The 57671-nt window shown below is 42.6% G+C and carries 52 protein-coding genes, 1 other RNA gene and 1 pseudogene (1 of these 54 running past the window's edge); 27 read left to right on the plus strand and 27 right to left on the minus strand.

Features of this window, described 5'->3' with window-relative positions; all coding sequences use genetic code 11:
* Positions 1-158: 158 nt before the first annotated feature.
* Genes C7H79_RS07435 through C7H79_RS07440 form a run of 3 tightly spaced genes read right to left on the minus strand, consistent with a single transcriptional unit; the run spans position 159 to position 1683 of the window.
* Positions 159-656, minus strand: coding sequence for a restriction endonuclease (locus C7H79_RS07435; protein WP_197714608.1), 498 nt, complete (start codon positions 654-656; stop codon positions 159-161).
* Between the two features lie 24 nt (positions 657-680).
* Positions 681-818, minus strand: coding sequence for a hypothetical protein (locus C7H79_RS17895; RefSeq protein ID WP_172592379.1), 138 nt, complete (start codon positions 816-818; stop codon positions 681-683).
* A 22-nt stretch (positions 819-840) separates the two neighbouring features.
* A complete protein-coding gene (locus C7H79_RS07440; RefSeq protein ID WP_106706662.1) occupies positions 841-1683 on the minus strand; it encodes a hypothetical protein in 843 nt (280 codons plus the stop codon).
* An 886-nt stretch (positions 1684-2569) separates the two neighbouring features.
* On the opposite strand from C7H79_RS07440, the gene C7H79_RS07450 reads away from it, so the two are divergent.
* The 5 genes from C7H79_RS07450 (at position 2570) to C7H79_RS17650 (ending at position 4492) form a co-directional block, all read left to right on the plus strand.
* Positions 2570-2782 (plus strand): hypothetical protein, encoded by a 213-nt coding sequence (locus C7H79_RS07450; protein ID WP_106706663.1) that lies wholly within the window; start codon positions 2570-2572, stop codon positions 2780-2782.
* A gap of 442 nt (positions 2783-3224) precedes the next feature.
* Positions 3225-3464: a hypothetical protein gene (locus C7H79_RS18830; protein ID WP_242447189.1), complete on the plus strand. Its 240-nt coding sequence runs from the start codon at positions 3225-3227 to the stop codon at positions 3462-3464.
* Positions 3464-3823, plus strand: a complete 360-nt coding sequence (locus tag C7H79_RS18835; RefSeq protein ID WP_242447190.1) for a hypothetical protein — start codon at positions 3464-3466, stop codon at positions 3821-3823. The genes C7H79_RS18830 and C7H79_RS18835 overlap by 1 nt, the downstream gene beginning before the upstream one ends.
* Before the next feature lie 112 nt (positions 3824-3935).
* Entirely contained in the window at positions 3936-4052 is a 117-nt protein-coding gene (locus C7H79_RS19430) for an Arm DNA-binding domain-containing protein (RefSeq protein WP_374058001.1), read from the plus strand.
* Positions 4053-4288: 236 nt separating this feature from the next.
* Positions 4289-4492: a hypothetical protein gene (locus C7H79_RS17650; RefSeq protein ID WP_147383570.1), complete on the plus strand. Its 204-nt coding sequence runs from the start codon at positions 4289-4291 to the stop codon at positions 4490-4492.
* A gap of 750 nt (positions 4493-5242) precedes the next feature.
* On the opposite strand, the gene C7H79_RS07460 is transcribed toward C7H79_RS17650, so the two are convergent.
* Together C7H79_RS07460 and thiC are read right to left on the minus strand one after the other, a co-directional pair.
* A complete protein-coding gene (locus C7H79_RS07460; protein ID WP_106706664.1) occupies positions 5243-6067 on the minus strand; it encodes an undecaprenyl-diphosphate phosphatase in 825 nt (274 codons plus the stop codon).
* Positions 6068-6111: 44 nt separating this feature from the next.
* Positions 6112-8007: a phosphomethylpyrimidine synthase ThiC gene (gene thiC / locus C7H79_RS07465; RefSeq protein WP_106706665.1), complete on the minus strand. Its 1896-nt coding sequence runs from the start codon at positions 8005-8007 to the stop codon at positions 6112-6114.
* A gap of 505 nt (positions 8008-8512) precedes the next feature.
* Here thiC and C7H79_RS07470 point away from each other — a divergent pair.
* The gene (locus tag C7H79_RS07470) at positions 8513-9166 is read left to right on the plus strand and encodes a protein-L-isoaspartate O-methyltransferase family protein (RefSeq protein ID WP_106706666.1); all 654 of its coding nucleotides are present in this window, start codon (positions 8513-8515) and stop codon (positions 9164-9166) included.
* 88 nt (positions 9167-9254) lie between these two features.
* Positions 9255-10604 (plus strand): TolC family outer membrane protein, encoded by a 1350-nt coding sequence (locus C7H79_RS07475; protein ID WP_106706667.1) that lies wholly within the window; start codon positions 9255-9257, stop codon positions 10602-10604.
* Between the two features lie 109 nt (positions 10605-10713).
* On the opposite strand, the gene C7H79_RS07480 is transcribed toward C7H79_RS07475, so the two are convergent.
* The gene (locus C7H79_RS07480; RefSeq protein ID WP_106706668.1) at positions 10714-14136 is read right to left on the minus strand and encodes a mechanosensitive ion channel domain-containing protein; all 3423 of its coding nucleotides are present in this window, start codon (positions 14134-14136) and stop codon (positions 10714-10716) included.
* Positions 14137-14381: 245 nt separating this feature from the next.
* Between C7H79_RS07480 and rnpB the strand changes: the two genes are divergently transcribed.
* From rnpB to C7H79_RS07525, 9 genes are all read left to right on the plus strand, one after another.
* Positions 14382-14682, plus strand: an RNA gene (gene rnpB, locus C7H79_RS07485) — RNase P RNA component class A.
* A gap of 89 nt (positions 14683-14771) precedes the next feature.
* Positions 14772-16160: a polynucleotide adenylyltransferase PcnB gene (gene pcnB / locus C7H79_RS07490; protein ID WP_106706669.1), complete on the plus strand. Its 1389-nt coding sequence runs from the start codon at positions 14772-14774 to the stop codon at positions 16158-16160.
* An 18-nt stretch (positions 16161-16178) separates the two neighbouring features.
* Positions 16179-16667 carry a 2-amino-4-hydroxy-6-hydroxymethyldihydropteridine diphosphokinase gene (folK, locus tag C7H79_RS07495; protein ID WP_106706670.1) on the plus strand — a complete coding sequence of 163 codons (489 nt, stop codon included), beginning with the start codon at positions 16179-16181 and terminating at the stop codon, positions 16665-16667.
* Positions 16668-16722: 55 nt separating this feature from the next.
* Positions 16723-17514, plus strand: coding sequence for a 3-methyl-2-oxobutanoate hydroxymethyltransferase (gene panB / locus C7H79_RS07500; RefSeq protein ID WP_106706671.1), 792 nt, complete (start codon positions 16723-16725; stop codon positions 17512-17514).
* Positions 17515-17530: 16 nt separating this feature from the next.
* On the plus strand, positions 17531-18355 hold the full coding sequence (panC, locus tag C7H79_RS07505; protein ID WP_106706672.1) for a pantoate--beta-alanine ligase: 825 nt from the start codon (positions 17531-17533) through the stop codon (positions 18353-18355).
* 27 nt (positions 18356-18382) lie between these two features.
* Positions 18383-19813 (plus strand): chromosomal replication initiator protein DnaA, encoded by a 1431-nt coding sequence (gene dnaA, locus C7H79_RS07510; RefSeq protein ID WP_106706673.1) that lies wholly within the window; start codon positions 18383-18385, stop codon positions 19811-19813.
* A 188-nt stretch (positions 19814-20001) separates the two neighbouring features.
* The gene (gene dnaN / locus C7H79_RS07515; RefSeq protein ID WP_106706674.1) at positions 20002-21117 is read left to right on the plus strand and encodes a DNA polymerase III subunit beta; all 1116 of its coding nucleotides are present in this window, start codon (positions 20002-20004) and stop codon (positions 21115-21117) included.
* 76 nt (positions 21118-21193) lie between these two features.
* Complete coding sequence (gyrB, locus tag C7H79_RS07520; protein ID WP_106706675.1) at positions 21194-23614, plus strand: DNA topoisomerase (ATP-hydrolyzing) subunit B; 2421 nt, start codon at positions 21194-21196, stop codon at positions 23612-23614.
* A gap of 68 nt (positions 23615-23682) precedes the next feature.
* Complete coding sequence (locus C7H79_RS07525) at positions 23683-24657, plus strand: endonuclease/exonuclease/phosphatase family protein (RefSeq protein ID WP_106706676.1); 975 nt, start codon at positions 23683-23685, stop codon at positions 24655-24657.
* 125 nt (positions 24658-24782) lie between these two features.
* On the opposite strand, the gene typA is transcribed toward C7H79_RS07525, so the two are convergent.
* Positions 24783-26597 (minus strand): translational GTPase TypA, encoded by a 1815-nt coding sequence (gene typA / locus C7H79_RS07530; protein ID WP_106706677.1) that lies wholly within the window; start codon positions 26595-26597, stop codon positions 24783-24785.
* 118 nt (positions 26598-26715) lie between these two features.
* Between typA and C7H79_RS07535 the strand changes: the two genes are divergently transcribed.
* Complete coding sequence (locus C7H79_RS07535; protein WP_106706678.1) at positions 26716-27678, plus strand: ornithine cyclodeaminase family protein; 963 nt, start codon at positions 26716-26718, stop codon at positions 27676-27678.
* A gap of 10 nt (positions 27679-27688) precedes the next feature.
* Here C7H79_RS07535 and C7H79_RS07540 read toward each other — a convergent pair whose 3' ends face one another.
* Complete coding sequence (locus C7H79_RS07540) at positions 27689-27880, minus strand: hypothetical protein (protein WP_106706679.1); 192 nt, start codon at positions 27878-27880, stop codon at positions 27689-27691.
* A 136-nt stretch (positions 27881-28016) separates the two neighbouring features.
* On the opposite strand from C7H79_RS07540, the gene cutA reads away from it, so the two are divergent.
* From cutA to C7H79_RS07565, 5 genes are all read left to right on the plus strand, one after another.
* The gene (cutA, locus tag C7H79_RS07545; protein WP_106706703.1) at positions 28017-28340 is read left to right on the plus strand and encodes a divalent-cation tolerance protein CutA; all 324 of its coding nucleotides are present in this window, start codon (positions 28017-28019) and stop codon (positions 28338-28340) included.
* Between the two features lie 16 nt (positions 28341-28356).
* A complete protein-coding gene (gene dsbD / locus C7H79_RS07550) occupies positions 28357-30288 on the plus strand; it encodes a protein-disulfide reductase DsbD (protein WP_106706680.1) in 1932 nt (643 codons plus the stop codon).
* Between the two features lie 62 nt (positions 30289-30350).
* Positions 30351-30938, plus strand: coding sequence for a TlpA family protein disulfide reductase (locus tag C7H79_RS07555; RefSeq protein WP_106706681.1), 588 nt, complete (start codon positions 30351-30353; stop codon positions 30936-30938).
* Between the two features lie 328 nt (positions 30939-31266).
* A complete protein-coding gene (locus C7H79_RS07560) occupies positions 31267-31602 on the plus strand; it encodes a BON domain-containing protein (RefSeq protein WP_106706682.1) in 336 nt (111 codons plus the stop codon).
* 147 nt (positions 31603-31749) lie between these two features.
* Positions 31750-32124: a DUF2784 domain-containing protein gene (locus C7H79_RS07565; RefSeq protein ID WP_106706683.1), complete on the plus strand. Its 375-nt coding sequence runs from the start codon at positions 31750-31752 to the stop codon at positions 32122-32124.
* On the opposite strand, the gene ttcA is transcribed toward C7H79_RS07565, so the two are convergent.
* The gene (gene ttcA, locus C7H79_RS07570; RefSeq protein WP_106706684.1) at positions 32121-33029 is read right to left on the minus strand and encodes a tRNA 2-thiocytidine(32) synthetase TtcA; all 909 of its coding nucleotides are present in this window, start codon (positions 33027-33029) and stop codon (positions 32121-32123) included. The two genes, C7H79_RS07565 and ttcA, sit on opposite strands and share 4 nt — an antisense overlap.
* A 587-nt stretch (positions 33030-33616) precedes the next feature.
* On the opposite strand from ttcA, the gene C7H79_RS07575 reads away from it, so the two are divergent.
* On the plus strand, positions 33617-34153 hold the full coding sequence (locus C7H79_RS07575; protein ID WP_106706685.1) for a DUF411 domain-containing protein: 537 nt from the start codon (positions 33617-33619) through the stop codon (positions 34151-34153).
* A gap of 15 nt (positions 34154-34168) precedes the next feature.
* On the plus strand, positions 34169-34639 hold the full coding sequence (locus C7H79_RS07580) for a c-type cytochrome (RefSeq protein WP_106706686.1): 471 nt from the start codon (positions 34169-34171) through the stop codon (positions 34637-34639).
* Positions 34640-34662: 23 nt separating this feature from the next.
* On the opposite strand, the gene C7H79_RS07585 is transcribed toward C7H79_RS07580, so the two are convergent.
* The 3 genes and pseudogenes from C7H79_RS07585 to C7H79_RS07595 form a co-directional block, all read right to left on the minus strand.
* Complete coding sequence (locus C7H79_RS07585; RefSeq protein WP_242447191.1) at positions 34663-35052, minus strand: hypothetical protein; 390 nt, start codon at positions 35050-35052, stop codon at positions 34663-34665.
* 261 nt (positions 35053-35313) lie between these two features.
* Positions 35314-36432 (minus strand): transaldolase, encoded by a 1119-nt coding sequence (tal, locus tag C7H79_RS07590; protein ID WP_106706687.1) that lies wholly within the window; start codon positions 36430-36432, stop codon positions 35314-35316.
* Between the two features lie 421 nt (positions 36433-36853).
* Positions 36854-37660, minus strand: a pseudogene (locus tag C7H79_RS07595) (phosphoketolase family protein); the annotation flags it as partial.
* An 844-nt stretch (positions 37661-38504) separates the two neighbouring features.
* Here C7H79_RS07595 and mutS point away from each other — a divergent pair.
* Positions 38505-41108: a DNA mismatch repair protein MutS gene (mutS, locus tag C7H79_RS07605; RefSeq protein WP_106706688.1), complete on the plus strand. Its 2604-nt coding sequence runs from the start codon at positions 38505-38507 to the stop codon at positions 41106-41108.
* A 27-nt stretch (positions 41109-41135) separates the two neighbouring features.
* On the opposite strand, the gene C7H79_RS07610 is transcribed toward mutS, so the two are convergent.
* From C7H79_RS07610 to C7H79_RS07680, 15 genes are all read right to left on the minus strand, one after another.
* Positions 41136-41615: an FKBP-type peptidyl-prolyl cis-trans isomerase gene (locus C7H79_RS07610; RefSeq protein ID WP_106706689.1), complete on the minus strand. Its 480-nt coding sequence runs from the start codon at positions 41613-41615 to the stop codon at positions 41136-41138.
* 142 nt (positions 41616-41757) lie between these two features.
* Positions 41758-42363, minus strand: a complete 606-nt coding sequence (gene rnhB, locus C7H79_RS07615) for a ribonuclease HII (protein WP_106706690.1) — start codon at positions 42361-42363, stop codon at positions 41758-41760.
* A 48-nt stretch (positions 42364-42411) separates the two neighbouring features.
* The gene (fabZ, locus tag C7H79_RS07620; RefSeq protein WP_106706691.1) at positions 42412-42855 is read right to left on the minus strand and encodes a 3-hydroxyacyl-ACP dehydratase FabZ; all 444 of its coding nucleotides are present in this window, start codon (positions 42853-42855) and stop codon (positions 42412-42414) included.
* A gap of 58 nt (positions 42856-42913) precedes the next feature.
* The gene (locus C7H79_RS07625; RefSeq protein WP_242447193.1) at positions 42914-43444 is read right to left on the minus strand and encodes an OmpH/Skp family outer membrane protein; all 531 of its coding nucleotides are present in this window, start codon (positions 43442-43444) and stop codon (positions 42914-42916) included.
* Positions 43445-43471: 27 nt separating this feature from the next.
* Entirely contained in the window at positions 43472-45781 is a 2310-nt protein-coding gene (gene bamA, locus C7H79_RS07630) for an outer membrane protein assembly factor BamA (protein ID WP_106706692.1), read from the minus strand.
* A 3-nt stretch (positions 45782-45784) separates the two neighbouring features.
* The gene (rseP, locus tag C7H79_RS07635; protein WP_106706693.1) at positions 45785-47152 is read right to left on the minus strand and encodes an RIP metalloprotease RseP; all 1368 of its coding nucleotides are present in this window, start codon (positions 47150-47152) and stop codon (positions 45785-45787) included.
* A gap of 157 nt (positions 47153-47309) precedes the next feature.
* Positions 47310-48494 carry a 1-deoxy-D-xylulose-5-phosphate reductoisomerase gene (ispC, locus tag C7H79_RS07640; RefSeq protein WP_106706694.1) on the minus strand — a complete coding sequence of 395 codons (1185 nt, stop codon included), beginning with the start codon at positions 48492-48494 and terminating at the stop codon, positions 47310-47312.
* Entirely contained in the window at positions 48491-49315 is an 825-nt protein-coding gene (locus tag C7H79_RS07645; protein ID WP_106706695.1) for a phosphatidate cytidylyltransferase, read from the minus strand. The genes ispC and C7H79_RS07645 overlap by 4 nt, the downstream gene beginning before the upstream one ends.
* Positions 49316-49328: 13 nt before the next feature.
* Positions 49329-50084, minus strand: coding sequence for a polyprenyl diphosphate synthase (gene uppS / locus C7H79_RS07650; RefSeq protein WP_106706696.1), 756 nt, complete (start codon positions 50082-50084; stop codon positions 49329-49331).
* 1 nt (position 50085) lies between these two features.
* Complete coding sequence (frr, locus tag C7H79_RS07655; protein WP_106706706.1) at positions 50086-50643, minus strand: ribosome recycling factor; 558 nt, start codon at positions 50641-50643, stop codon at positions 50086-50088.
* A gap of 51 nt (positions 50644-50694) precedes the next feature.
* The gene (pyrH, locus tag C7H79_RS07660; protein WP_106706697.1) at positions 50695-51411 is read right to left on the minus strand and encodes a UMP kinase; all 717 of its coding nucleotides are present in this window, start codon (positions 51409-51411) and stop codon (positions 50695-50697) included.
* Between the two features lie 15 nt (positions 51412-51426).
* The gene (gene tsf, locus C7H79_RS07665; RefSeq protein WP_106706698.1) at positions 51427-52311 is read right to left on the minus strand and encodes a translation elongation factor Ts; all 885 of its coding nucleotides are present in this window, start codon (positions 52309-52311) and stop codon (positions 51427-51429) included.
* Between the two features lie 167 nt (positions 52312-52478).
* Positions 52479-53198 (minus strand): 30S ribosomal protein S2, encoded by a 720-nt coding sequence (gene rpsB / locus C7H79_RS07670; protein WP_106706699.1) that lies wholly within the window; start codon positions 53196-53198, stop codon positions 52479-52481.
* A gap of 242 nt (positions 53199-53440) precedes the next feature.
* Positions 53441-54235 carry a fumarate/nitrate reduction transcriptional regulator Fnr gene (gene fnr / locus C7H79_RS07675; protein WP_172592380.1) on the minus strand — a complete coding sequence of 265 codons (795 nt, stop codon included), beginning with the start codon at positions 54233-54235 and terminating at the stop codon, positions 53441-53443.
* Positions 54236-54845: 610 nt separating this feature from the next.
* Positions 54846-55157: a c-type cytochrome gene (locus C7H79_RS07680; RefSeq protein ID WP_106706700.1), complete on the minus strand. Its 312-nt coding sequence runs from the start codon at positions 55155-55157 to the stop codon at positions 54846-54848.
* A 673-nt stretch (positions 55158-55830) separates the two neighbouring features.
* Here C7H79_RS07680 and C7H79_RS07685 point away from each other — a divergent pair.
* Both C7H79_RS07685 and rapA read left to right on the plus strand, forming a co-directional pair.
* Positions 55831-56583, plus strand: a complete 753-nt coding sequence (locus tag C7H79_RS07685; protein ID WP_106706701.1) for a DUF2490 domain-containing protein — start codon at positions 55831-55833, stop codon at positions 56581-56583.
* Between the two features lie 227 nt (positions 56584-56810).
* Positions 56811-57671: the beginning of an RNA polymerase-associated protein RapA gene (gene rapA / locus C7H79_RS07690; protein WP_106706702.1), read on the plus strand. The gene runs 2037 nt beyond the window's last position; the window shows 861 of its 2898 coding nt (coding positions 1-861); its start codon is at positions 56811-56813; its stop codon lies off the right edge, out of view.

Below are 57671 nucleotides of genomic sequence, written 5' to 3' on the forward strand. Positions count from 1 at the left end.
TTATTATACCAATTCAGGGCAAATCAGGCCGCCTCAATTAAATGTTAACGGGACAGTAGTGAACTTATCGCTACTTTAGCCAATGGCCCTTATACCTCGGCATCTCGGAAATTCAACACAACTCCAGAAGTTTTTTCCAGAATTCGCTCCCTTTCTTGCTACACGCTTGACCATTGCATACCGCATTGGGGACAACTCGGCTCTGCAGTGGTTGTAGAAGGTGTCGATTCCAGAACATTCTTTTTAGCGCGATCTACCTTATTTGAAGTCAGCCCATGCGTTTTTCCAATCATTGCCCTCAGTTCAGATCCATCAATCAGTTCAATATTCTGTCCTTTGGCAAAAGATTGTGCTTCCGAAGTAAAAATACCTGAAGTGACAACAAATCCGCCCGCGGCTCCTTTTGTAACCATCACACCAAGTAGCTCACGCACGACAGTGACCGACACCTTATAGGCGCGCCACTGCTTGCACTGAACAAGAAATATTTCATCATCTTTCTTAAGTACCCAATCAATCCCGCCATCCGCTTTTCCGCTACCTGCAAACCGAACAAGATTCTTACGTTTGCGTTGTTTGAAAAAAGATGCCAACGCACCGGATAAAAATAGCACCGGCAAAATATATTGCCCGTAATACGCAAAGGTTCTACCCATTTGGCCGGCAACCACGTGGCTGATTTATCCAGGAGCTGCCTGGATTGGCGTCTCAAGAACAGCATAAACGTAAACCGCAACAGCAAGAACGATTCCTACCCACCAAGACAATGTTGCAGTTATTTTGAATAAGTCTTCAGCAATGCCATTTCTTCTAGCCATTGTTTTCTCCATCGATTGGATGTCAATTATGATCAGGACGGATTCGATAGAATGTCCGGGATCCTCCATATGGCAATGCTTTATCCCATATTTCAAACTGGCCTGATGCAATCAATAGCTTTTTGAAGGAATGATAACCATAAGTTGCATTCATCTGAGCGACATCATTTGCCAACTGCATATGCACCAGTTTCCCTGCATATGTAAGGCAAGCCCACCTGTCAGCACGGCCAATCTGCATCGCAATGTCACAAAACAACTGTATCAACAGGCTTTGTTGAAGCCACAATAACTTGAGCTGCTGATCAAATTCATTTGAACCCATATAACTGGCTAATTCTTGCCTGGCTTGCTGCATCGTCTTGGCTACAAATTTCAAATGATCCCAGACAGGTAATATCTTTTCTCTCTGCTTATCGAGATAGTCACTGGTTTGTATCAAATTTTCAGGAGAATCGGATTGCCAATATGGCAAGAAATGATGAACCAGTCGATTGCGTTCTTCGCGCATCATTTCAAAGGCTTCAAGCTGATTTTTAGCAAAAACAGCATCAACGGCAATTTTAAATGAGGAAGATAACCACGGTTCCATCAAATCGCGTGGTCTCTGCGGCTCTTCATCGGATGAAGATAATATTTCGTCAAAATACCGCTGGATGAGTTGCCCCATCATGTCTTTCTGCATTCCGTTAATACGCTGTTCCTGTTTAAACGCTAATTCACGGACATAGCCTTGCACTTTTGAATTTCCCAGAATCATTTTCAGCAAACTTTCGATTTGCTGAAATATCAGCAAGTTTCTACCAACCTTACGGAGCACTTCATCTTTCGGGTTTGGCGGTGCAATGTTCTGTTCTCGATCCATTAAGGAATGCTCTGTTGTTAAGACATTTCATCTACAACGGCACCAATTCCTATGAAATGAGCTTGGGGCTATCCGCAGTATTCAATTAACTGGCCGAGGAACAGGTGTGCGAAATGTAATAGAATGCAGAAATTATCGAGTATCTGGAAAATCAATAGCAATAGCGATGTCAAACTTTTCGTTTTCGGTATTAAGTCAGCACGACGAACATCTCCTTCGACTGGGAATGCTTGCTAAAAAGCATTTTGCTGATGATCCAAATAACTTTTTTTAAAACTGTGCCAATTGACAGAATCGCTGGCGCAATTACAGGCGGCCCGGACGGGATTGTTCATTTCTGAAAGAATCTATATCAGGTATTGGATGATGGTTCAGATTCTGGCTCCGAGACTCTGCGCAATCTTGACCAACGATCCTGAATCCAGTGATATTCAGGAGGCGTTTCTTCAGTAACCACTAGACCCGTTGTTCACCATCCCGCTCAGCAAGTAACGCCTGGATAGCTATGGCGGGTGCCAGAGTGATCCAGTGAGATTGTTTATCGCGGTCTTTTTCCATTCTAAAAACTTCCTAAGTTAGCAATCGCACATACATTTTTGGTAGAAATAATCATGATAAGTCTCTTGCTCAAAAAGGAGGATATTATGGTAATCCGAGAGAATATCTATGAGATCGATTTTACTGATTCTAATTCATATTTTGATAACTCAGCACTTAGCTTTGAAATACCGCCCCTTGAAGTACACGCAGAAGAAGATTTTGATTCATTTGACGGTACATATCATATTGAAGATTGCTAGATATATTTAACAAAATGTAAAGAATATTTATCAAAGTCATAGAGATAAATACTACTTATTTACATTTTTTTCAGGAGTAAGCTAATATGGAAAATAAAAGAGAACTTAATGATAATGAGAAAATATTTGTAGAAAAAAATGATTACGAATCAGGCTTTCCGATGATTGGATCGATGAATTTTATGCCTTCGGGACTTCCGCAAAAGAAAAATTATTCACATAGTAATTTCTCTAAAATAAAACATATTAGCTATTCTTACGGAAAATATCAGTCTTTTATAAAATACATTCCTTCATAAGAAGCTACGATGAGGACAGGATTCAAGAAAAGGAATTCTCTTCTAAATCATATAACAAAAAAACTTCACTAATCTTTTGAAGAATGAACAACATAATTTAACCCGCTTCGTTGGGTTTTTATTTCTAGCAAAGACTATTGCACCCCCTGTCAGCACGATAACCGACTAAAACAGTGACAAGCAAAAGCCAGTTGGAGCAAGAGATGCAGATGAGTTTTGGAACACTGGAATTGGCACAGCGATTGTGACGAGACAGTGTACTGATGAAGATTGATGTCCTGATTGACTGGGAGGAGTTAGGTTCGAAGCTTACAGGTTTATACAAACGCGAGTTATCGCAGGGTGCGAGGACAGGAACCGTTTGATAGGTTGATGATGTTCAAAGCGATCCTACTGGGACAGTGACATAGTTTATCGGATGCTGCGTTGGAGCAAGCACTGTATGTTCGGATTGATGATCAAGGGCGCGACGGGAGCGGTAATTGATGCCACGCTGGTTGAGTCAGCGGCACGCCGCAAAAAGGCTATCCTGCTTGAGGTGGATGCCGAAGGTAAGGCTGTTCAATTTGGAGATGGCAGCCAACCGAAAGTCATCTGTATTGAAGAACAAATCGTGAATTTGGTTGCGACCTGGCTAAAAAAGGCAAGAAGTCACAATTTGGCTAACGCATTTATCGGGTAGTGGACGCACAAGACGGCTATGTGCGCGGGGTTCACACTGCCCCTGTTAACCAGAGCGAAATGCTCCATTTCGAAGCAGCTTTCGAGGGTGCGCACATCGAGGTAAATCGGGTATATGCCGACAAAGGATCAGTCAGCAACGCCAATCGGCAGTTTCTAAGAAAGCACAAAATCAAGAGCGCAATCATGCATCGCGCGTACAAGAACAAACCCGCTCTCGGCACGGCAAAAGTCAACGCCCAAGTTATGCAGAAAAGCATCTGCATGAATCTAAAAAAGCAGCCAACAAAATTTTCGTGGACAAGCCACCAAGGGGAGTCGTCCGTCCAAATGCTGCATAAGGGGAAAAACTCCCTTTAAAAAGAGAATAAACTTCACTTTTTGTCAAGATGACACGCATAACAAAAGTTATTTAGATATTTCTCCCATTATCACAGCAAATTCACGCAGTTGTGCAGAGGTCTTTCTAATAATTCAACCTTCCGGCGCGAAATGGTGGCGATATCGTTATCGATTCAATGGCACGGCAAAAATGCTCTCCATGCGAGTTTATCCTGAAGCGAAATTGAAAGAAGCACGCAGACTTTAAAGAGCTATTAGCACAAGATACTGACCCCTCACAACATCGTAAAGAAAAAACTCAAAGCAACTGCGGCTAAAAATAGCTTTGAATTGATGGCGAGAGTGCGGTGGGCTTATTGGAAATCAAGCAACACTGAACGGCACGTAGACTATACGATAGGCAATTAGAAGCAGATATTTTTCCAATTATTGAGAATAAGCCTATTGCTGACTTAACGGCACCTGCTCTTATTATGGTGATAGATGATTGAATTACTTAGCGCGTTAGATATTGCCAAACGTACATTAACTGTTTGTGGGCAGATATTCCGCTTTGCAATAGTAGGCCATGGACTAGCCGAACGCAACCCAGCAACAGATATCAAGCCCTTCTATGTAGTAAAGGCTACCAGGAAAAATGCTCATTTATTAAGCATAAACCGCCCTTTTTCGCCTGTTTTTGCCTAGTATCAGTTGCCTCGAAAACGTTTATCAACGACCTGTTAGCAAAAATTAGACGATTGCTTTTCGGGTTATTGCCCTATTTGTCGTAGAGTTTCTTCTACTATCCACAATTTCTGTGGATAACTTTGTGCATAACATCTTAACTTGGCAAGCTAACTTATAATTTTCTAAGGGTTTTACTTAGATTGATTAATAAATTAACACTTTCATTAAATGACATTTATCATATAGTTACAAGATATTTATTAGCTTGATATGAAGTTATTTATAGTAGCCACTGCATCTTGTAAGAATTGTGGATGATTGAGAATGTCAAGAAAAATATGGAATCTATTTTTTCATAAAATTTTTCCAGATAGTGTCTGTGCTGTATTTTCACGAAACTGAGCAACAAGATGTTAGCCAGTCTTCTAGCTAGTTATTAGTATGGTTCTTACAACTTCAACCGACTACCTATTTTTGTAGGAAATTTATTATTGGAAAGTATAGTTGCTCATATTATAAAAGTAGAACATTTATTCTCTTTAACTTAATCATCGCGATCGTGGCCTCGGTCTTTAAGATTAAAATTCGAAATTCCTTAAGCCACCACTTTTTCCAAGTACATCAGAAAACACAGTATTTCGCCGCAAGCAACGAGTTGCTGTGTTTCGGAAAATTACGCATATTATACGAATCCAGAGCATATTAACTACGCTACCCTCGTCGATATACTTGATCCATTGGAATAACGTACACAAACTATAAAGACGATTACATCTCTGACCAACCGATCACGCCAGTATACGCCGTAACCAGGATGACCATACCAAACACAATGCGATACCATGCAAAAATGGTAAAATCATGATTACTGATGAAACGTATTAGCCCGCGAATCGCCACTAAGGCACTGAAGAATGCTCCCAAAAAGCCGACCGCAAACATGCTCATATCATCCAATTCCAGAATTGCGCGATTTTTATATACATCATAAAAAGTGGCGGCAAACATGATTGGAATTGCAAGAAAAAAAGAAAATTCGGCGGCAGCTTTGCGCGATAGGCCAAAAAGCAAACCGCCAATGATCGTCGCTCCTGAGCGCGATGTCCCGGGAATGAGTGCCAAGCATTGCGCAATTCCAACTTTCAGCGCGTGCTTCCAATCCATGTCATCAACTTGCTCCACATCAATAACATGATCCCGGCGCTCTGCCCATAAAATCACAATGCCACCGATGACCAGCGCTGTAGCCACTGATACAGGATTAAACAAATATTGCTTGATAACATCAATAAACAGCAAGCCCACAACGGCTGCAGGCATGAATGCAATGAACAGGTTCAACATAAACCGATTGGCTGTAGCGTCTGAACCTATGCCCATAACAATATCCGTTATTTTCCCACGATATTCCCAGCACACGGCCAAGATAGCGCCCAGTTGTATCGCAATGGTAAAGACCTTGCTCTTTTCATCGTTAAAGTCTAGTAAGTCGCCGAACAAAATCAAATGTCCGGTGGAAGAAATCGGCAGAAATTCAGTCAATCCTTCTACAACGCCAAGGATCAGCGCTTTAAATAATAAAATCAAATCCATTGGCGTGTATATGTACTTTTATCAATCTGACAACGGCGCTCTGATTACAATTTATTGTAAATCTCTGCACCTTTTTCCTTAAATTCGGCTGACTTTTGTTCCATCCCCAGCTTTAAAGCCTGTTCTTCGGCTACGCCCTGGCTTGCAGCATAATCGCGAACGTCCTGAGTAATCTTCATGGAACAAAAATGTGGGCCGCACATCGAGCAGAAATGCGCCACTTTTGCTCCATCCTGCGGTAAGGTTTCATCATGAAATTGCTGTGCTTTATCGGGATCAAGACTTAGATTGAACTGGTCTTCCCAGCGGAATTCAAAACGTGCTTTGGACAATGCATTATCGCGGATTTGCGCGCCAGGATGCCCTTTAGCCAAATCAGCAGCATGAGCGGCGATTTTGTAGGTGATGATGCCGTCTTTAACGTCATCTTTATCCGGCAGACCTAGATGCTCTTTCGGCGTCACGTAGCACAACATCGCCGTGCCATACCAACCAATCATCGCCGCGCCAATCGCGGAGGTGATATGATCATATCCTGGAGCGATATCGGTCGTCAGCGGCCCCAGCGTATAAAAAGGTGCTTCATCGCAATGCTTCAGCTGCAACTCCATATTTTCCTTTATCAAATGCATCGGCACATGACCAGGCCCTTCGATCATGGTTTGCACATCATGCTTCCAGGCAATCTTCGTCAATTCCCCCAAAGTTCTCAATTCCGCAAACTGCGCTTCGTCGTTGGCGTCATAGATCGAGCCTGGACGAAGCCCATCACCCAAGGAGAAGCTAACGTCATACGCTTTCATAATCTCGCAAATTTCTTCAAAATGCGTGTACAAGAAACTTTCCTCATGATGCGCCAAACACCATTTCGCCATGATCGAGCCGCCACGCGATACGATCCCGGTCATACGCTTCGCCGTCATCGGTACATACGCAAGGCGCACACCGGCATGAATGGTAAAGTAATCGACACCTTGCTCAGCCTGCTCAATCAACGTGTCACGAAAAATTTCCCAAGTCAGTTCCTCGGCTTTGCCGTCGACTTTTTCCAATGCCTGATAGATGGGCACCGTGCCAATGGGCACCGGACTGTTGCGGATGATCCACTCGCGCGTTTCATGAATATTTTTTCCGGTGGATAAATCCATCACCGTGTCACCTCCCCAGCGGATCGCCCAGGTCATTTTTTCCACTTCTTCCTGGATGCTTGAACCCAGTGCGGAATTGCCGATATTGGCGTTGATTTTCACTAGAAAATTACGTCCGATAATCATTGGTTCTGATTCGGGGTGATTGATATTCGCTGGAATAATGGCGCGTCCTCGCGCCACTTCTGCGCGTACAAATTCTGCTGTAATCATTTTTGGCAATGATGCGCCAAAATCCTGTCCCGTATGCTGGCGTGTCAGCAATTCATGATTTTGCGCATTGAATGCTTCGACGCGTTGATTCTCGCGAATGGCGATATACTCCATTTCAGGTGTGATGATGCCGCGGCGTGCGTAATGCATTTGCGTGACATTTAAGCCTGTCTTCGCGCAGCGCGGTTTCCGTTGCAAGTTAAAACGCATATCCGCCAGTTTGGGATCCTGCAAGCGTGCTTGACTGTAAGCGGAATTATGACCAGCTAGAATTTCGGTATCATCGCGCTCGTCAATCCATTTTTCACGCATGGCTGGCAATCCGGAACGGATATCGATTTTTACCGCAGGATCGGAATAGGGGCCGGAGGTATCATAAACCCAGATGGGCGGATTTTTTTCTCCACCCGCGCTGGTAGTCGTGTCACTCTGGCGGATTTCCCTCATCGGCACTTGAATATCGGGACGCGCGCCTTGCACATAAATTTTACGCGAATTCGGAAGCGGTTTTACCGCGGCTTCATCGACTTGGGCTGTTGCGTTAGAAAAGTTTTTTTGGTTTAAAACTGTAATGCTCATATAAATTGCTCCTTAGTAATGCCATAAAGAGCGGGAGGATAAATCCCAGCTTCCCTACGGCGGCATTATCCGCGTCAGGTATTAAGGGACTCTCTCACCAATTGAGCACCTTTAAAAATCCAAACTTCGTTACAATAACGTCGTTTCGTTACTAGCAAAAAATGTTTTCTCATATATCAGCTATATGCGACGACAACATTTTTTACTTGCGCCTAGCAGACTATTGAAAAACGTTATCGAAGCAATCGCTGCAAGACAAAAATAGGCAAAAACGCAGTTTACGCGTAATAAATGAATATTTTGAGTCTGTTTTTAACACCGCAGCAGCAATGCAGTTAGTTTTTCAATAATCTGCTAGTCTTATTTAATATTTTGGATTTTTAAAGGTACCCAAATCTTTCAGATCACTCAATTCTGAAAACGGACCCCTAGCTGATGCTGTGAAGCTAATGGAAATGTGAAATAATTGCAAGTCATAATGTCAATTTAGGAATATGGAATAGAAATGGATCTTGAGCAAACCCGGTTTAATATGGTTGCACAGCAAATTCGCACTTGGTATGTATTGGATGATGCTGTGCTTGATTTGTTGTACAAAATAAAACGTGAAGAATTCGTGCCCGCGGAAAATCTTGCGATGGCTTTTGTCGATATGGAAATTCCGCTGGGGTATGGGCAAGTCATGCTGACTCCAAAAATGGAAGCACGCATACTGCAAGAACTACACATCCAGAAAATCGACAAAATACTCGAAGTTGGCAGTGGCAGCGGCTACATGACGGCACTCCTGGCTGACAGAGGCGCACATGTTTACAGCGTCGAAATCATTCCCGAACTGAAAGCACTGGCGGAAAACAACCTTAAGACGCATGCAATTACCAACGTTACCCTCGAACTAGGTGATGCAGCGCGCGGTTGGCCCAAGTATGAGCCATATGATGTAATTGTGTTAACCGCATCCACACCAGTTTTACCGGAAGCTTTTAAAAACAGCTTGAATCCGGGCGGACGGTTATTTGCCATTGTCGGTGAAGATCCGGTCATGGAAGCCTTGTTGATTACTTGTGTGGCGCCCGGTGAATTCACCACCACCACATTGTTTGAAACCAGTACGGTTCCATTTGTCAATGCACAGCAGCCATCAAGGTTTACCTTTTGAGTATTAAAGTAATTACATCTGCTATCAGACACAACGGACTACTCATTGCTGAATCTTCATTTGCTCCGGATCTGTATCGGAAAAAACCATGAAATATCTGCAATTTGTTTTCGCTATTCTGATCGGTGCTGTATCGGTTTCCATGCTGCAAGCGGCAGATTTGATGAATATTTATCAAGAAGCTTTAACGCAGGATGCACAATATCGATCAGCCCGGGCAGGCTATCAGGCTACGCAGGAAAAATTGGTACAGGGCAGAGCCGGCTTTTTACCTACCATCACGCTAGCAGGAACGCGTACTGTTCAAGAGGTGGATGCAGGCAGCATATTCAGTACTACGACTAACTCTAACATCAACCCGGCACCCGTCATCATTCAAAGTCGTGGCGTGACTATATCAGCGACGCAACCGCTGTTCCGAATGGAAAATATAGTTATCTATCAGCAGTCAAAAACTGAAGTCAGTAGAGCCGATGCACAATTCATTGTAGCCGGGCAAGATTTGATTTTGCGCGTCGCTCAAGCTTATTTTGATGTACTGGATACGCAAATTGATGTGGAAGTGGCGGAAGCGCAAAAAACAGCCATCCTGAAACAACTCGAACAAGCCAAACGCAATTTTGAAGTCGGCATATCCACCATCGTTGATACCAATGAGGCTCAAGCACGCTACGATCTCACCACATCACAAGAGATCGCTGCACGCAACGCGCTGGAAATCCGCAAACGCACATTACAGGGCATCATCGACCGTTTTCCTGAGAATTTAGTCAGTGCAAAAGAAATTGCATCGGACTTGAGCAAATTAACCTACGCCACCATGGATGAATGGGTTCATGCCGCCGAAGAAAAAAACTTTGCTTTAAAAATTCAGCAAGCCGCCTATGAAATAGCCAGCCAGGAAGTAAAGAGAATTTGGTCGCAGCATTACCCAACTGTCGATCTGGTTGCACAATACAGTGACCAAACCGGTGTCGGTGGTGCAATTACCGGTCGCGGTATCGATCTCATTTCAAAATCCATTGGCGTCCAGCTTAACGTACCTCTGTTTCAGGGGTTTTCTGTACAATCCCGTGTGCGGGAAGCACTAGCGAACCAGAATCGAGCGTTACATGATCTGGAAACCGTCCGACGCAATACCGCCCTACAAGCCCGCCAGCAATTTCTGAATGTTACCAATGGCATTGCACAGGTTAAAGCGCTCAAGCAAGCTTTGATTTCCAGCCAAAGTCAACTGGATTCAACTGTGCTTGGACAAGAAGTCGGCGTCAGAACCGAGGTCGATGTGCTTAATGCACAACAACAAATGTATTCTGCTAAACGTGATCTTGCCAAGGCATATCACAGCTATCTAATGTCAAGGTTACGCCTGAGCGCAGAAGCCGGCGAACTGGATGAAGATACACTAATACAAATTAACGCGATGCTAATCAAGTGACCGGTATCCATCGGATAATGGCAAGATGCTTCATAACTCGCTGACAGTAATCACCATTGAGCGGAATGATCCAGGTAGAGATTTACTGCATGTTTCTTGCTCATGCTTCTCACCCGTTATACACCGACTCATCCGACTTCGATTCTTCCTTCTTAATGGCAACAGGCGTTTGGGTACGAATCAATTCAGAAGGTAGATCACGCACATGCAAATCGAGCTGGGGAAAGGCAATCTCAATATTGTGTTCAGCAAATAACGTAGTGATTCGTGTGTTGAGTGCATCCTGAACTTCTAGCCGATGACTTATGCTGTTAACAAATACACGCAGCTCAAAATCAAGTGAGCTTGCACCAAAAGCAACAAACCAGCATGTTGATTCCGGCTCCGCCAGCACACGCTCATCTTCTCTGGCAATCTGTAACAGCAATTCGCGTACTTTTTTAACATCAGCCCCATAAGCAACTCCTACCTGGATGACAACACGGGTGGTCGCATCGGTCAATGTCCAGTTGATGAGTTGACCGGTAATAAAGGTCTTATTGGGAATCACGACTTCCTTATTATCGAAATCAAGTACAGTGGTTGCGCGAGTGCGAATACGAGTAACTCGCCCGGAAAATCCGTCGACCGTGATCACATCGCCAACCCGGAATGGGCGCTCAAATAGCAGAATGATACCGGATACAAAATTGGCAAAAATTTCCTGCAGGCCAAAACCAAGCCCAACCGTCAAAGCCGCAGCCATCCACTGCAGTTGCGACCAGCGCAAACCGAGATAACTCAATCCCACTATGGTTCCACCAATTACAATCGCGTAGCGCAATACGCTGGTGATGGCGTAACGTGAAGCTGCATCGATGCGGATATGTGACAACAGGCTGATTTCGATCAATCCCGGCAGATTTCTGGCACCCACCGTAGTCATCACCAAAGTAAAGATACCTAACAATACCGCTATCAAAGTGACTGATTGCTGGAACGTAGCGCCATCGGCGCCCACTTCACTGACATGCCATAACGCAATCTCATCCAGGCGAGTAATCGCCGGCAATATGCCAGCCCACACCCAGGTCAGTCCCAGTATGAGTAGAGTTAAACGCAGTGCTCGTAACAAGCGACGTGTTTGTGTGTTGACTTGCTCCAGAGTAATGTTTTCTTCCGGTTCCGGCATCGCCTCGCCGGATTCTTCAGCAGCTTGTGCTGCTGCTGAGCGACGTTCATCCAATCGATGCAGTGCCAGACGTCGCTCTCCGAGCAAAAACCAGCGTGCAAGAAGCCCCACTCCAATCGCAACCATCACAATCACACTAAAACTGGCCAGCAGTGCCTGCAATATCATACCCGCCGTATAAACATAACCAGTCAAGGCTAATATTGCAATGGTCAAAAGTAATATTGGAAGCAGCATGCGCAATAACTTGCGTAAAGTAGATGGTTCGCTGATTACGCCTCGAACAACCCAAAGTCGTCCAACATCCAGAAGACGCCAGAGAGCCCACGCAAGTACCACGCAACTCAGCACGATGGCCATCCGTGCTTGCACATCAATCGCCAGGTCAAGCTGACGAATAAATGCCAACGAACCAATAAAGTATAATGGTAGCACCACAATTGCAATTCTCGGCAATGCTTGACGCAATGCCTCACGACGTTGCCGGGTCCAGCGAAAATGTGCATGGCCAAGGCCCTGCTCCATGCTAGTCCAATAAAGTAATTGCACTATCAGCAACGGCAACGCCAACAACATACAGGCTTGGCCCATAGAATGGCTGAAGCGCTCTGGATTACCAACATTCTGCAGCAATTGCCCTAACAGAATTAACATCACAGGACCAGGCAAAATAACCAGCAGGGTCCATCCCAATGTTTTAAGCGTAGAGCGGTAACTGTCTCGGCGAATCCGGCTGATATCAGCAGCCAGAGCTTCGATACGAGCTGGCGCACGGCGCCGAAATTCCAGCAAGATCAACACAAGCAGCAAACTACCTAGCCAAGGAAGCGGCTGACGATCAAAGTTACGCAAGCTTAGCTCCATTATGGTGATGAAGCGCGATGGTTTGATCAGATCATATACCCCTTCTGGTAATCGCTGTAGCCAGTCACTATTGATAACACCATGACTAGGAATCCACAGCAAATGGCGATCCAGCATCTGCTGCAACTCCCAGATATCCTGGATTTGCTCCTGCAGAGTTCTCTCACTCTTTTCCAGCGCAGAAATACGGCGCTGAAGCAAAGGTTCTAACAGTGCCAACAGCTCGATACGCTTACGCAACAAAGGAAATAACAGGTTCTGCGCCGATACATCCACATGCTCATCGTCATCCGCTCCCGGACGTGCTTTAATCAACTCTTTTACGACAGCGTCAATATCCAGCAATCTTCGTTGCTGTTCGCTTAGCATTACTCGCTCTAACCGCAAATCGGCCAGATCATTACGGATCATTTTCAAGTGCAGCTCAAGACGAACCGGTGATTCCAACTGCCGTCGTTCGCTCCACAGCCAGCGACCAACACGTTCACTAGTCCCACCAATATCAAGACGGGTTCGGCTGTCACTCAAGGCTACTGCAATGTGCTCGCGAGTTTGCTCGATACTGGCCAAATCGATACGATCCCGCGCCAAATTTTCGTTTTGCTGAATAAGTTCCTTACCAATTGCAAGATTCGCGGTAGCGGCATCTAACGCTACAGCGTTACCGCCTGTCAGTTCTTGCTCACGCTTAACCAGTTGCTCAATCAGCGATTCCAGTTCATATCGACCGCGACTGGTAATGCGCTGCTGCAGATGTTCTACGCGTTCTTCATGCAAATCTAACCGATAACGCAGTTCACGCAACGTCAGCTCATGCAGACGCTGTCGCTGCATAGCAGTTTCCTGTTCGGCAAGGCGTAAGTCCTGTGTGGCTTGTAATCGATGTTGTTCGCTGAGACGGGATAAGCGTCTTGCTTCAAATAATGCAGCGGGTTCATCTTTTTGAGCAACGATGGGAACTGATAATTCCTCGATGCGACGACGCAGTGTGGCTATTTCATCAGCCGCTTGAGCCGGACGTGATAATATTAGAGCCAAATCTGTGCCAGCGGCACTGATCTGCGCGCGCAGATCAGTGATAATAGTTTGTTCCTGCTCCAAAATCTGTTCGAGTGTTTCTCCATCAGCATCGACCGGAAGACGCTTGGACCATTCGAGCAGCTCATGCTCGTGACTTGTTGCCAAAGCTTTATTTAATCGTTCCATCCGTGCCGGCTGATCTGCAGTCTCAGCCTGTAATGTTGCCAAGCGCTCTCCCAACACGTTTGCTTCGAGCTCATCAGTTCGTGCCGTATCAAGCTGGTTAATCGCTGCTTGCCGCTGTGTTTCCTCCAGTTTGCTACGATCAACAACCGCGCGCGCGCTATCTATGGCTTTAATAGTCGATGATGGTGTTTTTGAGTAAGCGCTGCTGGACAACAAAACCAGCAATACTAGCGTGCTACTTAGAATAATAAAAAAAAATAGCTTCAAGCTGGGCAAGAATTTTAATTGCATAGATGTAAACGGTCGTGTTAAAAGGTACGTGATCAAAAGAAACTAATTTTCTGATGGAACATGAACACATGCTCTGCAGTATATACCGGACCAATGCATAAGGATTACAAAGGACTGGTTTTTAAATACCCCATTTTTAATCCAAATGTCAAAACTCTAATCTGGTATTTTTGAAGGTAAGCGCACAATCTTTGATCGATTATTTCTCCAACCGATCATTTTTGCATGATGATAGAATAGTCGGCGAAGCTGATCAGACAGTCGCCGCTTAGTGTTCTTCATGAACACAGGGGGAGGAAAGTCCGGGCTCCACAGAGCAGGATGTCGGCTAACGGCCGTCCACCGTGAGGTGAGGAACAGGGCCACAGAGACGAGCGTATTCAGTTACGGTGAAACGCGGTAACCTCCATCCGGAGCAAGACCAAATAGGCAGGCAATGATGCGGCTCGCGGAGCCTGCGGGTAGGTTGCTTGAGTGTACAGGTAACTGTGCAACTAGAGGAATGACTGTCCACGACAGAACCCGGCTTATCGATCAGCTTCATTTATTTTATAAGCTCATTATGATCATATACATCATACAAAACGATTATTCGTTAACTTAATAATTTGCACCGAATACTTTCAATCATCGCAATGATCCGTAAATTTCTCAGCAAGGTATTCAATCGCCAAGCACCTGTTTCCAAATCGCTTTCAAAGTTAAGCATAATTCCCAGCAAATCTCATGGAATTCGGCGTAGTCAGATTGCTCCATGTGTATTAAAAATTGCCCTCAACTTGCAGCAGGCCGGATTTTCCGCTTACCTCGTCGGCGGTGCGGTTCGCGATTTGTTATTAGGATTGATCCCGAAAGATTTCGATGTTGCAACCAATGCAACACCAGAAGAAGTTCATAAGATTTTTCGTCGCTCGCGCATTATTGGACGACGCTTTCGCTTGGTACATGTAATGTGCGGCGCGGAAACCGTGGAAGTCTCTACTTTTCGAGGACCGTCACCGGATGATGAAGATGATCCGGCATCGATTCAGCAAATCGACCAACATGGTCGCTTGTTACATGACAATGTTTTCGGTAATCAGGAAGAAGACGCCAAGCGGCGTGATTTCACGGTCAACGCGTTATTTTATGATCCCGCCAAAGAAGAAATCCTGGATTACCTGAACGGCTACGAAGACCTTAAAGCAAAAAAAATGCGTATTATCGGCGATCCTGTACAACGCTTCCGGGAAGATCCGGTGCGTTTATTGCGGGCGGTTCGCTTGGCAGCAAAACTGGATATGCAAATCGAAACAGAAACTGCCAAGCCGATTGGCGATCTGGCTCCTTTACTGCAAAATGTTCCAGCGTCTCGCCTCTTCGATGAAATGTTGAAATTGCTACTGTCAGGGCATGCGTTGTCTTGTGTCGTCGAACTGCGTGCACGAGGCTTGCATCATGGCCTTTTGCCCATGCTCGATGTAATTCTTGAACAGCCCATGGGCGAGCGTTTTATTACCCTTGCGCTGCAAAACACTGATGAACGAGTCAGACAAAATAAGCCGGTTTCACCTGGATTCCTCTTTGCAATATTATTATGGCATGAAGTGTTGTCATACTGGAACTCACTTCAAACAACTGGAGAAAAACCTTTGCCTGCTTTATTCAAAGCAATGGATCACATTCTTTCGCTTCAACATAAAAAACTTGCGATTCCCCGTCGCTTTGATGCCGTGATACAAGAAATATGGGCAATGCAACCGCGATTTGAAGCGCGTGTCGGGCGAAAGCCCTTCCGCTTGCTTGCCCATCCACGTTTCCGTGCCGCCTTCGATTTTATGCTTTTGCGCTGTGAAAGCGGTGAACTCAATACGGAATACGGAGACTGGTGGAAAGCATTTCTATCCGCAGATAATGCAGCACGGGAAAAAATGCTGCCCATGCAAGCAGCCGCTAAAAAGGGGCGAAGAAAACGCGGCCGCAAGAAGTCTTCGTCCAGCTCTAATACAGATTCCGAATATCCGATCGACAGCCCAAGCATTTGAATGGCAAATTTCAAGTAAATGAAAACAAGTCAAGCCTTTATCGCTTTAGGTAGTAATCTTAAAAAACCGATTTTCCAAGTACAACGTGCCTTTGATGAATTGGAGCAACTTCCAGGCACGCAAATATTAAAACGATCATCGCTGTATCGAAGCGCTCCGGTTGGACGATTGGATCAGCCTGATTTTATCAATGCAGTGGCACAGATTAAAACTGAGCTTGCACCAAAAGATTTATTGGTTGCATTATTAGCCATTGAGCTCAAGCAAGGGCGCGTGCGTGAATCCTTAAATGCACCGCGGACTCTGGATCTCGATATATTGCTGTATGATACACTGCAATATCAGGATGCCGGACTGATCATACCGCATCCGCGTATGATCCAACGCTCTTTTGTATTGCAGCCCTTGATGGAAATTGCTCCAGATTGTCAGATTCCAGGATATGGCGATATTGCGCCGTTACTTTTTGCGTGCCAAGAACAAAGATTATTAAAAATCGAAGGATAAATTATTTTGCTCTGAACCGTATTTTTCACGAGACCTATTGCCCTTACATTAAAGCATGAGAACCTCAATCACTGCACTGCAAAAATTGGTAGAAAACAATCAGAAAATCAGCGTTCTGACCTGTTACGATGCAACTTTCGCAACCCTCTTGGAAAATGCAGGCATTGATGTGCTGCTGGTCGGCGATTCATTGGGAAATGTTTTACAAGGTGAAAAAACCACGCTATCAGTTACGCTTGATAACATGATTTATCATACTCGCTGCGTTGCACGGGGTACTGACAAGGTGCTCATTATCACCGATATGCCTTTTGGCAGTTATCAAATCTCTCCAGAACAAGCTTTTGAGAATGCTTGCAAAATTCTTGCTGCTGGCGCGCAAATGGTGAAAATTGAAGGCGGGCACATCATGGCTGACACCATTCAGTTTTTAACTCGACGCGGCATACCCATTTGCGCGCATATTGGCTTAACACCGCAATCGATCCATCAACTGGGTGGATACAAATTACAAGGTAATTCAGAAAAATCAGCCAAGATACTATTAGATGACGCAAAAATTTTAGAAAGGTCCGGTGCAAGCATCCTGGTAATGGAACTTATACCAGCTACACTGGCTAAAAAGATTACGCAATCGCTTTCCATTCCTACTATCGGTATTGGAGCTGGCAATAGCTGTTCCGGACAAGTTTTGGTATTGCACGATATGCTGGGCTTATCTCAAGGAAAGAAACCGCGATTTGTCAAAAATTTTATGGCAGATGCTCAAAGCATTCAGGAAGCGGTGACAAATTATGCCGATGAAGTTAAAGCTGGATTGTTTCCTGGAAATGAACATGAATTTTAATTAACATGCATATCGCGTGAAAATAATTACCGATATCTCAGAGTTACGTGAGAACCTCAGCCAAGAGCAAAAAATCGCTTTTGTTCCTACGATGGGAAATTTACACTCAGGACATCTTGCGCTGATCGATCAAGCCAATCAATTAGCAGATTGCGTAATTGTCAGTATCTTTGTCAACCGGTTGCAATTCCTTCCTCATGAAGATTTCAACCGATATCCTCGAACATTCGAAGAAGATTGTAATGCACTGTCAGCACAAAATGTCAAGATAGTTTTCGCGCCAGATGAAAAAATTCTTTTTCCAACACCACAAGAATTCTTGTTAGCATTACCACCTGTAGCAGATATCTTGGAAGGAAAGTTTCGGCCAGGATTTTTTCGTGGTGTTGCAACGATCGTATTGAAATTATTCAATATTATTCAACCTGAATTCGCCATATTTGGAAAAAAGGATTATCAGCAGTTGCATATAGTGCGTAAAATGGTACAACAATTAAATTTACCTGTTGAAATTATTGCTAATGAAACTGTTCGTGCAGCGGATGGTTTAGCATTGAGTTCGCGCAATCAATATTTAGATGAAGCACAACGTTCTGAAGCTTGCAGGCTTTACCAAACGCTTTTGCGAATCAAACAAAAAATTAATTCTGGTAGTAAGAACTTTCAAACATTGCAGGAAAGTGCTATCTCCAATCTGGAGCAACACGGCTGGAAAGTTGACTACATCAGCATTCATCAACGCAGCACACTTTTATTTGCGCAGGCATCTGATCAAGATTTAGTCGTATTAGGCGCAGCTTGGCTTAATAACACACGATTGATCGATAACCTAGAAATCTAACGTCAGATCTTTTGTAACGAGTATTGCATGATGAGTGCTTTTCCAAACCAGACAAATAAAGAACAAAAAATGATGCAATCACTGAAACTGAACACTTTTTGGTTATCCTGTCTTGATCATTTTCAAAAAGAACTTAATGCGCAACAATTTAACACATGGATTAAACCACTAGAAATTGATCTTGTATTAAATAGCGATAACAAAGTAGTGCTGATTGCACCCAATCGCTTTGTCTCGCAGTGGGTCGCAGATAATTTTATTACACATATCGAAGGTATGGCGAAGACCTACTTTGATAAGAATATCCAATTCCATCTAAAACTTGCTGAACAAACAGAAGTTAAAAATAATACGTCGAAACAAGTACTAGAATCCTCATCTAATTTTAATGAAGTCAAGCCAGGATCTAAAACTGTTTCCCATCCTGCCAAAAAGAATCTTAGTGGATTGAACCCAAACTTCACCTTTGATAACTTTGTAACCGGGAAAGCAAACCAATTGGCGCGAGCAGGAGCCATTCAGGTGGCAGAATCACCAGGGATTGCCTATAACCCACTATTTATCTATGGCGGTGTAGGTCTTGGCAAAACACATTTGATTCAAGCCATCGGCAACTACGTACATAAAAACAACAAAAGTGCAAAAATTCGTTATGTGCATGCAGAAAAATATGTCTCCGATGTTGTCAGTGCTTATCAGCATAAAGCGTTTGATAAATTTAAACTTTACTACCATTCGTTAGACTTGTTGCTGGTCGATGACGTACAATTTTTTGGCGGTAAAAATCGTACGCAGGAAGAGTTTTTCTATGCGTTTAACGCCCTAATTGAAACGCATAAACAAGTCATCATTACCTGCGACAGTTACCCCAAAGAAATTACCGGACTTGAAGAGCGTCTGGTTTCGCGCTTTGGCTGGGGATTAACCGTTGCGGTAGAACCCCCTGAACTGGAAATGCGTGTTGCAATCCTTTTAAAAAAAGCACAACAGGAGAAAATCCGGCTGGATGAAAATGTCGCTTTTTTTATCGCCAAACATATCCGATCAAATGTGCGCGAGCTGGAAGGTGCATTGAAGCGGGTACAGGCTTTTTCACGTTTTGTCAATCAGGACATAACTCTTGATCTGGCAAAAGAGGCATTAAAAGATTTACTCGCGGTACAAAGTCGTCAGATTTCAATTGAAAATATTCAGAAAACTGTCGCTGATTACTACAAAATCAAAGTTTCCGAAATGTACTCAAAAAAGCGTTCGCGCGTTGTTGCGCGACCAAGACAAATGGCAATGGCTATTGCCAAAGAGCTTACTTCACTGAGCCTACCAGACATTGGCGAAGCTTTTGGCGGAAGAGACCATACTACCGTATTACATGGCTACCGAAAGATTAACGAATTGCGTATTTCTGATCCCATTGTAAGCCGAGACTTTAACGCTTTGATTCTCATTTTAAGAGGTTGATAACTATTTAACAAATTGTGGATAACCATTAAAAAAAATAATGCGCTAATTTTATCCACAATCTATCCAAATTCTATACCGTACTCATACAAACAAAATTATCATTATATGACGCTGAAATTTAAAATAAATTTTAAACTATACAGAATTATTAAAGACATTATCTAACTATTACTATATTCATATAAATGCTTTTAATTAAAACCAATCGAGATACACTTCTAAAACCACTACAAACTGTTACCGGTATTGTAGAGCGTCGACAGACATTACCGATCCTATCAAATGTACTGATTGAACAAAATCACGAAAATACCTCCTTTTTGACCTCTGATCTGGAAATGCAAATTAAAACGGTGGTTATTGGAGATCTTTCTTCCCAACAGGGTTTTGCTTTAACAGTATCTGCAAAAAAGCTTCAGGATATTTTGCGTTCCCTTTCATCCGATACAGAAGTAACGTTAACCAGGAAAAGTGATCATTTACAGGTTAATTCAGGTAAAAGCGCATTTAGCCTGCAAATCCTCCCTGCGGAAGATTTTCCCCAAGTAACCGAAGAGACAGAATCTGGCAGCACTATTACACTCAAGCAAAAAGAATTAAAAGATCTTTTGCATTTTGTTCAGTTTGCCGTAGCTCAGCAGGATATTCGCTATTATTTGAACGGACTTTTGTTATTGGTAGACGGTAAGCAACTAATCAGTGTGGGCACTGATGGTCATCGTCTTGCTTATATCTCAACGGATTTGGATAAAATACAGAATAAGCAGGAAGTTATCCTGCCACGCAAAGCGGTCTATGAGCTATCCAAATTGCTTGATGACAGTGAGGATCCGGTAAAAATAGAATACTTCCAGAATAAGGTCAGATTTTCTTTCTCGAATATAATCCTGATATCAAAAGTAATCGACGGAAAGTTTCCTGATTACAATCGAGTTATTCCAACAAGAAACAACAAGTTGTTTGATATTAACCGCTTAATTTTTCTGCATGCTCTACAGCGGGTTTCTATTCTATCCAATCAAAGCGATAAGTTTCGTGGCGTGCGTCTAATTGTCGATGAAAATAATCTACGCATTATCTGCAAGAATAATGAACAGGAAGAAGCCGAAGAGCAACTAGAGATCAATTATCATGATGATCCTGTCGACATCAGTCTGAATATTACCTATTTGATGGATTTATTAAATAATGTCACGAGCGAGTCCGTACAATGCGCGTTTGAAAACGCCAACAACAGTGTTTTAATGACAATACCGGGAAATGAAATATTCAAATATATTGTAATGCCGATGAGAATTTAACAATAACTGTGTCAGAATCTACAAAAACAGCTACCATTGAATCGTTTCCTGTAAATTTCATAAAGTATCCCGACTAATGAGTAATCAAAATCCCCTCGTACCTAAAAACAATTTAAATGATTACGATTCAGAAAGTATTAAAATACTCAAAGGCTTGGATGCCGTACGTAAACGGCCCGGCATGTATATCGGCGATACCAGCGATGGCACTGGCTTGCATCATATGGTGTTTGAAGTCGTCGATAATGCGATTGACGAAGCATTAGCTGGCCATTGTGATGACATAACCGTTACTATCCATCCGGATAATTCAATCAGTGTGCTGGATAATGGTCGCGGCATTCCCACCGGAATTAAGCAGGATGATGAAATGAAGCGTTCTGCGGCGGAAATCGTTATGACCGAATTGCATGCTGGCGGGAAATTTGATGATAATTCATACAAAGTTTCCGGTGGTTTACACGGGGTTGGCGTGTCGGTAGTCAATGCACTATCAGAATGGTTGAAACTCACTATTCGTCGCGACAGTAAAATGCACCAGATAGAATTTCGCATGGGTGTCCCAATCAAACCGCTGGAAGTGACGGGAGAAAGTGAACGACACGGAACAGAAGTACATTTTCTTGCCAGCAAGGAAATTTTTGGTAACATTGAATACCATTATGATATTTTTGCGAAGCGTTTACGTGAGCTTTCATTCCTCAACAATGGTGTAAAAATTCATCTGATTGATCAACGCACTGGTAAGGATGAAAAATTCGCTTTTACTGGCGGTATCAAAAACTTTGTTGAATACATCAATCGCAGTAAGACCGTACTGCACCCCAGTATTTTCTATGCGACTGGTGTAAAGGACAATATTGTAGTCGAAGTGTCGATGCAGTGGAATGACAGTTACACCGAACAGGTGTTATGTTTTACCAACAATATTCCGCAAAAGGATGGTGGTACTCATCTGACAGGTTTACGTGCTGCAATGACACGCACACTCAATAATTACATCGAAAAAAATGATCTAGCTAAAAAAGCCAAGGTTGAAACTTCCGGTGACGACATGCGTGAAGGTTTGTCGTGTGTATTATCGGTAAAACTGTTTGAGCCCAAATTTTCATCGCAAACCAAGGAAAAACTAGTGTCCTCAGAAGTACGCCCCGTGGTGGAAGAAGTCGTGGCGCAAAAGCTGTCTGAGTATCTGCTTGAAAATCCACTCGATGCCAAAACCATTTGCAATAAAATCATCGATTCTGCCAGAGCCAGAGAAGCCGCGCGTAAAGCACGCGAACTGACGCGCCGTAAAGGCGTCCTTGATGGTATGGGGTTACCCGGAAAACTGGCTGATTGCCAGGAGAAAAATCCAGCACTGTGCGAACTTTACCTGGTCGAGGGTGATTCCGCTGGCGGTTCCGCTAAACAGGGGCGTGACCGAAAGTTTCAGGCAATTATGCCACTCAAGGGGAAAATCCTTAACGTCGAAAAAGCACGTTTCGACAAGTTGATTTCGTCACAGGAGATCATTTCTCTGATCACTGCGCTGGGAACCGGTATTGGTAAAGATGAATTCAATCCGGACAAGCTGCGTTATCACCGTATCATCATCATGACTGATGCGGACGTAGATGGCTCGCATATCCGCACGTTGCTGTTAACCTTTTTTTACCGGCAAATGCCCGAACTGATCGAGCGTGGTCATATTTATATCGCGCAACCGCCTCTGTATAAAATCAAACACGGCAAAAAAGAACGTTACGTCAAAGATGATCATGAATTAAAACAACACATGCTAAGCCTCGCGCTAACCGATGCCGAGTTGCATACCGGTGAAGATAAACCATCTTTAAGTGGAGAGACGCTGGAAAAAATTGCTAATGAATATATTTTGGCGGAAGCGGTCATTGAGCGTATGAGTCAAATGATTGACAGTAAAGTAATGCATGCATTGCTGCGTCAGCCGGATGTCGATTTACACAACGAACAAGCGGCGATTGACAGTGCAGCTCGTCTGGCTGTACGTGTCAGGGACGTTGATATCGCCGCGGAATATGATAATGTACACGAACGTTATCGATTGAAAATTATGCGCATGTCGCATGGTAATGTGCTCACCAGCTACCTTGATAATGATTTTGTGGAGAGTGGTGACTATGCACAAATCCAGAAAACCGCTCAGGTATTTAAAGGCTTACTGAGCCATGATGCTTACATCCAACGCGGTGAGCGCAAGCAGGCTGTTAGTGAATTCAAACAAGCATTGGAATGGTTGATGGAAGAGGCGAAAAAAGGTTTGAATGTACAACGCTATAAAGGCTTGGGGGAAATGAATCCGAGCCAACTGTGGGAAACCACGATGGACCCGGAAAATCGCCGCCTGTTACGCGCCCAGATCGAAGACAGTATACTCACCGACGAAATCTTTACTACGTTGATGGGTGATGTGGTGGAACCGCGACGTGCGTTTATTGAGAAGAATGCATTAAGGGCTACGAATATTGATATTTAGATAGATTAAAGACTAGTGGAAAAGTGTTGAATGAGGCACCTGTTTGTTGTTTTATCAGGGGATAAATCATGAAAAACATAGTGTTCTTCGCAATTTTTAGCATTATAGTGTTATTCGGTTGTGCCAAAAGTGGCGGCGAAAATAAAGGGCAAAAAATTCAATGTGATGATGTTGCCAGTCGTAATTACCTGAATATCTTATCCGTTAATCTACTGTTCAAAGAAATTGAAACTCGTGAACAGCGTTTGGAGGATGTTGCCAAGTTTGCGGAGAAAACGCCAGTCGATGTCATTCTGCTTCAAGAAGTTGTTGGTGGTGCGCTGGTTCATACTGAAAATAGCGCAGCTGATTTGCAGAAGAAGCTTCGTGCCCGTAATCGTGACTATGACTTATATACAGCGTTTGAAATTGGATTGCCGGGTGTGATAGGGGTAGCCAATGCCGTACTGAGCCGTTGTGAAATCGATTTCAGGACAACCAAGCACTTGCCTCATGCGACTGAATTGAATTTCCGCGGACATGATATCAAATTGCCAAGAAATGTCATGATGACACGCATCAATATTCCCAATTACATTAAACTGAATATTTACAACACGCATCTTTGCGCTGCATGCACAGCAGATCAGTTAGATGCTCAGTTAGATGTTTTACTGCCATTTATTAGTGAATTAGAGACATCTTTTCCAAGTGGAAATTTTGCAATTCTTGGTGGCGATTTCAATATCGATCGTTTTCGCGTGGATCCTTTTGTGGAGCGGTTTTTCTATGACAGGATTGTCAATGCTGGTTTTATTGATGCTTATGCGCAGAATAGATCGCTGGACAATTTATGCACAAATACTAAACAATCCGACGCGCATTGTACCGTTGGGGTGTCGACGCTGGATGTAGGTGGGTCTGCCAGACGGATTGACTACATTTTTATGAATCAGGCAAAGAACATTCGTGAAAGCAGAGTTGTATTTAACAACTTGGTTGATCCAAGTCAGTCGAGCGTATCCGATCATGCTGGCGTTTTTGTTTCTGTGACTTTGCCTTAATGGGTGATATGAGTGTGATTCTGAGTTGTGATAATGAAAGAATTCTGAGTTTATTCGTGTTTCTTTAGATTCAGCGAGCGATGAAGATGCCACCGCTGCTGAAACTGTGAAAGTATTGTTGATGTTTAAGCTGCGGCGCGCGATGCTCGTTTACGCTCATGTTCCAATAGATGGCGTTTACGAATCCGGATCGTTTTTGGCGTAATTTCCACTAGTTCATCATCGGCGATGAATTCAATCGCGGATTCCAGCGTGAGCTGAATCGGCGGAATTAACGTAACCGCTTCATCGGTTCCTGAGGCTCGAATATTGGTTAATTGCTTGCCTTTGATTGGGTTGACCACCAGATCATTATCGCGCGTGTGGATGCCGATCACCATGCCTTCGTAAAGGCGGTCTCCGGGGCTGACAAACATGCGGCCGCGGTCTTGCAGTTTCCATAAAGCATACGCAACTGCTTCACCTTGTTCAGCGGAAATGAGTACGCCGTTTCTGCGCGGTGGGATTTCCTGGCGCATTGGTGCAAATTCGTCAAATACATGGCTCATCAAACCGGTGCCACGTGTCATAGTCATGAATTCAGATTGAAAACCGATCAAACCGCGAGCAGGGATACGGTAGTCTAGCCGTACACGTCCTTTAGCATCCGATACCATATCCTGCAAATCGCCACGACGCGCTCCCAGAGCTTCCATCACCGCGCCTTGATTAGCCTCGTCTACATCAACGGTGAGCATTTCAAACGGTTCACATTTAACGCCGTCAATCTCACGGATTACGACATGCGGACGAGAGACGGCGAGTTCGTAACCCTCGCGGCGCATATTTTCCAGCAGAATGGTTAGGTGCAGTTCACCACGTCCTGAAATCAGGAACGAGTCGGTTTCATTGGTTTCTTCCATCCTCAGGGCAACATTGATTAATAATTCCTTTTCTAGACGCTCGCGCAACTGACGGCTGGTGACAAATTTTCCTTCCTGGCCGGCAAAAGGCGAGGTGTTGACCTGGAACGTCATGGTCAGGGTTGGTTCATCTACTGCGCGGATTGGCAGTGCTTCCGGTTGATCTATATCAGCCAGTGTAGTGCCGATACTGAGTTCTTCCACGCCGTTAATCAACACGATATCGCCGGCCAGAGCTTCTTTCATTTGTATCCGCTCCAAACCGCGGAAGCCGAGAACCTGATTGACTTTTGCTTTTTTCGGCGGTTTATCGCCCATCAGCACCATTACTTCCTGACCAGGCTTCAACTTGCCGCGGTGAATGCGACCAATACCGATACGGCCGACGAAACTGGAATAATCCAGCGCACTGATCTGCAGTTGTAGCGGTTCATCAGGATTGCCTTCAGGAGCAGGAACATGTTTAAGAATAGTGTCGAACAACGGACGCATGTCCGTGCTTGGTTTGTCAATATCCAAAGTGGCAAAGCCATTCAATGCCGAGGCATATACGACTGGAAAATCGAGTTGTTCTTCACTGGCACCCAGTTTGTCGAACAGGTCAAACGTTTGATCCACCACCCAGCCGGCGCGCGCTCCAGGCCGATCAATTTTATTGATCACGACAATCGGGCGTAAACCCAGTGCAAGCGCTTTTTTGGTGACAAAACGGGTTTGCGGCATTGGCCCCTCAACGGCATCAACTAATAATAATACGCCGTCGACCATTGACAACACACGTTCAACCTCGCCGCCAAAATCTGCATGGCCGGGGGTATCGACGATGTTAATATGTACACCTTCGTAGTCGATGGCGCAATTCTTGGCTAAAATGGTAATGCCACGCTCGCGCTCAATATCGTTGGAATCCATTACACGCTCGGAAATTTGCTGATGTGCGGCGAAGGTGCCGGCTTGGTGCAGGAGCTTATCAACCATAGTGGTTTTACCATGATCAACGTGAGCAATGATGGCGATATTTCGAATCGGGCGAGACATAAATAATTCCTCAAAAATTAAGCTATTAGTCCTTGCGGTGGGGGCGACATTATAGCAGTCGATTGTTAATATAGCTAATTTAACCATCAACTAAGTTTTTCAAAAACAAGGGGGTCAGATGTTCCCATTGATTCGTTATTTATCACAAAGTTCCTTACAGAACTTGCAACTTACCACACAAGATGTCATCGCCAGTATCGAGTACTTACTTTTTGCAAAAATACAACAGCAGGCATGGGATGCGCCGAAAGCAGTAATTACTCCGCCTGATGGAAGATACATGATGGCGACGCTGGCTGCAGCCGACGATCCTCCATTTCTTGCCGTCAAAGCGCTGGTACTCAATCCAGATAACCCTAAACATGGATTGGAAAGTATTAATTCATTAGTGACTTTGCTTGATAGTCGAAGTGGATTGCCACTTGCCATTATTGATGGTAACTGGATTACTGCAGTCCGCACGGCAGGATTGAGTGCAGTCGCTGCCAAAAGGCTTGCACTACCTGATGCTTCTATCGCTGCTTTTATCGGCTGCGGTGTGCAAGCCCATAGTCACTTGCGAGCACTGGCAGAAATCTTTCCGCTAAAGCAGATTTATGTGTTTGGACGTGGTACAGCCAGTCGCGACGCATTTTGCCGTAGTGCAGAAAAAATGGGTATGTTGGTGATTGCAACACAAACAGCGCAGGAGGCTATCCAAGATGCGGATTTGATCGTTACGTCTGTGACTTTGTCGCCTCAATTGGTTCCATTTTTAAACGCACACTGGCTAAAACCAGGCGCATTCGTCACCATGACCGATCTGGCTGCGCCGTGGTTAGCTGAGAGCATGCCCGCATTGGATCGGATTATCGTCGACGATCAGGAACAGGAAGCCAGCATGCCTAAACCGTTAGTTGATCCGGCGTTGGTGCGCGGTGATTTGACCGGTCTGGTGACGGGCAATGCAGAGAGCCGCCAAAGCGCAGAGGAGCGAATTGCGTTTGTGTTCAGGGGCCTGGCTGTTGGGGATCTGGCCGTAACAGGCCTGGCTTATCGACGCGCCTGTGAGAGATCAGAGGGCATCATGATAGGATCCTGAAAATTGCATGTTATTCCTTTTCCGCGCCTGTCATCAAGAATTTAACCAGCAGCGCAAAAATAAGCGGAACTGTACCAAGTGCAGACACCATATAATGTTCAGCAGTGAATTGATCGCCTTCGTCCATGATAATGTAGCCAAAAAATATCGTAACCGGGGTAATAATTGAGAGCGTAATTACTAACCTAAATAATCCTTTCATTTTTTAAATTCCTTTTGATAAATTGGTTTTTTAAAGTATATGCCTATTTACTTTATATCAAAGTTCAAAATCACATCTGTCAATTGAGACCTTAAGCAGGGTAAAATTAATCATTTTGTATCAACCGATAACCCGCATGGAACCAGTGCTTATTATTACCAACTTTCCCGATAAGAACAGTGCCCTAACATTGGCAGAAGCTTTGGTTGATCAACATTTGGCTGCTTGCGTTAATGCCTTGAGTCCGTGTACGTCAATTTTTCGCTGGAAAGATAATATTGAGTCAGCTGAGGAAACCCCGCTGTTGATCAAAACCCAGCGGCAACATTATGATCGGATTGAACAGTTGATCAAGATGATGCACCCTTATGAACTTCCGGAAGTGATTATGGTTCCTATATTGAGCGGATTACCTGCTTATTTGCAGTGGATCGACGACGAAACAACTCTAACTGATTAAATAATACTGAATACCGATGCGATTAATCCAATTATTGTTACTGATATTATGCTCTTCTTCACCGCAAGCCCTCGCTCAGGAGGGCGGATCTTTTAGTTTGTTCCAAAAACTACAGGGATTGGGCATCAATCTGAGCCAAAGTAATCCACAAGAGCTTTTGCCACCGGATGAAGCATTCAAGATCTCGGTAGAAGTGCGTGACGGAAATACGCTAATTGCACATTTGACACCAGCGAAGGACTATTACCTCTATCGCGACAAAATTGCGTTTGAGCCAAAACAGGAAGGCTTGATTATAGAAAAGATAACGTTGCCATCGGGTAAAATGAAAGAGGATCTGACTTTTGGCAATACGGAAGTTTATTACAGTCCAATTCAGGCGGTCATTTCGTTAAAGCGTGCAGATTCTGCAAATGAGCAACCCCTTACACTAGAAGCAACTTATCAGGGTTGCAATGAACCGGTGGGGGTGTGTTATGCACCAATACACAAAGCGATTGATTTGACATTGCCGGCAGTAAAAGCCGCGATCGGAGCGGTTGCCGAGGTGGTGAGCGGTCAAGCCACGGCAGCGGGGATTGATGCAAGCGCTGAATTGTTTCAGATGCCATCCAGATTACCTGCGATTGAAACTGAATCGTACAAGATTGAACGCATGTTTGAAACCGGCGATTACTGGTTGATTCTCTCAGGATTCTTCCTGGTTGGCTTGTTTCTCTCATTTACACCTTGCGTGTTTCCGATGTTTCCTATTTTATCGGGAATTATTGCCAGTCAGGGTAAGAATGTAACAAAGCGTCATGGATTTATCTTGGCACTGTCTTATGTGTTAGGCATGGCGATTACGTATGCCATTGCGGGTGTGGCGGCCGGATTATCAGGTGCGATGTTGTCCGCGGCCCTGCAAAATGCATGGGTGTTGGGCACATTTGCGGTGATATTTGTGCTGCTGTCCTTTTCCATGTTTGGTTTTTATGAGTTGCAACTGCCGGGCGGATTGCAGACCAAGCTATCTGCAGAAGCCGGCCATTTGAAAGGCGGACATTTAACCAGTGTGTTTGGTATGGGCGCATTGTCTGCTTTGATTGTCGGACCTTGTGTCGCTGCACCGCTAGCGGGCGCATTGCTTTACATCAGCCAAACCCGGGATATAATCCTGGGCGGTTCTGCATTGTTTGTCATGGCTTTGGGTATGGGTGTACCGCTGCTGCTGCTGGGAACATCAGCGGGTGCATTGCTGCCGAAGGCTGGCGCATGGATGGAATCGATCAAGCGATTTTTTGGCGTGTTGTTGCTCGCTGTTGCGATATGGATTATTTCTCCGGTCATCAATGAAGTGGCATACATGTTGTTATGGGCAGCACTGCTGATTATTTCCGCGATATATTTACACGCGATTGATCCATTGCCGGAAAGAGCCTCAGGTTTACAGAAGTTTCTCAAAGGTTTAGGTGTCATCGCTCTGCTGATCGGCGTGGCGATGTTGATCGGTGTTTTATCTGGCAGCCGGGATGTGTTGCAGCCGCTATCAAAAATCAACCTTGCGGACCCAATAAGTCTCAGAGAAAATGGGTCCGCAAGCTATGCGCCCTTGCCATTCCAGCGGGTAAAAAACATCGCTGAACTCGATGAACAAATACGGTTATCCCGAGATAAATATGTCATGGTCCGGTTTCATGCCGATTGGTGCATTTCATGCAAGGAATGGGATCGTTTTACGTTCTCTGATGCTAAAGTTCAGGCTCGACTAAAAGATGTGGTGCTGCTGGAGGTAGATGTCACTGATGGTTCTTCAGATGATACCGCATTACTTAAGCGATTCAAATTGTTTGGTCCACCGGGTATTTTATTTATTGATCGCCAGGGCGATGATATTCCAGACATTAAAATCATTGGATTTCTCAACAGTAATGATTTTTTGACGGTACTCCAAGCTGTCCTGATTTAAAGCTACCCTAGAGTTGATAATCAAACCTCCAAATTAAAATCTTTTTTAAGGATGTAACAACAATGTCGAAGCTCAAGCAGGTTATTTTGTATTCATGTGTCGCAATATTTGCTCTGGGAGCAGGCTCGTTTATGCGAACCTTATTGTCTGAGGCGTATCAAACTGAATTAACTAGTGAAGAAAGTCAGCAAGGCGCACAGGCAATTCTGGCCGCAAGCTTACCAGACATACAGGGAAAAAATCAGGAAGTTTCACAGTGGTTGGGCAAAGTCATGGTGGTGAATTTTTGGGCTACCTGGTGTACGCCGTGTCGTGAAGAAATTCCTGAATTCATTGAAGCACAAAAGAAATATGGGGAACAAGGGCTGATTTTTATCGGTATCGCCATTGATCAAGTCGACAAGGTTAAAATGTTTCACCAGGAGTTTGGTATCAATTATCCGGTATTGGTTGGCAGCTTTGATACCTGGTCATTATTAGAAGCTGCGGGAAATCGTCATTCTGCGCTGCCTTATACGGTAGTGATCAATCGTTCCGGAGAGTTGGTTGAAAACTATTTGGGACGTGTCGATCTGAACAAACTGGAAAAAATGGTAATTCCATTATTGAAAGAACAGCCGCAAAACGAACAGTCAAAACAAACCAGCTGAAGATGTCATGGGGGATATGGAGATTACTTCGACCATAAGGAATACTATCAACGCTATTCTAATTAAGTTACTCTGCGAAAAAGGCGATTTCCATCAAAGATAATGATGTAATATTATCGACAGGAATGGAATGCTTTGTTCATTGACGTACATGCGAGCTACTCTGTCCATACATTACCTCGCATTCTGATTGTTGCGAATACTTACCAGAGGATTCAATAGCCGGTCAGGTTTTTTTGATTGAATGAAATACTGAAGGTGAGATGGCAAGGGTTTTTAATCTAAGTGTGAGGAGGAATTTTCCGATAATCATTTAGGAGACCTCATTATGATACGGCATGATAGCAGTCCTTTCATTGTTTTCTTCTTAATTTTTCAAATAGCCATGTTCTCAGGTTGCGTATCAATGCCCGAGCAAAGGGGGATGGAAGAAAAATTTAATGACGTTCGTATTACCACAAAAGTCTATGAAGCCATTATCGATGAGCCGTCGCTAAGACGATTTGATATCAATATTAGAACTATCAAAGGGGTCGTAGAATTAAGCGGTTACGTAAATTCCCGTGATGACATAGACAAAGCAATAGCAATTGCTCGTACTATAGAGGGCATAAAATCGATTAAGAATGATATGCTGATCGGGTCAATTAATGATGATTACTAATAAGCTATATCTGTGAGTTAGCGGACGGGCGAATAGAGGTTTATTATAGGCTTTACACTCTTTGAACAGTTTATAAACGTTTCTCGAGAGATACGATACTTGCAGATATTCACTAATAAACGTCGCTGTTAATTTTGTCGAGCCTAAATGTTACTAGCTGACATGATATTGATCATTCATTTTCTTTATATTTTGTTTGTGGTAGGAAGCTTGCCAGTTATCTGGATGGGCGCGTGGTTGAAGCTGACATTCGTCAGAAACCCGTGGTTTCGCTATCTGCATCTTGCCGCTATTTTGTTCGTTGTAGCTGAATCGCTACTTGGCATTCCTTGTCCATTAACCGTGTTGGAAAATAGCTTGCGTCAGATTGAAATGAATAGCAGCTTTATTCAGCATTGGCTTCATTTCATTATATTCTATAATGTGTCGGAAGCAGTTCTGACGATTGTCTATGGTTTGTTTGCTGGCCTGGTTGCAATGACTTTCAAATGGGTGCCGCCCAAGCACTTAAAGGTTGATTAGTTTCCTGAAACGACGTGAAGATCAGCTGCTTCTGCTGATTCAAGTCCGAGCATTTCTTCAATATTAGGTTCAAATGTTTCTTCGTCAAATGCCGTGTCGCCATTTTCAAATGGCTGATCTTGCGCTTTCAAGTTAATGAAGTCATAGCGGGAAGTATCGGCTAGATGCGATAACTGAATATTCTGTATCGAACGAAACATGGTTTCCAGTCGGCCGGGAAATTTTTTATCCCATTGTTGCATCATTTCTTTGATGGTCTGTCGTTGCAGGTTTTTTTGTGATCCGCACAGATTGCATGGAATAATCGGGAAATCCGAAATTTCAGCATAAGCAGCAAGATCCTTCTCCTTGCAATAGGCCAGCGGTCGAATAACAATATTTTTGCCATCATCGCTGACCAGTTTGGGTGGCATCGCTTTGAGCTTACCGCCATAAAACATATTCAGAAATAAAGTTTCCAGGATATCGTCGCGGTGATGACCCAATGCGATTTTAGTGGCTCCGAGCTCACCAGCTACACGGTATAAAACGCCACGGCGAAGTCGTGAGCATAGGCTGCAAGTGGTTTTTCCTTCAGCAATGACGCGTTTAACAACACTATAGGTGTCCTGCTCCACAATGCGGAAAGGCATGTCGATTTGTGTAAGATAGCTTGGTAGTACTTGTTCAGGAAAGCCGGGCTGTTTTTGGTCCAGATTCACAGCAATCAATTCAAAATTCAATGGGGCATGAGCTTGAAGATTGCGTAGGATATCGAGCAACGCATAACTATCTTTACCTCCAGACAAACATACCATGATCCGGTCATCAGCTTCGATCATGTTGAAATCGGCAATGGCCATTCCTACTTGTCGTCTCAAGCGTTTTTGCAGCTTGTTCGAATTATATTGTTGTTTTTTTAGCATGCTTACCGAGAATTCCGAAGAAGTAAAAGTTCATTGATGATCAGGCAAGTAATAGTATAAAAGTTATAGCAGAATATTAGACAAATGAAATGGAACAATTTAGCATAGCTGTATTCTAAATAATACAGATAAGCATGGTCAGAGGTTCTTTTTAAGAGAGATCTATGGCTAGAATTATATCATTGGTAATCTTAGTCTTGTTTTCAACCGATAGTTACTCGATAAATTATTCCAGTTTAGAATTTGATATTGGCAAACTGAGATTCAGATAAATTTTCACGCATCATTAAGCTGAAACTGCTGGAGGATATGCTTTTGCCTAGTAAGATTGGATGAATGTAGATGATATGATCTCGTTTGTGATCAAAATGGCGGTAATTACAAACATAATATGCTAAAAAGAGCCGCTAAAATGCGGCTGTATGCATCTTGAAAATGATTTCTCTGAAATCCATTTGTTACAACTGAGAACCGGCGAGCAATAATGATTAAACTGGCAATTTACTAATGCAGGAAGCATTGATTTTGCTTTCCGGTTGCCCGAGCATTTTAGAAAAAATGTATGAAAAAATTATTGTGGAGAAGAAATGAAAATACGAATGAGTACCTTATTAATAGGATCAATCATGGCAGTCGTTTTTTTGAGCGTTGCTGCGCAGGCGGCAGCTACTGCAACTGTAGATGTTTATAAAAGTCCAACCTGCGGATGTTGCGGTAAGTGGGTTGACCATATGCGTGATCATGGTTTTACAGTAAAAACACATGATGTAGGTAATAAGGAAATCAGAAAGAAATCGGGTATTTCTGAAACGGTTGGTTCATGTCACACGGCTCTGGTTAATGGTTATGCAATTGAAGGACATGTGCCGGCACCCGATATTATCAAGCTGCTCAAAGAAAAACCAAAAGCGATTGGATTGGCTGTGCCAGACATGCCACATGGATCTCCGGGTATGGAAGGATCACGAAGTGATCCCTATAATGTTTTATTGATCAAAGAACGTGACCAAACCCGCAAGGAGGCAACCATCTATAACAGCTATGATCCATACGCAAAAAAAGCGGAGCAATTACCTAAAAACTTAGAAACGGAAAAAAGCAGCTCAGTTATGCGCTTAAAATAGCCTTTGCAATTTTATATGAGAGTGCAATATTTTCTGATTTATAGTGCTGCTGCATTGATGCTGATGGGCTGCGATAATTTCTCGCCAACAGATACTGCAGCGGGAAAACATCAGATCAATCCTAAAACAGGATTGGTAATTAGAAACTTGGATGCTGCACAAGTCATGCGTGGAGAAGCTGTGTATACGAAAAATTGTGTGGGCTGTCATGGACCGAATGGAGTAGCGACTCCGGATTGGCGCAAACCGAATCCTGACGGCAAATATCCACCACCGCCTTTAGACAGCTCGGCACACGCTTGGCATCATTCGACCGATGTTTTGAAAAAAACAATCCTCAAAGGAACTCCACCAGAAATAGGCTCCATGCCTGCGTGGGAAGGTATACTGACTGAGCAGCAAGTCGATGATGTGGTCGTTTGGATAAAGTCTTTATGGTCAGATGAACTTTATGATATCTGGTATAAAAATTTTGAAGATAAATAATTAGCAATAATCAGTTTAAGAAATTATTCTATTGTTCCGGTTTTTTGTTCAAGTGATTTGATTTGTTCAAAAATAGTTCGTTTCTCGACTTCCAGTTCTTGATAGCGTCCATAAAGATGGTTTAAATCAGTGGTATATTTATCAATTCGCCCTTGTTGATCCTGCTTAAGCTGAATTAAATCCTTATAGTTCGGAATCGGAATGCTCTGCTCAGGTGAATTGGGTAGAGGTACAATCTGAGGTATTTCTGACATTTCGTTTCGACGCAATTCCTGAATCATCAAAAATTGCTGGTAAGTCGATTGAGATTCTTGTTGTATACGGGTTAATGTTTTTTCAAGCTGACGGATTCGTGCTTCTTGATCAGGCGCTTCTATATCTGCCCAAATTATATTAGCTGTAATAAGTAACATACATAAAAAAATTATCTGTATGATTTTAATGCTGATGGATAGTTGATCGTTTTGCATATCTTTTAAGCGCATAGCTACAAAATTTATGATTTAATGAGGAATTATTTCAGAATGTTGTAAGCGTGTGCAGCACTCATTATTAATGGTGTTTGTTTCTGCATTTGAACTCTGTAAACGAAAATCATCCATTCTACAGGGCGTGGGGTCGCAAAGCAGTCTCTTGTTTTCTGTGTCATGAGATCTCTCATGCCAATATTGAATTTAGAGAAACTTTGATTTCCGCTCATTCAGGCATTCTAGTAATTTATCGAAAGGATCAATGAACTTTTTTACGCCTTCCTTTTCCAGCTGCTCAGTGATCGCATCAAGTCGAATATCTATTTCATTGAGCTTTCTCTGCAGAGCACTGGCCTCATCCAGTTCCTGCTCAATTCGTAATGCAGGCTGACCATGATCACGGTAAGCAGCCAGCGTTTGCAACGGCATGGTGTTGACAGTTTCCTCACCAATCAAAGCTTCGACATACTTAATATCATCGTAAGCAGGATCCTTGGTGCTAGTACTTGCCCACAGCAATCGCTGGATTTGCGCTCCCTGTTTAGACAAGGCGTGCCAGCGGCTACTTTCTGTCCAGTTCAGGAAATGCTGATAGGCAAGACGCGCACAGGCCACGGCGGTCTTGCCTCGCAAGGTGTTCGCAGTTCCACCGGTATCGAATTTTGTAAGATCGTCCAGACGTTTGTCCACTAGAGCATCAATGCGACTGACGAAAAAGCTTGCTACCGAGGCTATATGATCCAGAGCTTTGCCTTGTGTCGCTCGTGTTTCCAATCCCGACATGAATGCATCTGAAACTTGACGGTAACGTTCGAGACCGAACAAAAGTGTAACGTTAACATTGATACCCGCAGCAATTATCTGCTCAATCGCAGATATTCCTTCCCGGGTTGCAGGCACCTTAATCATGACGTTCGGACGGTCGAGCAATTTCCATAGTCGTTTGGCCTCGGTAATAGTAAGTTCTGTGTTATAAGCAAGGTGGGGCGAAACCTCCAGACTGACAAAACCATCACGGCCATTTGATTCATTGTAGACTGGTCTAAATAAATCAGCAGCATGCTGCACGTCTTCGATGGCTAAGGATTCATATATCTCAGTTGCACTGAATCCGCGATGGATAAGCCGGGAAATTGCCTCAAGATAGTCATCATGTTCATTGATCGCTTTCTCAAAAATGGCCGGATTGGATGTCATGCCAGCCAGTCCATCTTCCTCTATCATTCTTACAAGCTCACCATTTTCGAGGATATTACGCTGAATGTAATCAAGCCAGATACTTTGGCCAAGTGTCTTGATCTTTTGTAATGGGTTAATGTTCATTAATATTCCTTTTTATATTGTTTAACTCTGTAATATCGATCTTATCTTCAATGCTCGATTTGCATGCAGAATATGATAGTGAAAATGGGCAACACTACATTCGATAATCGAGAACATCTAAAATGGCTTAGTGAATTCTGAATTGCCATGAAACTCTACCGTACTCTATCACTAAAGGATGAAAATATTTTCAGTTGACGTAAGCGCATCGTCAGCATGACTCCAAGTTCAACGAAAATCTGTTCAAATTTGCAAGCTTTTCTCTCAGGAGCATCATATCAGCAGACAACTCATGCAAATAGTGCATCATTAAGTAGGACATCTCCATGTCATCAATAACACCCTCACTTAGCCGTCGTCTCTCTAGTTAGTCTCGTCAGAGTAGATAATTTATTGATTTCAAGAGGTATTTGTGTGAATATTAACAAGACCATTTCCAATTAGTTATTTCCGGCATATCCTCACCGTGGATCGTTATGTATTGATGGTGTTCGATGAGCTTATCGCGGACAAATTGCTTCACATATGCTCCTGCCGAGCTGAATTTTGACATCCGATCGATAACGTCTGCCACAAGATGAAAACGATCCAAATCGTTGAGTACTACCCTATCAAACGGGGTGGTGGTCGACCCTTCCTCTTTGTATCCTCGTACATGCAGATTCTTGTGATTGGTTCGACGATAGGTCAATCGATGAATCAACCAGGGATAACCGTGATAAGCAAAGATTATAGGCTTATCGGGAGTGAATAAGGTATCAAAATCCTTATTGGATAGACCGTGCGGATGTTCTTCTCGAGGTTGTAGTGTCATCAAGTCCACCACATTGATCACCCGAATTTTGAGATTCGGAGTAAGCTGGTGTAACAAATCCACCGCAGCGAGAGTTTCTAAGGTTGGTACATCGCCGGCACAGGCCATCACCACATCGGGTTCGGTTTCTTGATCATTGCTCGCCCACGACCAAATACCGATACCCGCAGTACAGTGTTTGATCGCTGCGTCCATGTAGAGCCATTGAGGCAACTGTTGTTTGCCGGCAACAATCACGTTAATAATATTATTGCTGCGCAGGCGCTTATCTGTGATGTACAGCAGCGTATTGGCATCGGGGGGTAAGTAAACACGAATAATATCAGCCTTTTTGTTGACAACATGATCAATGAAGCCGGGGTCTTGGTGTGAAGAGCCATTGTGATCTTGTTGCCAGACATGGGATATCAGCAAATCATACCGATATACCTTATTAATTAGCCAATCTCTAAAGAATACCCAGCCAGTTCTGACTATGTCACAATTCACTCTAGTAACTAAGTCTTCGGTTATGCTGGAGAACGCATCGCGATATGGTTGGCATGAATTTCCTGACTTGCACTAAAAGAATGGAAATTCACAATGTATGAATAACAGAACCTGAGCTATAAGCAGTGAATTGCAATCCCACATGTGGTTTAGCAAAACGATGCAAGCAAAAAAGTAGTGTATTGAGGTAATCTCGGCGAGCTTAAAAGGTGAGTATTATCGATACGAGAGTAGTTTGTTTTTACAGTTGGCTTTGACGAAAGTATTGTCCGAACCTATATTCATGTGACATCATCACAAATTAAATGCGGCTTAACAATGATTCCTTTCATGGCAGCACGACAGCTTCGATTCTAACTGCTCATTGCACTATCACCAGTGATCATCGACAGTGCAGATAATGTTGGGGTTGCCCAACCAATAACTTAATTTGAAATTCATTCGTTTGGTAATATATGAGAGCCAATAATTCTTCCATAACTTCTAACAGGCCGTTGAAAAACTATCTGCGTTGCTGCTACGGTGTTAAAAACAGGCTCAAAATGCTCATTTATTAAGCATAAACTGCGCTTTTTCGCCTGTTTTTGCCTTGTATCAACTGTCTCGGAAACGATTTTCAACGGCCTGCTAAAGAAATATCGTAAATATAGTTTATCTCCTTGCTAGGATTGATCTGATTGCGCAGGATTGACTCAAGCTTAAATATAAGCGCTGACCACGGTAGATTGTAATTTTCTTTTATGCAACATAAAACTCTAAAATCAAATAGATGAAGCCTCGCAAAGAGCAACATACGCCGATGATGCAGCAGTACTTACGTATTAAGGCACAATATCCTGATATGTTGATGTTTTATCGCATGGGAGATTTTTATGAGTTATTTTTTGAGGATGCGGAGAAAGCGGCAAAACTGCTTGGGATTACTTTAACACAGCGCGGTGCTTCCGCAGGTGAGCCGATTAAGATGGCAGGAGTACCGTATCACGCAGCTGAACAATATTTGGCCAAGCTGGTTAAGGCAGGCGAATCCATCGCGATTTGTGAGCAGGTAGGTAATCCTGCTATCAGCAAAGGACCTGTGGCTCGTGAAGTTACTCGCATCATTACTCCTGGAACATTAACGGATTCCGCATTGCTTGATGATAAGCGCGATTGCATTTTGCTGGCATTATGGGTGCATGAATCGATTCTGGGATTGGCTTGGTTGAATCTAGCTGCGGGTCAATTACGAATGATGGAATCATCACCGCAAAATATACTCAGTGAGTTAGAACGCTTGCAGCCAGCAGAAATTCTTTTACCAGAATCGCTGACACTGGATGAATTACAAGGTAAAAATTGGGTATTAAAGCGATTACCTTCGTGGCAGTTTGATCGCGATAGTGCGATCAACAGTCTTACACGACAATTTGAAACTTACGATCTTTCCGGCTTTGACTGTGAAGATTTGTCTACGGCTTTGTGCGCTGCTGGTGCATTATTGGAATATACACGTTTGACGCAAGGATCAGTTGCACTTCATATCACATCATTGCAAGCTGAGCGGGAAAGTATTTATGTCCGTATGGATGCAGCAACACGCCGCAATCTAGAAATTTCTGAAACTATCCGTGGTGAAAGATCGCCCACCTTATTGTCTCTGCTTGATACTTGCTCAACCAATATGGGTAGCCGATTATTAAAATTTTGGTTACATCATCCATTGCGCGATCGTGGCTTAATTCGAAAACGGTTAGATAGTATTGCAGCTCTGATTGGACAAAATGAGGCAAATAGTTATTTGGTTGCGCGCAGTTTTTTGCGGCAAGTCGTGGATGTTGAGCGGATTACCGCGCGCATTGCGCTCAGATCCGCACGTCCGCGGGATTTATCGGGTTTGCGCGATAGCGTGAAACTATTCCCGGAAATTATCACAGCGATTGCGCAGTGTCGCAGCGAGAGATTTGATCAATTGATTCAGGCAGTGCAAATTGAGCCTGAGCTCGTTGAGCTATTGAATAAATCTTTGTTGGAAGAACCCGGTGTAGTATTACGCGAGGGTAATGTGATTGCTGATGGCTATGATGCTGAACTTGATGAATTACGAGCGTTGCAAAACAATTGTGGGGAATTTTTGTTGCAACTGGAAACTCAAGAAAAGGAGCGTACGGGTATTCCGAATCTGAAAGTTGAATATAACCGCGTGCACGGCTTCTATATCGAAGTCACGCACGCACAGAGCGCGAAAATCCCGACGGATTACCGACGTAAACAAACGCTTAAAAATGCTGAGCGTTATATAACGCCTGAGCTGAAAGCTCTTGAAGACAAGGCATTATCAGCGCAGGATCAAGCGTTGGCGCGGGAAAAGTATTTATATGATGAATTAATCGAGGCACTGTTGAAACATATCCATGTACTGCAGAAAATGGCTGCAGGAGTTGCTGAGATTGATGTTCTGTGCACATTGGCAGAGCGTGCGCAATCGCTTGATTATACTGCACCTCATTTAACCACTGAGGATATCGTGTCCATAGACACCGGTCGTCATCCAGTGGTAGAGAAACAGGTTGAAAATTTCGTTGCTAACGATGTGCGGTTAGGTTCCGAGCAAACTGGAAAACCGCAGATGTTGTTGATTACCGGTCCTAACATGGGGGGGAAATCTACTTACATGAGACAAATAGCGCTGATAAGTTTGCTTGCGCATTGTGGATGTTATGTTCCAGCCAAGATGGCGTGTATTGGCATACTTGATCAGATTTTTACCCGTATTGGTGCCGCCGATGATCTTTCCAGCGGTCGTTCCACATTTATGGTAGAAATGACAGAAGCAGCCAATATACTCAATAATGCGACAGCGCATAGCTTGGTGCTTATGGATGAAGTTGGGCGAGGCACTTCGACCTTTGATGGTCTGGCTTTAGCATTTGCAATTGCGAGGCATTTGCTGACAAAAAACCGTAGTTTTACTTTATTTGCTACGCATTACTTTGAACTAACAAAGCTTGCAGATGAGTTTAAACAAGTCAAGAATGTTCATTTGGAAGCGGTCGAGTATAAACATCATATCGTTTTTTTGCATAAAGTTACCGAAGGTCCCGCGAGTCAGAGCTATGGCTTGCAAGTTGCAGCACTCGCCGGCGTTCCTGAGTCAGCGATTAAAGTAGCAAGAGAATACCTGATTAAACTCGAGCAAGAAACTCAAAATAATACGTTACAATTGGATTTGTTTGCTTTTCCCGCTCCAAAACTGGAAGAAAAAAATATTGAAAAAGATCATCCTATGATCACAATGCTACGAAATATTTCGCCTGATGATCTAAGCCCCAGGCAGGCATTGGAACAGATTTACTTACTGAAAGAAGCGGTAAAAACCGTAAATGACAGTTAAATTCTCAACCAACCGGATACTTGAAATTTAGTGCTCATGGCCATGTGCTCCATGCACGTGTTGATGAGAAATTTCTTCTGCAGTGGCCGGACGCACTTCCGTTACTGTGCATGCGAAATTCAATTTCATGCCGGCGAATGGATGATTGCCATCAACGGTAACGCTATCGTCACTAACATCAGTGACTTTATAGATGATAAAATCGTCAGATCCTTCAGCGCCACCCTCAAAATTCATTCCAACGACCACATTAGCAGGGAATGAGTCGCGCGGCTCAACGCGAATTAATTCGGCATCATATTCACCAAAAGTGTCTTCTGGTTCCATGGAGATTGAACATGAATAACCAATTTCCATTTCGTGCAATGCTTCTTCAACCAAGGGAAAAATACCACCGTATCCACCATGTAAATAACTGATGGGTATATCTGTTTTTTCCAGAATTTTTCCTGAAGCATCCGTTAATTCATAGTTAAGTGAAACCACAGTATTTTTTTCCACACGCATTTTAATTTTCCTTGTTTAGTTTGATCTATAGCTGAAATGTTTATAATAATCAGTGCTATTATATGTTGACAAATGTTGATTGAACAGCCGCTATTATACGCGCAAAGCTATTTTTTATTGACTTGAGATAATTTGCCGCTTATCAATTATTATCTCGGCTTTCTGATGTGTTGAATTGTAATGTTCTGACAGGTAAAAAACTTTGTCGATGAATTTTACAGGCACCGTATTGTTGTAGTGCAGCTAAATGCGCTTTGGTTGGGTATCCTTTATGTTTATCGAATCCGTATCGGGGATAGCGCTTGTGCATTCTTTGCATTTCTGCATCTCGAGCAGTTTTGGCTAATATAGAAGCGGCTGAGATCTCGAGTATTAAACTATCACCTCGAACGATTGTTTGCATTGGACAATCTAAACGTAGAGTTTGATTGCCATCGATCAGTACTAAGTCGGGAGTGAATGGTAGGCTTTCTACAGCGCGCTTCATGGCAAGTAAACTTGCTTGTAGAATGTTTAGCTGGTCAATTTCTTGTACCGAAGCATAAGAGATTGCCCATGCTTTAGCGTGTTGTTTGACCTCGAACTCCAGTGCGTTTCTTCTTTTTTCACTCAGTTTCTTGGAATCAGCTAGCCCATCAATTGCATAGGCATCATTCAAGACGACGCAGGCTGCATAGACAGGTCCAGCCAGCGGCCCTCTGCCAGCTTCGTCGACACCGCATATTAATTTGAAAGTTGACGCTTCAATACCTGAGCTCTCCGATACGGACGGTTATTTCAACTGGGATGATGGATGCTATACACTTCGTGAGGTGCACATAAGTTGTGCTTCGGTAACAAGCTGGTCATCTACTTCAGCACGGGCCGAATACTTCCATAATCCTTTGATCTGTCGTTCGATAGCAACTTTTAGAATTAACTGATCGCCGGCCATGACGGGTTTTTTGAAACGAACACCATCGATACCTACAAAGTAATAAACAGTATCTTCCTTATTAGTTGTATTTTCTGTTCTAAGTGTCAGGATAGCCGCTGCTTGAGCTAATGCTTCAACAATCAAAACCCCAGGCATCACTGGATGATGTGGAAAATGTCCCGAAAAGAAGGGCTCATTGATGGAGACATTTTTTAATGCAACAATATCTTTACCTGCCTCAAAGGAAATTACGCGGTCTACTAGCAATAGCGGATAGCGATGTGGAAGATATTTTAAAATTTCGTGAATGTTCATGCTACTCATTGTGTTATTTCCTTTTTGACTCTGGATGCCGTGTGATCAGCAGATGCAGAATGCTGCTTTATTCATTGTTGAGCGCTTTAATTACTTTGTCAGTAATGTCGATGCGCTGACTTCTGTAGACCGAGTCTTGCAATTGCAATATCAGATCATAATTTTCATTTTCTGCGATTTTGCTGATAGCTTGATTGGTGCGTTCCAAAACCATACTGTACTCTTCGTTCTGACGTACACTTAAGTCCTCTCGCATCTGTTTTTGGGCACGTTGGTACTCGCGACTTAAATTGGCAAGATTTCTTTCCAAATTGCGTCGCTCGGACTCTTCCATGATTGTGTTGTCTTGTTCCAACCGGTCTTGCAATTTCTTGGCCTTCATTGCCATTTTCTTGATATCTTCATCACGCGGAACAAATTCTTGTTCAATTTTTTTCTGGGCCTGTATGGCTGGTATGGATTCACGCAGGATCTTTTCGGTATTGACTACTCCAATTTTAATATCACTAGCGAAGGCAGTTACGAAACTGCTGTTACAAACAATGATAAAAAAAACCATCATTGTATTGAACCAGCAGCGATAGATGCGATTATATATTTTCACCTGTAACAATCCTCAATAGAATTAGAATTGTTGACCAAACATGAATTGGAATCTTTGCAGATTATCAGACGGTACATCATTTAATGGTTCTGCAACGCTGACTTTCAGTGGTCCCATTGGAGATATCCAGGTTAACGCAATACCGGTTGAGTAACGCATGAAATTGTTAAGTTGACTGAATTGATTAAATGTGGTTCCGCCATCAAAAAACACACTAAAGCGTAATGATCGATCATCGCGCAAGAATGGAACAGGAAACATTAGCTCAATATTGCCGACTACACGCTTGCTAGCGCCGATTGCTAGCAATCTTTGATTGAAACCACTGATGTTAGCAAATCCTGATGGATCACGCGGGCCTAAAGAATTCAGATCATAGCCCCTTACTGAGTTATTACCCCCAGCAAAGAAGTTTTTGAAAAAAGGGAGAGTTTTGCCCTTGTAACCATCACCATAACCGAACTCCGTATTTACCAGGAGCGTAAAGAAATCCGTGATCGGATAGTACCATTTCTGGTGATAACTGAGCTTGTAGTAATTTAAATCTCCACCCGGCACACTGACTTCGCCAAATAATCGATGGGTTGTTCCGGAGGTTGGCCAAATTGCGCTATCACGCCGATCGCGTGCCCAGCTCACTGTAGCCGGAAAATTATTGGTTGTTTCGCCGAATTCAGTAACAAAATCCTTATAACGCTGTGGACTGCCACTAAATATACCGATAGAAGTATTTTCTGCAGCCAAACCAAAGGACACAATATCATTTTCAGCAATCGGGATTCCTAGCCTAAAACCGGCGCCCACGGTGTCTGTTTTAAATGAACCAAACTGTGTTAATGCGCGTGTATCTAAAACACGCTTGTAAGCATCCAAGCCAAAGCTTATGCCATCAACTGTGGCATAAGGATTGGTAAAAGATGCGGAATAGGTTTCATTAATGGCACCTCGGTTAGCATCCAGACTAAAAAAGTTGCCAGTGCCGAATATATTATTCTGAGAAATTGAAGCGTTTAGAATGATTCCTTGACGATCGGAATAACCCGCACCAAACATAATAGATCCGGTTGGCCGTTCTTCAACTCTGACTTTGATATCTACCTGATCCGTTTTATTGGGTACCGCCGGCGTTTCAACATTGACACTATTGAAAAAACCTAAACGATCAATCCGGACTTTTGAGTTGTTAATTTTACTGGTGGAATGCCAGGCCCCTTCCATTTGGCGAAATTCACGACGTATGACTTCGTCGCGGGTGCGGTCGTTACCTTCAATGTCGATACGGCGCACATATACACGCCTACCTGGGTCAATAAAAAATGTGAAAGCAGCTTGTCGGTTTTCATAATCTATTGTTGGTGAGGCATTAACATTAGCAAAGGCATATCCGTCATCACCTAATCGATCGGTAATTAATTTGATGGATTCGGTTAATTTCTCGCGCACAAACACGTCCCCAGTTTTTAATAATATCAGTTTGTGAATTTCTTCTTCCGGAGCGATGGTTTCTCCCGCCACCTTGATATCTGAAATTGTATATTGATCGCCTTCGGTTACGTTGATTGTAATATAGATATCGCGCAAATCAGGTGTTATGGAAACTTGAGTAGATTCGATATTGAATTCCAGATAACCACGATCAAGATAGTATGAACGAAGTGTCTCCAAGTCGGCGGAGAGCTTTTGTTTTGAATATTGATCATTCTTTGTGAACCAGCTTAGTAGATCGGGTCTTCTGAGCACTAGTATGCTACGCAATTCTTTATCTGGAAATTTATCGTTACCGACAAAGCTTATTCTTTTTATTCTTGCGGTGCGGCCTTCATGAATGTCAAAATTGATTCCGACACGATTACGCTCAAGTGGTGTAGAGGTTGTTGTGATTTTAACGGCATATTTTCCACGGCTGATGTACTGTCGTTTTAATTCCAATTCGGCTCGTTCCAGAAGTGAGCGGCTAAAAATTCTGGATTCGGATATGCCTGCTTGTTTGAGACCTTCAAGCAGTTTGTCTTTCTCAAATTCTTTGGCGCCATTAATGCTGATTTGTGCAATAGCGGGACGTTCAATAACTTCAACAATTAGAATATTATTCTCGTTTTTTAATTTTACATCCTTAAAAAATCCAGTCGCATACAACGCCTTAATCGCTTTGGTTGCTTTATCTGCATCCAGCACTTCACCAACTTTAATTGGTAGATAACTAAATACAGTGCCTGCTTCAGTACGCTGTATGCCTTCAACGCGAATATCTTCAACAATGAAAGAGTCGCTGGCCCAGGATGAATATGCATAAAATAGGCTGATTAGCGCAACGAAACACTGAAATTTCATTATTTAGCCAGTAATAAGCCGATTAATATCGTTGTAGATGGCAAACGTCATAAGTGTAAACAGCATAATCAGACCGATTTTTTGACCAATTATTATTGTTTTATCTGAAACTGGGCTTCCTTTGGCTATTTCAATAAGATAATACATAAGATGTCCGCCATCAAGTATAGGAATTGGCAGCAAATTTAATACCCCAATACTAACACTGATTAGCGCTAGAAAAGCGAGATAAGATACTAACCCCATTTGTGCAGATTGTCCGGCATAATCCGCTATCGAGATCGGTCCGCTGACATTTTTCCAGGATACATCACCAGTAATCATCTTAGAGAGCATTTGTAATGTCAGTACAGTTGTTTCCCAAGTTTTCTCGGCAGCTTTTTGTATTGCTTTGCCAGGTGAATAACTGACTGTAACCAGTAATTCTTCAAAATCTGATTGATTGACCAAGGGTGCAACACCTATTTTGCCCACTTGCTTACCATGTTCTATGGTTACCTCAGGTGTAACCGTCAACATGATCATTTGATCGTTACGCAAAATATCCAATTCGAGTAAATGTTCGGGATTTTTACGTATTTCTTTCACAAAATCCATCCAAGTATGAATCTCAGTGTTATTGACAGCAATAATTTCGTCACCTGTCAGTAAACCAGCATGGTAACCAATGCCATCAGAAATGACTTGTCCGATAACGGGCTTTACTATCGGTTGGTAACTACTTAACCCTATAATACCTGGAAAATTTTCATTGAGCTTATCGGGATCGACTTGGCTTAAATCCAACTGCCGCCAATTGATTTCACCATTATTACCGATAGTCTGCACTTTCACATTAGCTGACTGATCGATGGCATATCGCAATAAAGCCCAGCGAGCATCCTGCCAGCTGGCAACGGGTTCATTTTCTATGCTAGCAATTGTTTCACCCATAACAAATTCTGCCTTGGCGGCAGCTGTGCCTGGTTCGACTGGGCCCAGCACGGGTTTCATCCCGGCGACACCTAGAATAAAAAGTAACCAATATAAAACAATGGCTAGTAAGAAATTGGCAATAGGACCAGCTGCAACGATAGCAAAGCGACGAGCTACCGGCTGGCGGTTAAATGCACGAGGTAAGTCTTCGGACGGTACTTTGCCTTCATTTTCATCGAGCATCTTGACATAACCGCCTAATGGGATCGCAGCAATTACCCATTCAGTTTGGTCCTTTCCCCATCGCCTGCGAAAAATAGGCTGACCAAAACCAATGCAAAATCGTAATACTTTTACACCATTCCATCGTGCTACTAAATAATGGCCGAATTCGTGAAAGGTTATCAGTATGCCTAAGGCAATAATGAAAGATATAATTGTAAAAGTTATTGACATATCAATTTATTGCACATAAGGCAGGCTCTGGGTTAATTTTAATTGCACGACATTTTTTACCTAATTTTTACAAAAAATGAATGCACGGATACTACCATTAATTAAGAAAAATTGAATCTTGTGATTTGTCAGCAAGATTTTTTTCTTTTTGCACTTACTATAAATTGGCAAGCCATTCGTGTGCTTTAGCGCGTGCCAGCTTGTCTGTTTTCAAAACATCATCCAGTGTTAAAATTTCTTCCCGCTGTATTATTTGCATAACATGCTTAATCATGGCAGGAATATCAGTAAATGCCATGCGTTTTTTCAGGAAAGATTCTACCGCTATCTCGTTGGCGGCATTCAGTGCAGCCGGCATATTTCCTCCGGCATCCAGAGCTTGATATGCTAAGCCTAAACATGGAAATTTACTGAAATCAGGCTCTTCAAAATCGAGATGAGCAACTTTAAACATATCTAGAGCGGATACTCCACTTTCTATTCGCTCGGGATAGCCCATCGCATGTGCAATAGGTGTTCGCATGTCTGGGTTGCCAAGTTGCGCGATGACCGAGCCATCGACATACGCAACCATAGAGTGAACCACGCTTTGTGGATGGATGACCACTTGAATTTTATCTGGAGGCGCCTCAAACAGCCAATGCGCCTCAATGACCTCTAATCCTTTATTCATCATGGTGGCAGAATCTACGGAAATTTTCTGTCCCATATCCCAATTAGGGTGTGCGCAAGCTTGTTCCGGAGTGACGTTCTCCAGTGAGTCTAATGATGCACATCGAAACGGTCCACCTGAAGCAGTAAGTAGTATGCGACTGATGCCTGCTGTTGCCAAATTACCATTGTAATGATGTGGCAATGACTGGTAGATTGCATTATGTTCGCTATCAATCGGGAGAAGTGTGGCATGGTGTTGCTTTACCAAATCCATAAAAATACGGCCAGCCATTACCAGGGTTTCTTTATTGGCTAAAAGGACTAGTTTTCCTGTTTGCGCAGCTGCGAATGTTGGGCGAATGCCAGCAGCTCCTACAATTGCAGCCATTACGGTGTCCACATCTGGGTGTGAAGCCACCTTTTCTAAGGATTCAATCCCCGATAAAACTTCAGTCTTAATATTCGTCGTTTTAATTGCGCTAGCAAGCTGCTCAGAGCTTTCCTGATCCAGCATGACTGCAAATCTTGGTTGAAACCGTTGGCATTGCGATAGTATTTTTTCTACATTTTTGTTGGCTGTTATTGCAAAAGTCTGAAAACGATCAGGGTGGCGTGCGATAACATCCAATGTGCTTTCCCCGATGCTGCCGGTGGAGCCAAGTATAGTAATTTTTCGGATAGTTTTCATGACACGGGCGAATAAAAAATTAGTAAGGCCAAAATGGCAAATGGCAGCGATGACATTAAAGAATCAATTCGATCCAAAATACCGCCATGGCCAGGCAAAATACTTCCACTATCCTTAACACCTGCTTGACGCTTCATCAGTGATTCGTATAAATCTCCAAGAATACCTAGTACAGTCATCAATAAAAGCAGTGGTATCAGCATTGCTGCTAAAGGATCTTCAATTAGCCAGAAAGCCCATATAATCCCGTAAATTAATACAGCAAGTAAGGCTCCGACAACACCTTCCCAAGTTTTATTCGGACTAATTTGGCAAGCAAGCTTGCGTCTACCGAATGTTTTTCCAGTGAAATAAGCTGCTGTATCGGAAATCCAGATTGTCGCCATAAAGCCCAACAAAAGTAATGGACTGATTGCACGTAGTTGATAAAGTGCGAGACAGGTTGGTAATAATAATATCAAACCTATTAACATCAGAATCAGTGGGTTTTTAATCGTATAGGCTTGTTTTAGATACGGCGGTACACCAATAACCCAAAAGACCACTGATAAGATATAGGCCCAGATTAAATCCGAAGAATATACACCAGCTTTTATAGATTCGCTCATTTGAAACAATAATTCCCCTCCGATTAGCGTGGTGAGGAGCATAAAAATTATTGTATTTTTTACTGAAAACCCTGCTAGTCGACTCCATTCTCGAGATCCGACAACTGTAAGCGCCAGCAGCACAATGGCCCAAAAGATATCTTGCAACAAAAATAATGCTGATAAGAATGAAGGAAGAATAACAATTACAGTAAGAACACGGGCTTTAAGCATGAAAAGTCATCTTTTATCCTGCTACTTGAATCTGTTCACTGGTGCAGCCAAACCGGCGTTCTCGTTGCTGATAAGATTGGATTGCTCGTTCAAGTTCATGTTCATCAAAATCAGGCCATAATGTATCGGTAAAATATAATTCTGTGTATGCGAGCTGCCATAATAAAAAATTACTAATGCGATATTCTCCTCCTGTTCGAATAAACAGATCAGGTTCAGGGGCGTAGCTCAGTGCTAGATATTGCGTTAAATTTTCTTCTTCAAAATTCAACGGTAGCTCAGCTGATTGCGCCATCATTTTACGTATGGCTTGCATGATATCCCAGCGTCCGCCATAGTTGGCTGCTATAGTAAAAGTAAGGCGTTTATTTTCGGCGGTTAATTGCTCGCCAGTATGGATGAATTCTCTTATCTTGGGCTCGAATTTTGATAAATCACCGATCACTTTAAAACAAATACCGTTTTCATGCAGCCTGGTGATTTCATGTTCCAATGCACCCAGGAAAAGTTGCATTAACGACGTCACTTCTTCAGTAGGTCGTCGCCAATTTTCACTGCTAAAAGCAAATAAAGTGAGGTATGGTATATTGCGCTCGATACATGCCTTGATAACGCCACGAACTGTTTCAACACCTTGCTTATGTCCCGCGATCCGCGGCATATATCGAGTCTGTGCCCAACGGCCATTACCATCCATAATAATAGCAATATGTTTTGGTATTAAGCCAGTTTCAGGTATTTCTTTAGTTGAGCTTGGACCTTGAGGCATATCAAACAGCCATTAGTTCTGTTTCCTTGACTTGCAATACTTTATCAATTTCCGTGATATAGCGATCTGTTAATTTTTGTATCTCATCTTGACCACGACGCTCATCATCTTCTGAAATTTCTTTGGATTTTAATAAGTCTTTCAAGTGAGCATTTGCATCCCGACGGATATTACGCATTGCGACACGAACATTTTCCGCTTCTTGCTTTACTACCTTGATCAGGTCGCGACGACGTTCTTCAGTCAAGGCAGGCATAGGTACACGAATAGTTTCACCTACAGGCATCGGATTTAAACCTAAGTCTGACTCACGGATGGCCCTTTCAATCGCATTACCCATTTTCTTTTCCCAGGGAATTACGCCGATCGTGCGTGCATCAATCAGATTGATATTGGCTACTTGATTTATGAGCGTTGGTGTACCGTAATAATCCACAGTAATATGATCTAAAAAACCAGTATGAGCACGTCCGCTTCTAACTTTACTTAAATCTACTTTTAATGCTTCAAGACTCTTTTGCATTTTTTGTTCAGCAGATTTTTTTACATCGGCAATCATAATATCGTTCCCTTTTGCATCAATTTTCAAGAGGTTTCAATTATTGTTGAATTAGACGGTTACCAAAGTCCCTTCGTCTTCGCCTGTTATTATACGTTTAAGTGCGCCAGCCTTAAAAATACTAAAAACATTAAGTGGTAATTTCTGATCACGACATAGTGTTAATGCAGTTGCATCCATTACTTGTAAATTCTTGGCTATAGCTTCGTCAAAAGTTAATTTATGGAAACGCGTTGCTTCAGGATCGATTTTAGGGTCGCTGGTATAAATGCCATCGACTTTTGTAGCTTTAAGTAAGATATCTACATTCATTTCCATTCCACGTAAAGCAGCTGCAGTATCAGTAGTAAAAAATGGATTGCCGGTACCTGCCGCAAAAATAACTACTTTACCATCTTTCAGATAACGCATAGCACGCCCACGTATATAAGGTTCTACAACTTGTTCAATGCGTAATGCGGATTGTATTCGCGGTACCAGACCAGCCAATTTCATCGCGTCTTGCAAAGCTAAAGCGTTCATTACAGTGGCTAACATGCCCATATAATCTGCAGTAACTCGTTCCAGCCCATCATTGACTGATTTCATGCCACGAAAGATATTTCCACCTCCTACGACGATGGCAATTTCAATTCCTAGGTTGCTAATTTCTTCAATCTCGGAAACTATTCTTCTCATGACGGCATGATTAATACCATACTTATCTTCACCCATCAGGGCTTCGCCGGATAGTTTTAGTAAAATACGTTTATAGACTGCAGTGGTCATTGATAATATATTGATTTACTTGGCCTGTTCCATTTGAGCCTTAACTTCATCTGCAAAATTCTCAGTTTTCTTTTCTATTCCTTCTCCTACCACGAACATAGTGAATCCATTAACCTCTGCAGTTTTTTTGGCGAGCAATTTTTCTATCGTCTGCTCCGGATCTTTTACAAATGGCTGACCTAATAACGTTATCTCTGCAAGATATTTTGCAATACGCCCATCAACCATTTTTTCAATAATATCGGCCGACTTGCCACTTTCGGCAGCCTGAGCCGTATAAATCTCGCGCTCATGCGCTAAGATATCTGCAGATACCTGCGCTTTAGATACACAGATGGGCTTGCTTGCCGCGATGTGCATGGCCAGATCTTTACCTAAAGCTTCATCTCCTCCGGTATAGTCCACCATCACCCCGATCTTGGTTCCATGAAGATAATAGGACAGCTGAGCATGTGATGCATGGCGGCTACAGCGTCGGATACTGATATTCTCGCCCAATTTCATAATCAACGCTTTGCGTATTGCTTCGACAGTTTCACCGCTTGGTAGCATTGCATCACTTAAAGCTGCCGTGTCGGTTATATTTTTTTCTGCACTTAGTTCAGCCAGATTTTTGGCGAAACTAATAAAATCTTCATTTCTGGCGACGAAATCTGTCTCACAGTTTACTTCAACCAGTGCACCACACTTTTTGTCTGATGAAATATATGCGCCAATTACTCCTTCTGCAGCAATTCGACCTGCAGCTTTACTTGCTTTGGCACCGCTTTTAATTCTTAATAAATCTTCTGCTGCTGTAATATCTCCGCCAGTCTCTGTTAATGCTTTTTTGCATTCCATCATGCCTAGCCCGGTCATTTCACGCAATTCTTTTACCATGCTTGCGGTTATTTCCGCCATATTTACTCCAAAAACAAATTAATTAATAAAAGAAGAAACGAAAATATATTTATCTTAATTTAATCAAGATTTCAGTATGATAAAGTTCTATTTCGCATAAGTTCGGCAGCTTTCATGTCGGATCTTCAGTCTTGGATTTTCAAGCTGCTAATAAAAATTGTATGACTTTATTCTGCTTCAGAAGCCATTTCAACGATTTCTTGAATAGCTTGATTGCGTCCTTCCAGGATTGCGTCGGCTACGCCGCGGGCATATAGCCGTATTGCACGGCTTGAGTCGTCATTTCCAGGGATAATATAATGCAGATTATCAGGGTTATGATTAGTATCAACTACACCAACAACAGGGATGTCAAGCTTTCTTGCTTCTGTGATGGCTCCTTTTTGATATCCAACATCTATAATAAATATAGCATCCGGCAAACCTTTCATGTCTTTGATGCCACCTAAACTACTATTAAGCTTATCTAATTCTCTTTGAAGATCAAGCGCTTCCTTTTTTACAAGTTTATCTAACGTTCCATCTTGCACCATTGTTTCCATGTCATGTAGGCGCTTGATAGATTGTTTAATGGTTTTAAAATTAGTCAGCATGCCTCCCAACCAACGTTGGTCTACATAGGGAGATCCGCAACGTACCGCTTCTTCGCGCACAATATCTCGTGCTTGTTTTTTGGTACCAACAAATAAAATTACTCCTTTGTTTGCAGATAACTGGCGCACATATTTCATGGCTTCCTCATACATCACCAAGGTTTTTTCAAGATTGATAATGTGGATTTTGTTACGATGGCCGAAGATATACGGTGCCATTTTTGGGTTCCAGAAACGTGTTTGATGTCCAAAATGAACACCTGCTTCCAGCATTTGTCGCATGGTTACTGACATGAATTCTCCTAATGGATTGAGCCTCCATTTACTTTGATATCAAAGTAAATGTGTGAATTTAATTTAATGCACATATCGTGCGTCATCAAATTATCTTTTTATTATAACATCTCCTAACACTTACTCAAGTTGATAAGCAGAGGAGAAATATTGAAAGTGATTTTATTTAGCAACAAAGAAATTTTTAGCTGTAAGCGATAATAAGATCAAGAAAATTGCCAATTTATCGAAATTACGAATTATTAAGTAATACAGGATGAATTACCCATTTTAAGTTTTAAGTGAGTAATGTCCTTTATAAGAATATGCTTGTTCTTTACGGATATAATATTTTCATCTTGCAATTTGGAAAATGCGCGACTGACAGTTTCCAGTTTAAGGCCAAGATAACTGCCAATTTCCTCGCGCGTCATACGCAAATTAAAATCGGATTCGGAATAACCGCGTATAGAAAATCGGCGCGACAAATTGAGTAAAAATGATGCTAGACGCTCCTCTGCTTTCATGCTGCCTAATAGCAACATTACGTTTTGATCTCGTACTATTTCACGACTCATGATTTTATGAAAATGACGCATAAGTGAGGGAATAATAATACTAATATCTTCTAGTCTGGTAAATGGAATTTCACAAACCTCGCTGTCTTCAAGCGCTATCGCATCGCAAGTATGTACTTCTGAACTGATAGCATCTAGCCCTAGCAGCTCCCCGGTCATATGGAAACCAGTAACTTGCTGACGTCCGTCTTCTTCAAGAACACAGGTTTTTAGAAAGCCACGTCGAATGGCAAAAAGTGATTGAAATTTTAATCCTGAGCGATATAGATATCCACCACGATAGAGTTTGCGCTTCTGGCTAACAATATCGCCAAGTAATTGTATTTCATGATCATTAAGGCCGACCGGAAGACATAATTCACGCAAACTACATGATGCGCAGCTTGATCTAATTTGTGTAACACCAAGATGATTGTGTGGTGGGCTGTCGTGTAACAAAATATCTTCCAAAGGTAGGGTTCTATTACATTTTATATTCATACTCTGATGATCTGTATCAAAATTAACGTTATTAACCCACTTTATAATTTTACGTTAATATGCAAGATGCAGATAATAATTTTGTACTTATATGCGAAGTGAAATGCTGAAGGAAAGTGATTGAGGAGTGCGTAAAGCGTAGTGATTCATCGACGAAGGCTTGTAAAGCAGGAGAGTTAGTATTTTCAGTAGACTCTATGATTCATCTTAAAACTTACTTGAAATCAATTAAAAGGTTGTTTGCCGTTTTGTAAGTTATTATCTTGGTTAAAGCTTTTGTCCCAAGTTTGATTAATTTCTTAATGTGGACCTTAACAAAGGCGAGCAGCAGCGATATTGGTATAAGCATATTTGCTAATCAGTTATTATGTATGGTTTATTTGGAGTTTTACCGATAAATTTCAAACTGAACCATGTAACTGGATTGGCAAAGCTACTGACGTATGAGGCAACGAGATTATTAATTTAGATTTAGTTTATGAATAAACCGTTGTTACCTGGAAGAGACTGAATTGTAACTTTGGAAACATCATTAGCGTAATGATGTCATCCAATGCTGCATATAAAATAAGCCTGAGAAACTGCTCACATTCTCAGGCGCTATCAATAATTATTGGACTTCACTATTCGTTAAAATATACTCGGCCAGTCGATCAGCAGCTTCACCTTGAATATTTTTGAATGCAGGCATTCGCATGCTGCCTGATTGGAATTTCTTGATGATAGCGTCTTTGTTGGCAAATTTTTCACTCAAAATCATTGCTTTAGTTCCAGTCAGTGGCTTGTGACATTCAGTGCAGGCAGTGCTAAAGATTCTTTCGCCGGAAGCATCTGCTGGCGGACTATAATCGTTGGTGCTTCCACCACAACCGACAAGAACAAACAACGCGGATACTGTTACTAAAATATGTGTTCTTTTCATTTCCTGACTCCAATTTGTTTAGTTCAATCAATACCGAGAGTGATCCCGGTTCAGCATTTATTAAGTTAATCAATACAAAGTTGTTATTTTTGAATTTATTAATCAGATTTAATGATTTAGTAAGCTTACCATATCCACTATTATGACAGCTTGTCAAACAAATGTTTTAAAAACCAGATGAGGCCTATATATCGCTATTTACCACTAGTGACTTTTGACTTCGTTCCAGACTCCAAGAGATTGGAGCTTTTGCAGTAATATCCTTCAGATAGCAAAAATTGTTAGCAATAAAACAACACTTGATACAGTTCATTGAGAAAAATCTTTTTCTTTACACTTTCTTGACATTTGTCATGCTATTGTTCGCATCTTGTAGTTATGTAATGTAATAAGATCGTAATTAAAATTCTTGATGCTTAGCTTAAGATGTTGAGTATTAAATATAAGATTTATATTTTCTGTGGTTGAGTTTCTTAACACTTTATTGACATTTGCTAGGTTAAAGTGCGCGGACGAAGTAATGGAAGAGTTAAAATCTTCTTTTTTTGAAGCAGCCAACAAACTTACGGTTATAGAATGTCAATTTATTGTAAACAGTAACTGAGAATAATTGCTAGACCCGATTTTAATCAGCATTTTTAAAAAATCTAAATGTTTTGTAGGGGGAGATTGCATGTTAAAAAAAGTAAATGTTTTTATTCTATTGGCTACACTGATTTTGGTTTTAACCAGACCAGCTTCGGCTGAAGAAATTGTCCAAGACTTTCAATTTTGGGGAAATATTACAGCGACTGGTAATTTTGGTTTCGTGAATCCTGAAAACGCTGACTTGAAGAAATTCAAATGGTGGGCTGAAGGGCAAGGTCGTTTCGGTAATGACGCTTCCCAATTTACGCAATCACTGATACGTCCGGGCGTAGGCTATGCGTTAAACGATAAAATAGTGGTATGGGCAGGTTACGCATGGGCACCAACTTGTGAACCCATCCAGCGTGTTGGTTGCTTTAATGAACATCGACTCTGGCAACAAGTTACTTGGGCTGATAATTTCTCATTTGGTAGATTGTCTATGCGTTCACGTTTTGAGGAACGATTTTTTGACGATAGAGTTCCTGATCCAGGACCTAATAATGTCGCATACCGATTTCGTCAGTTAGTTAAACTCGTGGTTCCCATGCCTTCGATTTCTCCAAACTTAGGTTTTGTAGTAGCGGATGAATTATTCATTGCCATGAATACTCCGCATGCAGGTTGGATTACTGAAGGTTTTGACCAGAACCGTGGTTTTGTTGGCCTGGCTTACAAAGTTAATCAAGTTGCCACTGTAGAAATGGGCTATATGAATCAATTAATCAATAGAGCGCATAATACTCGTCCAGATCAAATGATGCATAATTTTATAGCTACCTTATTATTAAACTTCTAGTTTAATTATTGCATCCTTGCGATTGATAGTTTTGCATTTACAGCCGGTTAATTTGAGAAAATTAACCGGCTGATTTTTTCCGCTATCATTTGAACTGTTATTGTGCCAATAATAAAATGTTTATTACCTGTTGATTCTCTTCATTGAATTTCGGCTTCAGGAAATAGTAATAATTTTATTTACATTCTATTACTATACTGCACTTTTCCGTACTATCACACAGACACATGTACGATTTTAAACCGGGTCAGCGCTGGATCTGTGATCTTGATTCACAACTGGGGTTGGGGACTGTTCAGGCTGTCGAGCACAGAATTGTCACCATGAATTTTAAAGCAACCGGTGAGGTTCGTTCTTATGCCAAGCACTCTGCACCTTTAACGCGTGTAATTTTCAAGTCCGGGGATATTATCAGCAGTTCTGCTGGCGTTGTATTGAAAGTCACTGATGTGCATGAGATCAATGGGTTAATGATCTACTCGGGCATAAACGAAAGCGGGAACAGAATAGAGCTTGCTGAAGAACAATTGGCACATCATTTGCAATTAAACCGTCCGGCAGAACGCTTGTTCACTGGTCAGTTTGATCAGGATAAGTGGTTTAAGATCCGCTATCAAACATTACTGATACGTAACCGCCTAGCAAGAACACCTCTGTATGGACTGGTGGGAACTCGAACTAGCTTGATTCCACATCAACTTTTCATTGCCCACGAAGTTTCGCAACGTTATGCGCCGCGTGTTTTACTGGCGGATGAAGTGGGGCTGGGAAAGACCATTGAAGCCGGGCTTATTCTGCACCGGCAATTGTTAACTGAACGTGCCAAGCGAGTGCTCATTGTTGTTCCAGAAACTCTGATTCATCAATGGCTGGTGGAAATGCTGCGACGATTTAATCTGCAATTCAGCATTTTTGATGAAGCGCGTTGTTTATCGCTGGAAGAGAGCGGAGATTGGAGCAATCCTTTTCATAGTGAGCAATTGATACTTTGCAGTTTGAACTTTCTGCGTCAACATCAAAAAAGGTTTCAAGCTGCCTTGAATGGTCAATGGGATTTGCTAGTGGTCGATGAAGCCCATCATCTGCAT

Origin of the sequence: Nitrosomonas supralitoralis (assembly GCF_003011925.2) — a bacterium.
Taxonomy (GTDB): Bacteria; Pseudomonadota; Gammaproteobacteria; order Burkholderiales; family Nitrosomonadaceae; genus Nitrosomonas; species Nitrosomonas supralitoralis.

Coding starts and splice junctions, on each gene's coding strand:
- C7H79_RS18830 (WP_242447189.1), top strand. CDS start 3,225: ATGTTCGGATTGATGATCAAGGGCGCGACGGGAGCGGTAATTGATGCC.
- C7H79_RS07525 (WP_106706676.1), top strand. CDS start 23,683: ATGAAAAACATAGTGTTCTTCGCAATTTTTAGCATTATAGTGTTATTC.
- ttcA (WP_106706684.1), bottom strand. CDS start 33,029: ATGCTAAAAAAACAACAATATAATTCGAACAAGCTGCAAAAACGCTTG.
- dnaN (WP_106706674.1), top strand. CDS start 20,002: ATGCTTTTAATTAAAACCAATCGAGATACACTTCTAAAACCACTACAA.
- rpsB (WP_106706699.1), bottom strand. CDS start 53,198: ATGTCAGTAACCATGCGACAAATGCTGGAAGCAGGTGTTCATTTTGGA.
- dsbD (WP_106706680.1), top strand. CDS start 28,357: ATGCGATTAATCCAATTATTGTTACTGATATTATGCTCTTCTTCACCG.
- C7H79_RS07610 (WP_106706689.1), bottom strand. CDS start 41,615: ATGCGTGTGGAAAAAAATACTGTGGTTTCACTTAACTATGAATTAACG.
- fabZ (WP_106706691.1), bottom strand. CDS start 42,855: ATGAGTAGCATGAACATTCACGAAATTTTAAAATATCTTCCACATCGC.
- C7H79_RS07535 (WP_106706678.1), top strand. CDS start 26,716: ATGTTCCCATTGATTCGTTATTTATCACAAAGTTCCTTACAGAACTTG.
- dnaA (WP_106706673.1), top strand. CDS start 18,383: ATGATGAGTGCTTTTCCAAACCAGACAAATAAAGAACAAAAAATGATG.
- C7H79_RS07580 (WP_106706686.1), top strand. CDS start 34,169: ATGAGAGTGCAATATTTTCTGATTTATAGTGCTGCTGCATTGATGCTG.
- gyrB (WP_106706675.1), top strand. CDS start 21,194: ATGAGTAATCAAAATCCCCTCGTACCTAAAAACAATTTAAATGATTAC.
- ispC (WP_106706694.1), bottom strand. CDS start 48,494: ATGAAAACTATCCGAAAAATTACTATACTTGGCTCCACCGGCAGCATC.
- uppS (WP_106706696.1), bottom strand. CDS start 50,084: ATGCCTCAAGGTCCAAGCTCAACTAAAGAAATACCTGAAACTGGCTTA.
- mutS (WP_106706688.1), top strand. CDS start 38,505: ATGAAGCCTCGCAAAGAGCAACATACGCCGATGATGCAGCAGTACTTA.
- frr (WP_106706706.1), bottom strand. CDS start 50,643: ATGATTGCCGATGTAAAAAAATCTGCTGAACAAAAAATGCAAAAGAGT.
- panB (WP_106706671.1), top strand. CDS start 16,723: ATGAGAACCTCAATCACTGCACTGCAAAAATTGGTAGAAAACAATCAG.
- typA (WP_106706677.1), bottom strand. CDS start 26,597: ATGTCTCGCCCGATTCGAAATATCGCCATCATTGCTCACGTTGATCAT.
- C7H79_RS07585 (WP_242447191.1), bottom strand. CDS start 35,052: ATGTTACTTATTACAGCTAATATAATTTGGGCAGATATAGAAGCGCCT.
- C7H79_RS17895 (WP_172592379.1), bottom strand. CDS start 818: ATGGCTAGAAGAAATGGCATTGCTGAAGACTTATTCAAAATAACTGCA.
- bamA (WP_106706692.1), bottom strand. CDS start 45,781: ATGAAATTTCAGTGTTTCGTTGCGCTAATCAGCCTATTTTATGCATAT.
- C7H79_RS07475 (WP_106706667.1), top strand. CDS start 9,255: ATGAAATATCTGCAATTTGTTTTCGCTATTCTGATCGGTGCTGTATCG.
- C7H79_RS07450 (WP_106706663.1), top strand. CDS start 2,570: ATGGAAAATAAAAGAGAACTTAATGATAATGAGAAAATATTTGTAGAA.
- tal (WP_106706687.1), bottom strand. CDS start 36,432: ATGAACATTAACCCATTACAAAAGATCAAGACACTTGGCCAAAGTATC.
- tsf (WP_106706698.1), bottom strand. CDS start 52,311: ATGGCGGAAATAACCGCAAGCATGGTAAAAGAATTGCGTGAAATGACC.
- pyrH (WP_106706697.1), bottom strand. CDS start 51,411: ATGACCACTGCAGTCTATAAACGTATTTTACTAAAACTATCCGGCGAA.
- C7H79_RS07555 (WP_106706681.1), top strand. CDS start 30,351: ATGTCGAAGCTCAAGCAGGTTATTTTGTATTCATGTGTCGCAATATTT.
- C7H79_RS07680 (WP_106706700.1), bottom strand. CDS start 55,157: ATGAAAAGAACACATATTTTAGTAACAGTATCCGCGTTGTTTGTTCTT.
- C7H79_RS17650 (WP_147383570.1), top strand. CDS start 4,289: ATGATTGAATTACTTAGCGCGTTAGATATTGCCAAACGTACATTAACT.
- C7H79_RS07685 (WP_106706701.1), top strand. CDS start 55,831: ATGTTAAAAAAAGTAAATGTTTTTATTCTATTGGCTACACTGATTTTG.
- C7H79_RS07470 (WP_106706666.1), top strand. CDS start 8,513: ATGGATCTTGAGCAAACCCGGTTTAATATGGTTGCACAGCAAATTCGC.
- C7H79_RS07460 (WP_106706664.1), bottom strand. CDS start 6,067: ATGGATTTGATTTTATTATTTAAAGCGCTGATCCTTGGCGTTGTAGAA.
- fnr (WP_172592380.1), bottom strand. CDS start 54,235: ATGAATATAAAATGTAATAGAACCCTACCTTTGGAAGATATTTTGTTA.
- folK (WP_106706670.1), top strand. CDS start 16,179: ATGAAAACAAGTCAAGCCTTTATCGCTTTAGGTAGTAATCTTAAAAAA.
- cutA (WP_106706703.1), top strand. CDS start 28,017: ATGGAACCAGTGCTTATTATTACCAACTTTCCCGATAAGAACAGTGCC.
- thiC (WP_106706665.1), bottom strand. CDS start 8,007: ATGAGCATTACAGTTTTAAACCAAAAAAACTTTTCTAACGCAACAGCC.
- C7H79_RS07560 (WP_106706682.1), top strand. CDS start 31,267: ATGATACGGCATGATAGCAGTCCTTTCATTGTTTTCTTCTTAATTTTT.
- C7H79_RS07480 (WP_106706668.1), bottom strand. CDS start 14,136: ATGCAATTAAAATTCTTGCCCAGCTTGAAGCTATTTTTTTTTATTATT.
- C7H79_RS07565 (WP_106706683.1), top strand. CDS start 31,750: ATGTTACTAGCTGACATGATATTGATCATTCATTTTCTTTATATTTTG.
- C7H79_RS07435 (WP_197714608.1), bottom strand. CDS start 656: ATGGGTAGAACCTTTGCGTATTACGGGCAATATATTTTGCCGGTGCTA.
- rseP (WP_106706693.1), bottom strand. CDS start 47,152: ATGTCAATAACTTTTACAATTATATCTTTCATTATTGCCTTAGGCATA.
- C7H79_RS07540 (WP_106706679.1), bottom strand. CDS start 27,880: ATGAAAGGATTATTTAGGTTAGTAATTACGCTCTCAATTATTACCCCG.
- C7H79_RS07645 (WP_106706695.1), bottom strand. CDS start 49,315: ATGCTTAAAGCCCGTGTTCTTACTGTAATTGTTATTCTTCCTTCATTC.
- pcnB (WP_106706669.1), top strand. CDS start 14,772: ATGATCCGTAAATTTCTCAGCAAGGTATTCAATCGCCAAGCACCTGTT.
- C7H79_RS07575 (WP_106706685.1), top strand. CDS start 33,617: ATGAAAATACGAATGAGTACCTTATTAATAGGATCAATCATGGCAGTC.
- C7H79_RS07440 (WP_106706662.1), bottom strand. CDS start 1,683: ATGGATCGAGAACAGAACATTGCACCGCCAAACCCGAAAGATGAAGTG.